Source organism: Serratia inhibens, assembly GCF_003591175.1.
Taxonomy (GTDB): Bacteria; Pseudomonadota; Gammaproteobacteria; order Enterobacterales; family Enterobacteriaceae; genus Serratia; species Serratia inhibens.
On record NZ_QYYG01000007.1, the window covers coordinates 57,672 to 115,342 of the forward strand.

49 protein-coding genes and 2 pseudogenes (2 of these 51 cut by a window edge) are annotated in these 57,671 nt (G+C 56.6%); 26 read left to right on the forward strand and 25 right to left on the reverse strand.

Annotation, left to right across the window (positions count from 1 at the left end; all coding sequences use genetic code 11):
* Window positions 1–123, reverse strand: the 5' end (the start) of a protein-coding gene (locus D4100_RS19125) for a hypothetical protein (protein WP_119805029.1). Its footprint begins 144 nt before the window's first position; the window shows 123 of its 267 coding nt (coding positions 1–123); its start codon is at window positions 121–123; its stop codon lies off the left edge, out of view.
* Window positions 124–670: 547 nt separating this feature from the next.
* Here D4100_RS19125 and D4100_RS19130 point away from each other — a divergent pair.
* The 8 genes from D4100_RS19130 (at window position 671) to D4100_RS19165 (ending at window position 8,653) form a co-directional block, all read left to right on the forward strand.
* Window positions 671–1,081, forward strand: a complete 411-nt coding sequence (locus D4100_RS19130; RefSeq protein ID WP_119805030.1) for a GNAT family N-acetyltransferase — start codon at window positions 671–673, stop codon at window positions 1,079–1,081.
* 25 nt (window positions 1,082–1,106) lie between these two features.
* Entirely contained in the window at window positions 1,107–1,796 is a 690-nt protein-coding gene (locus D4100_RS19135) for a helix-turn-helix transcriptional regulator (RefSeq protein WP_065506618.1), read from the forward strand.
* Between the two features lie 20 nt (window positions 1,797–1,816).
* Complete coding sequence (locus D4100_RS19140) at window positions 1,817–3,118, forward strand: cytosine permease (RefSeq protein WP_065506619.1); 1,302 nt, start codon at window positions 1,817–1,819, stop codon at window positions 3,116–3,118.
* A 60-nt stretch (window positions 3,119–3,178) separates the two neighbouring features.
* Window positions 3,179–3,493, forward strand: coding sequence for an NIPSNAP family protein (locus D4100_RS19145; protein ID WP_065506620.1), 315 nt, complete (start codon window positions 3,179–3,181; stop codon window positions 3,491–3,493).
* A 567-nt stretch (window positions 3,494–4,060) separates the two neighbouring features.
* Window positions 4,061–4,663: a helix-turn-helix domain-containing protein gene (locus D4100_RS19150; RefSeq protein ID WP_065506621.1), complete on the forward strand. Its 603-nt coding sequence runs from the start codon at window positions 4,061–4,063 to the stop codon at window positions 4,661–4,663.
* Window positions 4,664–5,560 carry a queuosine precursor transporter gene (locus tag D4100_RS19155; RefSeq protein WP_065506622.1) on the forward strand — a complete coding sequence of 299 codons (897 nt, stop codon included), beginning with the start codon at window positions 4,664–4,666 and terminating at the stop codon, window positions 5,558–5,560.
* A complete protein-coding gene (gene queF / locus D4100_RS19160) occupies window positions 5,538–6,380 on the forward strand; it encodes an NADPH-dependent 7-cyano-7-deazaguanine reductase QueF (protein ID WP_119805031.1) in 843 nt (280 codons plus the stop codon). The genes D4100_RS19155 and queF overlap by 23 nt, the downstream gene beginning before the upstream one ends.
* 125 nt (window positions 6,381–6,505) lie before the next feature.
* On the forward strand, window positions 6,506–8,653 hold the full coding sequence (locus tag D4100_RS19165) for a phosphocholine-specific phospholipase C (protein WP_119805032.1): 2,148 nt from the start codon (window positions 6,506–6,508) through the stop codon (window positions 8,651–8,653).
* Window positions 8,654–8,738: 85 nt separating this feature from the next.
* On the opposite strand, the gene D4100_RS19170 is transcribed toward D4100_RS19165, so the two are convergent.
* Window positions 8,739–9,314: an Ail/Lom family outer membrane beta-barrel protein gene (locus D4100_RS19170; protein WP_119805033.1), complete on the reverse strand. Its 576-nt coding sequence runs from the start codon at window positions 9,312–9,314 to the stop codon at window positions 8,739–8,741.
* Window positions 9,315–9,755: 441 nt separating this feature from the next.
* On the reverse strand, window positions 9,756–10,532 hold the full coding sequence (locus tag D4100_RS19175) for a helix-turn-helix transcriptional regulator (protein ID WP_119805034.1): 777 nt from the start codon (window positions 10,530–10,532) through the stop codon (window positions 9,756–9,758).
* Between the two features lie 126 nt (window positions 10,533–10,658).
* On the opposite strand from D4100_RS19175, the gene D4100_RS19180 reads away from it, so the two are divergent.
* Window positions 10,659–11,822 (forward strand): YbfB/YjiJ family MFS transporter, encoded by a 1,164-nt coding sequence (locus D4100_RS19180; protein ID WP_119805035.1) that lies wholly within the window; start codon window positions 10,659–10,661, stop codon window positions 11,820–11,822.
* 113 nt (window positions 11,823–11,935) lie between these two features.
* On the opposite strand, the gene D4100_RS19185 is transcribed toward D4100_RS19180, so the two are convergent.
* The 3 genes and pseudogenes from D4100_RS19185 to D4100_RS25925 form a co-directional block, all read right to left on the reverse strand.
* Window positions 11,936–12,505 carry a hypothetical protein gene (locus tag D4100_RS19185; RefSeq protein WP_244941684.1) on the reverse strand — a complete coding sequence of 190 codons (570 nt, stop codon included), beginning with the start codon at window positions 12,503–12,505 and terminating at the stop codon, window positions 11,936–11,938.
* A 52-nt stretch (window positions 12,506–12,557) separates the two neighbouring features.
* Entirely contained in the window at window positions 12,558–12,809 is a 252-nt protein-coding gene (locus tag D4100_RS19190; RefSeq protein ID WP_119805036.1) for a hypothetical protein, read from the reverse strand.
* A 107-nt stretch (window positions 12,810–12,916) separates the two neighbouring features.
* Window positions 12,917–13,150 (reverse strand): annotated as a pseudogene (locus D4100_RS25925) (hemagglutinin repeat-containing protein); the annotation flags it as partial.
* Window positions 13,151–13,396: 246 nt separating this feature from the next.
* Here D4100_RS25925 and D4100_RS19200 point away from each other — a divergent pair.
* The 3 genes and pseudogenes from D4100_RS19200 (at window position 13,397) to D4100_RS26035 (ending at window position 14,449) form a co-directional block, all read left to right on the forward strand.
* Window positions 13,397–13,756, forward strand: coding sequence for a helix-turn-helix domain-containing protein (locus D4100_RS19200; RefSeq protein ID WP_119805037.1), 360 nt, complete (start codon window positions 13,397–13,399; stop codon window positions 13,754–13,756).
* A gap of 71 nt (window positions 13,757–13,827) precedes the next feature.
* Entirely contained in the window at window positions 13,828–14,055 is a 228-nt protein-coding gene (locus D4100_RS19205) for a SymE family type I addiction module toxin (protein ID WP_119805038.1), read from the forward strand.
* Window positions 14,052–14,449: pseudogene (locus D4100_RS26035) on the forward strand (SymE family type I addiction module toxin). Before D4100_RS19205 ends, D4100_RS26035 begins: the two are co-directional and overlap by 4 nt.
* Before the next feature lie 85 nt (window positions 14,450–14,534).
* Here the strand turns inward: D4100_RS26035 and D4100_RS19215 are convergent.
* The 5 genes from D4100_RS19215 to D4100_RS19245 all read right to left on the reverse strand — a co-directional run bounded on the left by D4100_RS19215 (window position 14,535) and on the right by D4100_RS19245 (window position 28,128).
* Window positions 14,535–14,918 carry a hypothetical protein gene (locus D4100_RS19215; protein ID WP_119805039.1) on the reverse strand — a complete coding sequence of 128 codons (384 nt, stop codon included), beginning with the start codon at window positions 14,916–14,918 and terminating at the stop codon, window positions 14,535–14,537.
* 744 nt (window positions 14,919–15,662) lie between these two features.
* Window positions 15,663–16,091: a hypothetical protein gene (locus tag D4100_RS19230; protein WP_119805042.1), complete on the reverse strand. Its 429-nt coding sequence runs from the start codon at window positions 16,089–16,091 to the stop codon at window positions 15,663–15,665.
* On the reverse strand, window positions 16,091–25,861 hold the full coding sequence (locus D4100_RS19235; protein ID WP_244941687.1) for a hemagglutinin repeat-containing protein: 9,771 nt from the start codon (window positions 25,859–25,861) through the stop codon (window positions 16,091–16,093). Before D4100_RS19235 ends, D4100_RS19230 begins: the two co-directional genes overlap by 1 nt.
* Window positions 25,862–25,871: 10 nt before the next feature.
* Window positions 25,872–26,402, reverse strand: coding sequence for a toxin-activating lysine-acyltransferase (locus D4100_RS19240; protein WP_119805043.1), 531 nt, complete (start codon window positions 26,400–26,402; stop codon window positions 25,872–25,874).
* Between the two features lie 10 nt (window positions 26,403–26,412).
* A complete protein-coding gene (locus D4100_RS19245) occupies window positions 26,413–28,128 on the reverse strand; it encodes a ShlB/FhaC/HecB family hemolysin secretion/activation protein (RefSeq protein ID WP_119805044.1) in 1,716 nt (571 codons plus the stop codon).
* Between the two features lie 637 nt (window positions 28,129–28,765).
* Between D4100_RS19245 and D4100_RS19250 the strand changes: the two genes are divergently transcribed.
* From D4100_RS19250 to D4100_RS19280, 6 genes are all read left to right on the forward strand, one after another.
* Complete coding sequence (locus D4100_RS19250) at window positions 28,766–29,695, forward strand: aminoimidazole riboside kinase (protein ID WP_119805045.1); 930 nt, start codon at window positions 28,766–28,768, stop codon at window positions 29,693–29,695.
* 189 nt (window positions 29,696–29,884) lie between these two features.
* Window positions 29,885–31,294: a carbohydrate porin gene (locus D4100_RS19260; RefSeq protein WP_119805046.1), complete on the forward strand. Its 1,410-nt coding sequence runs from the start codon at window positions 29,885–29,887 to the stop codon at window positions 31,292–31,294.
* Between the two features lie 68 nt (window positions 31,295–31,362).
* Window positions 31,363–32,733: a sucrose-specific PTS transporter subunit IIBC gene (locus D4100_RS19265; protein WP_006320642.1), complete on the forward strand. Its 1,371-nt coding sequence runs from the start codon at window positions 31,363–31,365 to the stop codon at window positions 32,731–32,733.
* Entirely contained in the window at window positions 32,733–34,142 is a 1,410-nt protein-coding gene (locus tag D4100_RS19270; protein WP_119805094.1) for a glycoside hydrolase family 32 protein, read from the forward strand. The genes D4100_RS19265 and D4100_RS19270 overlap by 1 nt, the downstream gene beginning before the upstream one ends.
* Window positions 34,143–34,163: 21 nt before the next feature.
* A complete protein-coding gene (locus tag D4100_RS19275) occupies window positions 34,164–35,207 on the forward strand; it encodes a LacI family DNA-binding transcriptional regulator (protein WP_006320640.1) in 1,044 nt (347 codons plus the stop codon).
* 30 nt (window positions 35,208–35,237) lie between these two features.
* Window positions 35,238–36,056, forward strand: a complete 819-nt coding sequence (locus D4100_RS19280) for a shikimate 5-dehydrogenase (RefSeq protein ID WP_119805047.1) — start codon at window positions 35,238–35,240, stop codon at window positions 36,054–36,056.
* Window positions 36,057–36,104: 48 nt separating this feature from the next.
* Here D4100_RS19280 and D4100_RS19285 read toward each other — a convergent pair whose 3' ends face one another.
* The 4 genes from D4100_RS19285 to exbB all read right to left on the reverse strand — a co-directional run bounded on the left by D4100_RS19285 (window position 36,105) and on the right by exbB (window position 38,190).
* Window positions 36,105–36,398 (reverse strand): type II toxin-antitoxin system RelE/ParE family toxin, encoded by a 294-nt coding sequence (locus D4100_RS19285; protein WP_119805048.1) that lies wholly within the window; start codon window positions 36,396–36,398, stop codon window positions 36,105–36,107.
* A complete protein-coding gene (locus tag D4100_RS19290) occupies window positions 36,398–36,658 on the reverse strand; it encodes a type II toxin-antitoxin system ParD family antitoxin (protein WP_006320637.1) in 261 nt (86 codons plus the stop codon). The genes D4100_RS19285 and D4100_RS19290 overlap by 1 nt, the downstream gene beginning before the upstream one ends.
* A gap of 137 nt (window positions 36,659–36,795) precedes the next feature.
* Window positions 36,796–37,218, reverse strand: coding sequence for a TonB system transport protein ExbD (gene exbD / locus D4100_RS19295; RefSeq protein ID WP_006320636.1), 423 nt, complete (start codon window positions 37,216–37,218; stop codon window positions 36,796–36,798).
* Window positions 37,219–37,221: 3 nt separating this feature from the next.
* The gene (exbB, locus tag D4100_RS19300; RefSeq protein ID WP_119805049.1) at window positions 37,222–38,190 is read right to left on the reverse strand and encodes a tol-pal system-associated acyl-CoA thioesterase; all 969 of its coding nucleotides are present in this window, start codon (window positions 38,188–38,190) and stop codon (window positions 37,222–37,224) included.
* A gap of 455 nt (window positions 38,191–38,645) precedes the next feature.
* Here exbB and metC point away from each other — a divergent pair, with 455 nt between their 5' ends.
* Together metC and D4100_RS19310 are read left to right on the forward strand one after the other, a co-directional pair.
* Window positions 38,646–39,842, forward strand: coding sequence for a cystathionine beta-lyase (gene metC / locus D4100_RS19305; protein WP_006320627.1), 1,197 nt, complete (start codon window positions 38,646–38,648; stop codon window positions 39,840–39,842).
* A 155-nt stretch (window positions 39,843–39,997) separates the two neighbouring features.
* Entirely contained in the window at window positions 39,998–40,657 is a 660-nt protein-coding gene (locus D4100_RS19310; RefSeq protein WP_006320625.1) for a DedA family protein, read from the forward strand.
* Here the strand turns inward: D4100_RS19310 and D4100_RS19315 are convergent.
* Complete coding sequence (locus D4100_RS19315) at window positions 40,654–41,580, reverse strand: LysR family transcriptional regulator (RefSeq protein WP_006320623.1); 927 nt, start codon at window positions 41,578–41,580, stop codon at window positions 40,654–40,656. The two genes, D4100_RS19310 and D4100_RS19315, sit on opposite strands and share 4 nt — an antisense overlap.
* Window positions 41,581–41,688: 108 nt before the next feature.
* Between D4100_RS19315 and D4100_RS19320 the strand changes: the two genes are divergently transcribed.
* Window positions 41,689–42,717, forward strand: coding sequence for a zinc-dependent alcohol dehydrogenase family protein (locus D4100_RS19320; RefSeq protein WP_119805050.1), 1,029 nt, complete (start codon window positions 41,689–41,691; stop codon window positions 42,715–42,717).
* A gap of 28 nt (window positions 42,718–42,745) precedes the next feature.
* Here D4100_RS19320 and D4100_RS19325 read toward each other — a convergent pair whose 3' ends face one another.
* On the reverse strand, window positions 42,746–43,651 hold the full coding sequence (locus D4100_RS19325; protein WP_006320620.1) for an AraC family transcriptional regulator: 906 nt from the start codon (window positions 43,649–43,651) through the stop codon (window positions 42,746–42,748).
* A gap of 193 nt (window positions 43,652–43,844) precedes the next feature.
* Between D4100_RS19325 and yqhD the strand changes: the two genes are divergently transcribed.
* Both yqhD and dkgA read left to right on the forward strand, forming a co-directional pair.
* A complete protein-coding gene (gene yqhD / locus D4100_RS19330; protein ID WP_006320619.1) occupies window positions 43,845–45,008 on the forward strand; it encodes an alcohol dehydrogenase in 1,164 nt (387 codons plus the stop codon).
* 290 nt (window positions 45,009–45,298) lie between these two features.
* Window positions 45,299–46,123 (forward strand): 2,5-didehydrogluconate reductase DkgA, encoded by an 825-nt coding sequence (dkgA, locus tag D4100_RS19335; RefSeq protein ID WP_119805051.1) that lies wholly within the window; start codon window positions 45,299–45,301, stop codon window positions 46,121–46,123.
* Between the two features lie 46 nt (window positions 46,124–46,169).
* On the opposite strand, the gene D4100_RS19340 is transcribed toward dkgA, so the two are convergent.
* From D4100_RS19340 to D4100_RS19355, 4 genes are all read right to left on the reverse strand, one after another.
* On the reverse strand, window positions 46,170–47,573 hold the full coding sequence (locus D4100_RS19340) for a GH1 family beta-glucosidase (RefSeq protein WP_006320617.1): 1,404 nt from the start codon (window positions 47,571–47,573) through the stop codon (window positions 46,170–46,172).
* Window positions 47,570–47,899 (reverse strand): PTS lactose/cellobiose transporter subunit IIA, encoded by a 330-nt coding sequence (locus D4100_RS19345; RefSeq protein ID WP_006320616.1) that lies wholly within the window; start codon window positions 47,897–47,899, stop codon window positions 47,570–47,572. Before D4100_RS19345 ends, D4100_RS19340 begins: the two co-directional genes overlap by 4 nt.
* Complete coding sequence (locus D4100_RS19350; protein ID WP_006320615.1) at window positions 47,896–49,215, reverse strand: PTS cellobiose transporter subunit IIC; 1,320 nt, start codon at window positions 49,213–49,215, stop codon at window positions 47,896–47,898. The genes D4100_RS19345 and D4100_RS19350 overlap by 4 nt, the downstream gene beginning before the upstream one ends.
* Before the next feature lie 105 nt (window positions 49,216–49,320).
* A complete protein-coding gene (locus tag D4100_RS19355; protein WP_006320614.1) occupies window positions 49,321–49,626 on the reverse strand; it encodes a PTS sugar transporter subunit IIB in 306 nt (101 codons plus the stop codon).
* A gap of 266 nt (window positions 49,627–49,892) precedes the next feature.
* On the opposite strand from D4100_RS19355, the gene D4100_RS19360 reads away from it, so the two are divergent.
* The gene (locus D4100_RS19360; protein ID WP_006320613.1) at window positions 49,893–50,498 is read left to right on the forward strand and encodes a transglycosylase SLT domain-containing protein; all 606 of its coding nucleotides are present in this window, start codon (window positions 49,893–49,895) and stop codon (window positions 50,496–50,498) included.
* Window positions 50,499–50,561: 63 nt separating this feature from the next.
* On the opposite strand, the gene D4100_RS19365 is transcribed toward D4100_RS19360, so the two are convergent.
* Window positions 50,562–52,727, reverse strand: a complete 2,166-nt coding sequence (locus D4100_RS19365) for a YgiQ family radical SAM protein (RefSeq protein ID WP_006320612.1) — start codon at window positions 52,725–52,727, stop codon at window positions 50,562–50,564.
* Window positions 52,728–52,910: 183 nt separating this feature from the next.
* Here D4100_RS19365 and D4100_RS19370 point away from each other — a divergent pair, with 183 nt between their 5' ends.
* The gene (locus D4100_RS19370; RefSeq protein ID WP_119805052.1) at window positions 52,911–53,798 is read left to right on the forward strand and encodes a PfkB family carbohydrate kinase; all 888 of its coding nucleotides are present in this window, start codon (window positions 52,911–52,913) and stop codon (window positions 53,796–53,798) included.
* 38 nt (window positions 53,799–53,836) lie between these two features.
* Here the strand turns inward: D4100_RS19370 and D4100_RS19375 are convergent, their stop codons facing one another.
* Window positions 53,837–55,096 carry a nucleoside permease gene (locus D4100_RS19375; protein WP_006320610.1) on the reverse strand — a complete coding sequence of 420 codons (1,260 nt, stop codon included), beginning with the start codon at window positions 55,094–55,096 and terminating at the stop codon, window positions 53,837–53,839.
* Window positions 55,097–55,363: 267 nt separating this feature from the next.
* Window positions 55,364–56,194 (reverse strand): xanthosine phosphorylase, encoded by an 831-nt coding sequence (gene xapA / locus D4100_RS19380; protein WP_006320609.1) that lies wholly within the window; start codon window positions 56,192–56,194, stop codon window positions 55,364–55,366.
* Window positions 56,195–56,345: 151 nt separating this feature from the next.
* On the opposite strand from xapA, the gene D4100_RS19385 reads away from it, so the two are divergent.
* Window positions 56,346–57,242 (forward strand): LysR family transcriptional regulator, encoded by an 897-nt coding sequence (locus D4100_RS19385; RefSeq protein ID WP_420876410.1) that lies wholly within the window; start codon window positions 56,346–56,348, stop codon window positions 57,240–57,242.
* Window positions 57,243–57,262: 20 nt separating this feature from the next.
* Here D4100_RS19385 and ftsP read toward each other — a convergent pair whose 3' ends face one another.
* A protein-coding gene (gene ftsP / locus D4100_RS19390) for a cell division protein FtsP (protein ID WP_119805054.1) crosses the window boundary here: on the reverse strand, window positions 57,263–57,671 show its 3' portion. The gene runs 1,007 nt beyond the window's last position; 409 of the gene's 1,416 nt are visible here — the last part of the coding sequence; the start codon falls outside the window, past its right edge; its stop codon occupies window positions 57,263–57,265.

Here is a 57,671-nt window from a genome sequence, read left to right on the forward strand (position 1 = left end):
TTTTATCACATCAAAGGAGGTGTTCCAGAGCAGAACCAATATCACGAAGCTTGCGATGACAAGCGGTGCGTATCTTAATAAATAACCACACATAATAAAAATGCAATATTGCGCTCCAGCCATGCATAAATTTACCTTTTAAAAGAGTAAAAGTATTTTTTAAAGATGCGTAGCCAGAACTTATACCAACGAAAAAAAAACAAAAGCCAAAAAGTATCTGGAAAGTGTAAATAATCGGTAAATCTTGCATCGCCGGAGAATAATAAGGTGGGTCAGTATATGCAGCATTGCTTTACGCCAGCTAACTGACGGCAATAATGCCGGGTAATTTAGCTTTGGGCGGAGTCATCTAAACGGCTGAAGATAGCGGCTCCCCTTTGGCAAGTTGACTTGCTCTACCGGTGGAGCCTTGAATAGCAGATTTACGTTCCTGATGAGGCCCTGGTGAGGCGCAATAGGAATTAGGTTACTGAGCAGGGCCTGAAGATATTTATGCGTGTACTACGCTATTGTTTTGCCCCGTCACGTTCAATATAACCGCTGGTCTGCCTGACGGGAACGGGTGAAAAGCACCCTTGTAATACATTATGAAAAGTGATAGTTAAACGAGTTGAGTGAATTCCATTTAATTTCAACACAAATTATTACCAAGGGAAAGTATATTACTGCCATGAATATCAATGTGACGGACCAGCCTAACCCACAGGACGAAGAGTACATTATCGACAGCCTTTGGGCCCACAACGAGCATTATCAACCCGTAGATATCCACCCGCTGTTTCTGACCGTTACCGATGACGCCGGTAAAATCGTTGCCGGATTGGTGGCCAGAACCTGGTGGGGCGGCCTTGAAGTACAATATCTCTGGGTCGGCGATGACCATCGTAAAAGCGGTTATGGCCGCCAACTGATGGAAAAAGCGGAAGAAGAAGCCCGTAAACGGGGTTGCCACATGGCCTATGTCGATACGTTCGACTTCCAGGCCAGAGGTTTTTACGAAAAATTGGGTTATCAGGTCTATGGCAATTTAGGCGGCTATGCCAAAAAGCATACGCGTCATTACCTGGCGAAAGAAATTTAACGCAATTTTAATCGGTGAGGTCAGAATGGATTCGCCCGATAAAAATAATGAATTTTATTTGCAGGGTCTTATTGCCATGATGGAGCACTTAAGTGATCCCTGGGGCATTAAGGATCTGGAATCCCGTCATATCTATATGAACAAGGCCGCCTATCTCTATACCAATACGCCGTTGAGTTTCGATATCGCCGGCAAACGGGACGACGAGTTTCCCGCCGACTGGGCAGACTGCGCAGACGATTTTATAGAACACGACAAAATGACGGAAATGTCGCGGGATCGGGTTGCCGTAATAGAAACGCATTATTGGTACGGGAAAGACAGCCTGACCCCCTTTATCAGCGAAAAGCTGCCCATTTACAATGATAAAAAGCAGGTGTTCGGGGTGATGTGGAATGCCAAACCGCTTAACACGCTAACGCCGCTAAAATACATCAACCAGCAAAAACCCAGCGTACTGACCACCGAAGTGAACAGTACTATTTTCACCCAATCCGAGCTTGACGTTATATTTTTAATGCTGCAAAGGCTGTCGGTGAAAGAAATAGCAAAAATATATAACATCAGCACCAAAACGATAGAAAATAGAATATATAACATCTATCAGAAATCTGACGTCCATACGCTGCAACAGTTTGAGGAGTTTTGCAAATATGCGCGTCTGGACAGCTATATTCCCGATCGCCTGATAGCAAAAGGCATCCAGTTTATCTGAACAGCAAGGAACACCTTATCGTGATCAAGATTGAAGACTATCCGTTAACGCGGGTACCGCAGGATAAAAGAGTCTCCTTTTTAAGCGTGGCCATCGTGCATATGGGCATGCTGACCGCCCTGGACCAATTTATGCTTGGAGCGGTGCTCGGCCACTCCATGACGTTGTTTGATGCGTTCAGCGCCATTTTTATCGGCAGCCTGATATTTGGCGTGGTGACTTACGGCCTTGGGCTGGCGGGCATGCGCGAAGGGATCTCCGGCAGCCTGCTGGCCCGCTGGTGCGGTTTCGGCCGCCTGGGTTCGGTGTTGATCGGGGTGGTGGTGGCCATCAGCCTGCTGGGCTGGTTTGGCATACAAAACGCCATCTTCGCCAAATCGCTGGATTTCGCCCTGGGCAATAAACTGGGCTTTGGCCTGGCCGCCGGCCTGTCCGGCACCTTGTTGACGATTCTGGTGGCGTTTGGCTTCAAGGCATTGCGCATTGCCGCCCGCATTGCGGTTCCGATGTTCATCATGCTGGTGGCCTATATTTCCATCACCGCCCTCTCCGGCCATAACCTGCAGGAAATTATCCAGTTGGCGCCGCCGGGAGAGCCGCTGACCATCAGCGCCGGCATCACCATCGTGGTCGGCGGCGCCATCGTGGCGAGCCTGATGACCCCCGATCTGACCCGTTATTCCAGGAACGGCAAACACGTGTTTGGCGTGACAATTTTCACCATCATCGCCGGGGAGTTCGTGGTCAATGGCCTGGCGATCCTGATCGCCAAGACGCTCGGCACGGCAGATGTGGTGACCATCATGTCTCAGGCCGCCGGCGGTGCAGGCCTGCTGGTGGTGGTGTTCTCTACCTTAAGGGTCAATGACCTCAACCTCTATTCCTCCTCGCTCGGCATCGTCAATGCGGTCGAAGGCATGACCGGCAAAAGACTGAAATACACCGCCACCACGCTGGTTATCGGCGTGCTGGGCACCACACTGTCCGTGCTGGGGATCCTGGACCGCTTCGTCGATTTCCTGACGGTGCTTGGTGTGGTGTTCCCGCCGATTATAGGCATCATGCTGGTGGATTATTATCTGCTGCGCACCCACCGTAAAATCCTGGATGAGAGCCGAAAGGCAGGCAAGTTGCCGGACCAGACGCCGACGATTGGCTGGACGGCGATAATCGCCAGTATCGTGGGTGGCATCGTCGGGTTGGTTACCGAGTGGGGCGTACCAACAATCAATTCACTGCTGGCCGCCAGTCTCTTATATTGGGCATGCAAATTGGCACTGGGCCGCTATCAGAAGCCGGTACCCTCGCAAAAACTGACGTAATCCGATCTGTCCCACTCATAGCAAGGCTCCCCACAGGCTGGGGAGCCAGGAGACCCACCCATGATCACCTGCACCCTAAAATATGTTTTAGATCCGTACAAAATCGCCGAATTTGAGCAATACGCCCGTTTATGGATCCCGCTGGTCAATCGCATGGGCGGCACGCACCACGGTTATTTTTTGCCGTCGGAAGGCGCCAATAACATCGCGCTGGCGTTATTCAGTTTTCCCAGCCTGGCCGCCTACGAGGAATACCGCATAAAAATGGCTGCGGACGCAGAATGTTGCGCCGCTTACGAGCTGGAAAAACGCAATCGCAGCATCATCAGTTATGAACGGAGCTTTATGCGCCCGGTTCTTTCTGGGCAGGACTAAGCATAGAGAAAAATAAGGCGGGGTTCGGGCTGTATTGCCTGGGGCAATAAAATAGATATCGGTCGGCTAAACAGCCGACTGGCATCTGGACTTTCGGTGGGTTTAAAACTGCGGCTTTACGGCCGGAGACGTGATTGGAATTCCCTGGTGTCGGTAGCTAAAAACATCCTTTAATACTCAGAGAATGGAAACGCCTCCCCTCTGAGTTTTTTATTATAGAAGCCGTTAATGACCGTATTAAACTGTTTTGATCATCAAGAAACACTTCAGTATGGATGAACAGTAGCCCACCCAAACCACTCTGGTCAACATAAAAGTGGACATAAAAATCACTTTTGTGTCCACTTTTTCAAAAACTTAACATAACAAATTGATTTAAATATAATTACCCAGATTACACAGCATGCTAATCATGATTAAGTAATCAATTAGGTGAATAAGTTAATTTTATAGCATCTGTTTCTAAAGGGTAATCAGGCGCTTATCATCGTGAGGAATACGTCCGTTGTAGACAATGTCGGTGCGTAGGATATAGTACTGCCTGCAACAATATTGTAAGGAATGCTTATGAAGACGACCAACGCTCAGCGCAAAATCAACATCATTAAAAATATAGAATATCTGATGCGTACCCGGGGCGAAACCAAGGCATCCTTTTCTAACCGCACCGGCCTGACGCGCACCACCCTCTATAAAATTCTGGATGGCCGGGTCAACAATGTGCAGCAGGCCACCGTTAACCGGATTTCAGACTTCTTCGGCGTTTCCTGCGAAGAGATTGAAGACTATGATCTGGAAAAGCTGGAGCTGCTCAACGAAACGCTTTCCACCGAGGGGAATAAAAACCCTTCCGCTATCCCCGTCATTCCCCAGTCCCGATATCTCTCGGTCGCTGCATGGAAGGTCGGTCAGTTGGTCACCGCGTTCCCTTTGACTTATTTCTTCGGCGATGAGTCAAATATGGTAGCAATGAAAATAGAAACCGAAATAAAAGGTTCATTTATCCCAGGCGAGGTCATTATTATAAAACGCCCGCCGGTGCTGGTTTGCGATTCGCCTTTATTGTATCACTCGGGAAAAAACGGCTTCTTTGTGGTTAACGGCAAAGAAGATAGCGGCATGGAAGATACCGTGCGATTTCTGGGTTATATCGTTGGAGAAAGGCTATAAATGGAATCTAATAAAAAATTTAAACTGCTGGGGTTTACCCGTCATGGCACTCTGGCTGCCAATGTCATGGTATTAGCCACAGGTAAAACCATTACCATGGGGCTGAATGAACTGGCCGACAGCGACATATCGGAAGATCTGAGCCGCCATGAGTTACAAGCGCTCTATCGCAAAATCTACGGCAATAACCAACAGCAAACCGCCTATGAGCTCAGCGATCGTCATGAACGATCCTGGTATGCCTATCTGATCATTACCGTGGCGCTCAGCGTGATTTATATCTTCTCAACCCTGTGCGGCGTCAAACCGATTCAAATCCCCGCATTGAACCTGATCACGCCCCCGGCAATATTTATTTACCCCCTCACCTTTATCCTGGTGGATATTCTGAACGAGTTTTACGGACTGCGGCTGGCCAGACGCACCATTATCATCTCGTTTATGGCCAACCTGATTTTTGTGCTGGGCGTCTGGGCGACCACGCTGGTGCCGAGCATTCCGCAGTGGGAATTCAGCAAGACTTATGACGGCATCGTCCACAGCATCATGGCAGTGTTGGTAGCCTCATCCGCGGCCTATTTAATCTCCGAGAACGTCAATTCCTATCTGTTGTGCAAAATCAAGGAACTGACCAACTCCCGTTACCTGTTTGTACGGGTGATCACCAGCACCGTGGTCGCCTCGGCCATCGACAGCGTGGTGTTCTGTACCCTGGCGTTCTACAACGTCCTGAGCTGGGATATCATCAAAACCATGATCCTGTCACAGTTCCTGATCAAGGTAGTCTACGCCCTGGTCGGTGTTGGGCCGATTTACGCCGCCCGCAGCCTGTTTAACCGCTATATCAATACCGATCTTGCAAGGAGCAATCAATATGCATATCAAAAAACAAGATAAAATCACCCATCTTGGCGCCAACTCCGATTACCCGGACCAGTATGCTCCCGAGTTGCTCGAAGCCCTGCCGCGCGCACGAGGTCGGGATCTGATCGGCGTAGATGAACAGAACCTGCCATTCCACGGCTTTGATCTGTGGACCGCCTTCGAACTGTCCTGGCTCAATGCCAAAGGCAAGCCGGTAGTCGGCATTGGCGAATTCGCCTTGCCCTATTCCTCAACCCACCTGATCGAGTCCAAATCATTCAAACTGTATCTCAACAGCTTTAACCAGACGCGTTTCGACAGCGTGGAACAGGTCAGCGCCGCAATGCAAAAAGATCTGTCGCAGGCCGCCAACGGTCAAGTAGGGGTGAAGCTGTATCCTGGGTTAGAGGGTTATTCATCGCAAATCGACCACCTGCCGGGCATCAATATTGACGACCTGGATATTGCCGTGGATGACTTTGACTTCAAACCGGAATATCTGCACGGTGCCGCCAGCGAACAGGCGGAAAGCGTGACGGAGACGCTGTCCTCCAATCTGCTGAAATCCAACTGTCTGGTCACCAACCAGCCGGATTGGGGTAGCGTGGTGATCCATTATCAGGGCCGGAAAATCGATCGTGAGTGCCTGCTGCGCTACCTGATCTCCTTCCGCCAGCATAATGAGTTCCACGAGCAGTGCGTCGAGCGCATTTTCAACGACATCAAGCAACACTGCCGGCCGGAAAAACTCAGCGTATTCGCTCGCTACACCCGTCGTGGCGGTCTGGACATCAACCCGTTCCGCAGTGATTTCGAAAAGGCGCCAACCCTGGGCCGGTTGATCAGACAATAAACGCCAGCCCTGTAATGCCCTCGCTCGGGGGCATTATTTTCCCCATTCATCTCCTTGTTATTTTTGGCCATTACCGTCGTTAACCGCTATCTTCAAACCACACCGCCAAAGGGAGTTAACGACGCATGCCCCATTTTTCACGCAGACAGTTACTGCAGGCTGCCGCCATCGGATCGGCATTTTCACTGTTACCCGCCTCGATTCGCAAAGCGCTGGCCATACCGGCCAATAACCGCACCGGCACGATAAAGGATGTCGAGCATGTGGTGATCCTGATGCAGGAAAACCGCTCCTTCGACCACTACTTCGGCACCCTGCCCGGCGTGCGCGGCTTTAGCGATCGCATCACCATTCCCCTGCAGGAAGGCCGTCATGTCTGGCAACAGCAGGGTGCCGAGCGGCTGGTGTTGCCTTACCATCTGGACAGCAAGCGCGGCAATGCCCAGCGCGTCGACGGCACACCGCATTCCTGGGTGGATGAGCAATCGGCCTGGGACCATGGCCGGATGAATGCCTGGCCCACTTATAAAACGCCGACCTCGATGGGTTATTACCGTCGTCACGAGCTGCCGTTCCAGTTTGCCCTGGCGGAAACCTTCACCCTGTGCGACGCCTATCATTGCTCAATCCACGCCGGCACCAACACCAACCGTCTGTTCCACTGGACCGGCACCAACGGCCCGTCGGCGGCCAACGTCGCCGTGGTGGTCAACGAGTGGGATAGCCCCGGCCCGGTTGACGTCGGCTACGACTGGAAAACCTATCCGGAACGGCTGGAGGAGAGCGGCGTCAGCTGGAAGGTTTACCAATTCCTGCCGGATAACTTCACCGATAACCCGCTGGCGGGTTTTCGCCAGTACCGCGCCGCCAGCGTTAAAGTGGGCAACCCGGCGCAACCGCCGAAAGACTTCACCGCCTTTGTGCCCTATCGCGACGAGCTGAACGACAGCGTGCCGTTGTACAAAGGCAACGGCAATACTCTGCCGGCCGCCGACGGCAACGATCTGGACGCTATGCTGGCCGGTTTTCGCGCCGACGTGCAGCAGGGCAAGCTGCCGCAGGTGAGCTGGATAATCGCCCCGGCGGCCTACTCGGAGCACCCCGGGCCTTCCAGCCCGGTGCAGGGTGGCTGGTTTACCCAGGAGATCCTGAATGCGCTGACCGACAACCCCGAGGTGTGGAGCAAAACCGTGTTGCTGGTAAATTACGACGAAAACGACGGTTTCTTCGATCACATGCCTTCCCCTTCGGCGCCTTCGTTGCGGGAAGACGGCAGTTTCGCCGGCAAATCTACGGTGCCGTTCGAAACCGAGATCTTCCAGCACGCCGCCCCGCCCGGTTCGCAAGAGCAACCGCCGCCGGACGGCCGCATCTATGGCCCCGGGCCACGCGTGCCGATGCTGATCCTGTCTCCCTGGAGCCGCGGCGGTTGGGTTAATTCGCAGGTATTCGACCACACCTCGGTGCTGCAATTTCTGGAAAAACGTTTTCAGGTGCATGAACCTAACATCAGCGCCTGGCGCCGCGCGGTGTGCGGTGATCTCACCTCGGCATTCAATTTTGTCGATCCCAACGGGGAAACCTTGCCCAAGCTGCCGGCCACCACCCGCCACAGCGCCGACCGCCTGCGCATGCGCCAGGAACAGCTGCCGCAGGTGCCGTTGCCGCCGCCTGGCAGCCAGCAGTTACCGCATCAGCAGCGGCTGGCGCGCCCTTCCCGGGCGCTGCCTTACCAGTTGCATGTCGAAGCCAGCGCCGATCCCGTACAAAAACGGCTGACGCTCAACCTGTTGAATACCGGTGAGCAGGGCGCGGTGTTTCACGTTTACGACCAGCGGCATCTGGACCAGATCCCGCGTCGTTACACCGTCGAGGCCGGCAAGGCGCTCAGCGATGACTGGCAAACGACGGACGAGTATCACCTCTGGCTGCTGGGGCCTAACGGTTTCCATCGCGAGCTGCGCGGCACCTTGCAACAGCCGCAACCGGAAGTGCGTTTGATTCCACATGACGGCAGCCTGGAACTGGCGCTCAACAACCCCGGCGTCCAGGCAGCAACCGTCACTATCGCCCGCTGCCCTTATACGCAAAGCGGCCCGTGGCGCATTGAACTGCCGCCGGGCGAAAGCCATCGACAGGCCTTCGATACTCTATCCAGCGGCGGCTGGTACGATCTGGTGCTGGAGAGTGCGCACGGCTGGCAACGGCGGCTGGCGGGACGCCTGGAAACCGGCCGGGATAGCGTCAGCGATCCGCTGATGGGCAAAGCCTGAGATATTCGTGACGGGCGGTTTATCGAAAAATGGGGGTAAAGGTTGTCGGCCTCCCGCAATGGGGAGGCCGGCAGCGTTCAACTCATCAGAAACGATAGCCAACGCCTATATTGAAGCCGTTGATCGAGAGGTTCCTGCCGTCAGCATCCAGTCTGGAGCCTTCGTAGCCGACATCAATCGCCAGATTCTCCATTGGGTTAACCTGGAAACCGACGCCGTACATCAAGGAGGTTTTCTTCTGGTTGCCGCTCTCTTCGCCCATATACTCGTAAGTGTTGTTGGCGTAGTTATGCCAGGATGACTTGTAGTCGACCTTATTATAATTCAGGCCCAACAGACCATAGACGCTGATATATTGGTTAATGCGGTACGCCGGACCAACCGACAAGGAGTAATATTTAACTTCCGCATGGTTATCTATCCTGTCGCGAGTTAGGTAGTAAGACTCGCTCTGATCGCCGCTCATATAGGTAAAGGAGCTGATCACGCTGATCGGTGAATCCCACTCGTAACGGTATTTGAGGTTAACGCCGTTGATATTTTTGAAGTCCTGCACCTTGCTTTGCGCATAACCGGCGCTAAGGGTGCTTTGCCCGGCATGGGCCGCAGCGCTGAGGCCCAGAGTGGAAATAACCATGCTGGCGATAACTAACTTCTTCATCGAATCATCCTTAATAGTAAGTAGAACAAATACAGCGTCAACTCATGTGAACCCATGAGTTATTGATGACATGAATGTTTTATTGGAATTTATAAAACCAACTGCTAACAAACAAGAATAAATAATAACTGACATGAGATAAAAATAAATCAGTCAAACTCGTAAGTTGCGAACCAGCACGCATTAATAGTAATTTCTGCCGCCCAGTAACCGGTCTTATAATTGCACTCTTTATCCTATTTCCCCCAGGATCTTACCACGCCGTGACGAGAAAAAAGCCCCAACTCAGGCTAAAATATCCGTAATGGGGCGCGTCAATGACCAGCAACAGCGGAACCGCATCTTTTACCCTGGCCAAAGGAGATGGTCCTTGAAAAATTTTACCCTCCGTAAGCTCACTGCATCGGTTTTACTGTCCCGGCCATAGCGGGTAAAAGCTTGTTATTCCAGGACACGTTGACAATAAAAAATCACGAACATGCCCGGATTGTTTTCTACTTCAAGCGAGGTGTAGGTGTAATGCCTGAGCTGGCCTTTATCATCAAAGATATCTTTATTTCCTGCCCCCACCTTGCTGACATCATGATAATCCCACAGGGTACGAAACTCCGCACTTCTTGCCATCAAATCGTCAACAACAGATTTAAAGGCAGCAGGGTGATTACCGGTCGCGTAATAGGCGCGAAATGAGGCGATGGTATGCCGCGCGGCGCTTTCCCAGTCATTGAGTCTCCGGCGGTAGTCATCCTGGATAAACATGAGCTTGAGTGAGTTTCTGTCGGTGACGGGAATGCTTGACCAGTCGAATATTTTGGTTTTAGCCGCATTGTTCCAGTAAACGATGTCCATATTCTCGCGTCTGACAAAGGCGGGGTGAGGATCCAGGGCATCTACCATGGCCATCACCTCTCGGGGAATTTCATCATGAGTGCGTCTTGAGGAGCCGGAGCCAAAAACCAGCGCATTGAGATAATCCTGTTCAATGTCTGTTAATCGCAAAACCTGGGCAATACGAGTCAGCGCCGCAGGTGAGATACTGATATCACGCCCCTGTTCGAGCCAGGTATACCAGCTTGCGCTGACGGCGGCCAACTGTGCGACCTCCTCCCGGCGTAATCCACTCACCCTCCGATTGTTTTTACTGAACCCGTAGTCTTCCGGATTAAGTCTTGCTCGGCGCTTGAGTAAAAAGGTTTTTATATCCTCACTTCTCGACATAACTGCTCCTGGGTAGGACTCCTGGTCATAGGATAATCTGCCCTATTTTCATCAGAGGAATGGCCTTCTAACATAGCCGCCTAGATTACGACATCTCGTCGGCAATAGCGTATAGAAAGGCTGTAGATGAACGCAAAAGCACCCAGCAATATAACGACCATGTTTATCGGCATTATGACGCTCATCGCCGTGATGGGGATCGGCCGTTTCTCGTTAACGCCGCAAATCCCAGTGATGATTAACGACGGCTATCTGACACTTTCCGGTGCCGGGATCATGGCATCGATGAACTACATCGGCTATCTCATTGGGGCGCTGCACGTCAGCCGCATGCAGAGTAGACACGCTCTTTATCTAAAGGCCGGCCTCCTCATTACCGTCATGGCCACCCTCCTGTCCGGCTCGACCCCAAACTTTGCACTACAGTGTCTCTTTCGGCTGGCCGCGGGTATTGGCGGAGCATGGGCCCTGATCATCGTGACCACCTGGACACAGCTCATTCTTTTGGGTAATCACGCGCCCCGGCTATCTGCAGCCGTATTTACAGGCCCAGGACTCGGTATCACACTTTCGGGTTTACTGGCCTGGCTCATGTCCTCGGCGCATTATCATGCCTCGCTTTCATGGTATGTCTATGGCGCAGTGGCGCTACTCGCCGCGTTGATCATCTTTCGGCATTTACCGAAAGAGGTTGATTCCGCTCAACCGCGCGTTAATAAAACGCCTGTCAGCAGCAACCTCAAAAGGCTGGTATTTATTTATGCGCTTGCGGGATTTGGTTATATATTGCCCGCAACCTTCCTTTCTCAGATGGCGAGAACCACCTTTCCTGTCGGGCAGATTTCCGCCTTTTTCTGGCCGCTTTTTGGTCTTTCTGCCGCCATTGGGGTCATTTTGGTGATATTTTTTGCCGCGCAATTCAATACCCGCAACAGCCTCGCTGGCGCCATGATTTTACAAGGGATAGGTGTGGCCGCCGCCGTGCTGGTTCACAATGTGGCCGGCTTGCTGATTTCAACGATACTGACCGGTTTGGGATTTCTCGTCATCATGCAATTGACCATGAGACTGGCGCGGGAGCTTTCTTCCGGCTCGATGGCCAGAACCGTAGGTCTTTTAACCTCGGGCTACGCCACCGGTCAGCTTATTGGCCCGTTGATTTCGTCACTCAGCATTGCACTGTTTGCCTCCCAGGAACCCGCACTGCTGCTGGCCGCCGCCGGCCTTGTCCTTGGCGGCGTGGGGGTTGTCACCCTGCTCCACAATGAGCGTGCCCTGCCTGCTGGTTAGTCGTTGTCCCGGGGCCCGCTTAAGGCGGGCACCGAAGATAGGTAAGATTAGAGCATAGCAAACCCGACATTATAATTAATGAGTTAGACAGGTTAGTTTAGAACTACTTCACGTCATTCATAATTTCTACCACCCAGCAAACCTGTTTTATAACTGCACTCTTTATCTTCTTTTCCCCAATATCTTGGCGCATGGTTACCCGCTGTTAAATCAATAATGCTTACATACGCATTAGCTGGGTAAATATCATAGTCGTGGCCGACCTCAGGAACGAAACTGGAGGAGCGGGTGGCGATAGTTTGATTGTATTGCGATCTAAACGTCTCTTCTTTATAGGTGATACTGACATGTTGATTCGCTTTGATTTTATACTCTATCGCATCCATGCCCTGCATTTCAGGCGACGGCGGCAACATACCCGGCAATTTTTTATTGTAGGTAGACTTTATACCGATAACGTTAACCCCGGCGGTTAACGTCCTGGCATCGGCAAGTTTGTAACACTCTCCTGATTTTTCATAAACCTCCAGCGTTAACGGCGGCAGGTAGTTTTTCACTCTGATCCTGGCGGAATCTGTACCCGCATAATCTTCCATAGATTTTGTTAAGCTCACTGAACAACCAGAGACAGCGCCGACAGAGAGGGTAACAGCCAGTATTTTTATCAATCGCTTTACAAGCATAATTAATCTCGATCTTTAAACTAAAAATAAAATTAACACGACACCATAATCATTATACCTTTTTGTCTTTACGCGACCGATACCAATCTAAAAGCTTAAATGAAATAGCCGCCAACGATATTGCACTTCCTCCGACAAAGCCGAAAAACACAGCTCTTAAGACCTGATCAAAAGGAAATTTAAACTCCCCACTACTGAAAAACGACAGCGTTGAAATAACCGCACCAATTAATAGCAAGAAGGAAATGCAAAACACCCAACTATAGATGAATAGCTTGATGTATTTAATAAGCGAACCCATCATTTTTTATTCCCCTTTTCATCAACAGGCTTTGAAAAATTCTTTATAAAGCCGCTAGTAAACTCGGACGACATACCGCCTATGAAATCATACACAGACCCTGGAACCTTACCGGCATTGACCGTGGTTTCGGTGTAGCTGGTGCCGTTGCCTTTCTCGTTGCCCTTGCCTTTGTTGACGCTGGCCGAAACGCTCAGCCCGATGCCGCCGGAGCCGACGCCGATGCCCACCCCAAGGGTGCCGCCCTGGCTCTCGTTCTTGCCGTCCAGATACTGGGTGTTTTTGGCGGAAAGCAGGTTCACGTCGCGGTTGGCGTTCAGGGTGACATCCTTGCCCGTCTGCACTGGCTAAAAAATAGATTTAATTGGAGAAAGCAAGCTACCGCCCTACCGTGGCATCCTTGCCTGCACCTTTCCATACTACCAATATGAAGTTCCCCTGCCATTAGCGTTTTGCGAAGTATCTCGCACACTTAAAAACATCAGGATGTATTTTTTAAACATAATGATACCCTTTAAACATAAACCCATTCCACGGGGTAACAATGAAATACTATTTGGGTAACTCCCTTTAACAGGACTCTGTTTTCTATGCCATTAGCTGCCCGATTAAATGAGTTACGTCAAAGATTAGGGCTTTCCCAACAAGATATGGCCGATACCATTGGCATTCATGTAAACAGTTGGAAGAAATATGAAAATGCGCAAGCATTTCCTTCTCTGGATGCTCTCAAAAAAATAGCGATAGCATTGCAGGTCAGTACTGATTACTTACTTTTTGATGAATATGAACGTGGGCATACTTATGCACTGGCATTACAGTTCGAAGCTGTCAGCCAGTTGAATGAAGGCGAACAGGCGGTAATCCGCGAAGTATTGGAAAGTTTGATTACCCGCTATCAAACCCGACGTTGGGATTCAGCAAGAAAAGTTACAAAAGAAGGGTCATGAAAATAACGCAGTAACAGCAGGGTGCAACCTGCTGTTACTGCTCACCACAAGCAACTATAGGAGTAGTTACTATGGCTAGAGCAGATTCTACGTCAGAACCCGCCACACCCCAAGCACGCAAGTGCATTGTTGGCTACCGCCCCAACAGCGGCAAGCCCAACCCGCCACCACAGCTGACCCTTACCGGTAAATGGCTGGAGCAGTTCGGCTTTACCACCGGCCAGAGGATCGAGGTGATCACTGAACCGGGTCAGTTGATCATCCGCATCGCACCCACCACGGAAGGAACCGCCACATGAACATCACCTTTACCCCTGAACCGATCCCCGAACTGACGATTGCAGGCAACCAACTGGCCGAGCTGGGTTTTGGTATCGGTGAGCCGTTGCAGCTCACGCTGCGGCCGGACGGGTTGTGGATCTCTACCGTTACCGACGATGCTATCTGGGAAGCACTGTGTGACAAATCTGCCTGGAGCAGATTTGAACGCTGCTTGCAGCGGCCCCGACAGGGGCGAGGCTCATGGATGAGCCGAGTATACCCAGCCAGCACCGCACGGATCTGGGGGCGGACTGGGTGCGGCAGAATGGCGAACTGGTTATTAGTGGCGACTGGCTGTTCGAGGCTGGAATCACTGAGGCTGAACAGCTTGAAGTCACCGCCGCACCCGGTCTGATCCGGTTGCGGCGGTGAGAAGTTGGGGGGATTTAGGGCTTAGAAGCAACAACCCCAGCCAAGGCTGGGGTTACTTTCAGTTTTAGTAGCTTAGATCTGACAGTCACCACCATTTAGGATAATTATTAAACGCTGCATATATTGCAGATTTTGCCTCGTCCGTTAATTTTTCTCTGCCTTTTGATACTGTGACATACCCATCCAGATCTTCTTTAGCGCATGACCATTCAAGCCAGCCTAAAACTGGATTTAAAATCAATTCAAAGCCCCCATTCATATCTTTAAGATGAGCAATATCCTCATTCCGTATATTATCGATAAACTCATCAAAGCATTGACATTCAAGCCATAGCTGAGAAGCTACACTCAAGCTATAATTAAATTTATTCACTTGAATCGCCAAATTAAACTTCAATGATGGAATATGTTCATCAAGTTCTATTACGTCCAATGTGATATTGATAGGGCTTGTAATTTCTATATCCACTTAATTCCCCCCCAAATAACGAGCATGAATGACTGTAAGCAGTTTTGTCAGATCTCTCATCGCTCTCCCATCAGGATCGGGCCAATCTAACTTTCCTGAAAAATCAACATAGTAAAACTCATATTTGCAACCATCACCTTCAGGGAACAGCTCAGTTCTAGCTATGATCTTCTTCGCATCTTCCGGCCCTGCATTTATCAGGAGTTGACCAATTTTCTGATAGTTCTCTTGCTCATTAATCGTAATCCATCTCCTGATTATATCTTGGATCCAACACAACTAATGGTTCAGCCTCTTCCTCCCAGACTTTCTTCTCTTGTAATTGCCATTCCGTAGGTGCATCCCAAGAGGAAATACACTGACGAACCGCCCTAATTACCATATTGAATTAATGGTTATCTAGTTCGACGAAATGGATTTGGTCAAGTGGAAGCATTTCCATTATTTTCTCGTGGAGTTTGGGATGTTTTTTTTCCAACACATCATCAATAAGTAACTCCAAAGCATCCGAAGCTCCACGATTCAATGTCACATGTAAACTTTTATCCGTAGTGTAACCGAAGAAAACCGTAGACCCCATAATACTTACCTCATAATAATAATTTTTGATTGCTGAGACTCAGGTAGTTTTTTTACAAAGTCTAAGAAAACCTTTTGATTAGCCGTTGAACGCAGGCAACTGGTGATCCGCGCTCTGGCTGAGTGACAAATAAAAAATCCCGGCGACTTAGCCGGGATCTCTCACTATAAGCACATCAGACTGGCTCTACACAACTTCCCGTTTTGATCAAATTGCAGGTGTAAGGCATAACCTTCTTTTTCATATTTGATCCAGCGATTTATGTAGCCCAGAAGCATATCCATTTTTCCCCCGCCACTGGCTGAGGGTTCACCTAGCAATTGGATATTTTCAGACTCTAGCCCTTTGAATGGTAAAGCCCCTTTATAGGCTGAGAACCCTTCATCCGGCTGTATGTAGAAACTAATTTGATTTACTGTTTCATTTTCTAACAACAACAAAACACCTGTTTGGAAGAAGGAATAATAATTCCTGTCACCCAATACACCTGTATCGAAACTTGGTAACTCATTGAATTTTTCAGACAATTTAACAAATTTATCATCAAATTTTGAACACCCTAAAATCTCAATAAAGTAATTCCATGGCAACATTATTTAATCACTCCCATTTGCTGGTTCCTATCCTGAATCTGTTTTATCGCATCATCGACCAGTTTAGGGTCATACCCTCGCTCTAACATGTTATTTCTTAAAGAATCAGTATCACGGCATACAGCTCCGCAAAGATCCATTGCATCCTTTTGAACCTGAGTGGCGTTATTCTTACCACCATATGTCGGCCCTGCTGTATGTACATCTTTAGGAACCTCAACTGCCGTAGCATTCTGATATAAAGCTTTTTCTTCTGCTGGACTCAATTTTCTACCCAGCTCAGTTTCCTTTGCCTTACGAAGGGCAGCAAATGATGGAATATGATCATGCTCCAGCCCATCACCAACGACTTCTCGCGCTTTGAGATCTTTATAAGCACCGACATCTAAGGCTTTTACTGATTGAATTTCATCGCTGGCCTTATTAAGTAACTTCGACGCTTCAGCAACATCACCTTTTTCCAGCGCTTTTTCTGCCGCCTTGATGAACTTACCGGCACCATCTCCCAGCACAGGAATCAGACCTACTGTCGCGGCCAGGTAATCCAGTGCGCTCTGCGCTTCCGCAAAACTCTTGATATCACCCACCACAGGTACAAAGTCTATACCAAAACCGGCAGCGCCTTTCAGCATTTCATCTCTGTTAGCCTGCAACTTGGCCGAACAAGCATCTGGGCTCAACCCGGCACAGGTTTTCTGCTGATAGGCCTCTACTGCCGCTTTAAGCTCATCCTGCGCTCTTTGGTATTTTTCTTCCTGCGTTATCCCAGAGAATTTATTCTCTACGATATCGCTAATCGCATTGTTCTCAACCACCGTCTTACCAGTCTGCGCTCCCGCGACCGCATCGGCAGTGCTGTCGCCAATCAGCCCGCCGGCCAGCCCTGCCGCCAGTGTAGCCAATGCCGATACCGTCTGCTTCTCCGTTTCGCTCAGTTCACTCACCGGTTTACCGTAAGCATTGACAGCAATCATGCCGATAAGCTCACCGGTCGCTGCACCACCTGCACCAACCAAGGCGTTATTGCCCTGAGCCGCTGCCAGCGCACCATTGACCGCCGCATGCGCCAGGACTCTCGCTGCCGGATCGTCGATACTGTCTGCTATCACTTTGGTGATATAAGGCGCGGCCCCATTAGCCAATGCCCCTGTCAAATCGCCACCAGACAATCCCTGAACTGCCGCCGTGGCTGCCTGCATGGCGCGCTGCACCTTACCGCCCGTACCATAACCCGATTCGCTAAACGCCTGGTTATACGCCGTCTGGTAAATCTGCGCGTTGATATCGTCCTCGGTGATGACCTTGCCCGGTTTCTCTTTCGCCAGTTTAGCCGCCGCGGCCTGACGATCGGCGTCCGTGACGTTATTCATCTTCTCTTTCGCGGCTTTGGTCGCGGCGATCGAACCCTCGGTCCGCGCTATGTCCATCGCCTGATTGCCGATCTCGCCGATCAGCTGCGCCTGTTGCAGCCGTTTCTGCTCTTTCTCCTTGTCGAAGATCGGGCTTAACGTCTGGTTGGCGTGCTCGACGTCGCGGCTCAGATCGCTGACGTTCTGCGTCTGCTTGTCCTGATCGCGAATAACAATGGTGCCGTCGCTCACCGCCGCATGGGTGGTGGAGCTGTCGTGCCCGCTGTTGTTGGCCCCCACCAGCAGGCCGTTGGCCATATTGCCGGCGAACTGGCTGCCGATGCTGCCGCCGGAGCTGATGCCCACGCTCTGGTGCTCTACCTCGAAGTCCGCCTGATTGTGGATGTCCTTAAAGCCCAGCGTGCCGGTGTCGAGCTTGTTTTTATCCGCCGTGGCGGTGCTGCCTATCACCGCGCCGTTAAGCTGGGTGTGTTCGCCCACCGTCACGTCAAAACCGCCCTTGCCGGCAAAGATGCCCGTCTGCTCCTGCACGCTGTCGTAATTGCTGTGCATTTTGTCTTTGCTCAGGCTGATGCTGCCCGAACCGGTCATCGAACCAAAGGTGAAGCTGCCGCCCGCGCTGGCGTTCTGCTGTTTGGAATCGTAACGGTCGCTGTCCTGCTGGCTCTCCAGCAACAGGTTGCGGCCCACATCGGCTTTGACCGATTCGCCGGTGACCTGCGCGCCGATCAGATTGGTGTCGCGCCCGCTGGTGATGTTGACCTGATTACCGGCATTGACCGTGGTTTCGGTGTAGCTGGTGCCGTTGCCTTTCTCGTTGCCCTTGCCTTTGTTGACGCTGGCCGAAATGCTCAGCCCGATGCCGCCGGAGCCAACGCCGATGCCCACCCCAAGGGTGCCGCCCTGGCTCTCGTTCTTGCCGTCCAGATACTGGGTGTTTTTGGCGGAAAGCAGGTTCACGTCGCGGTTGGCGTTCAGGGTGACGTCCTTGCCCGCCTGCAACTGGCTGCCCTGCACCAGAATGTCGCCGTCCTGGCCCTTCACGCCGTTGCCGCCGGCGGTGATGCTCAGGTTGTTGCCCGCCGTCAGGCTGCTGCCCTGGGCGGTGCTCTGCCCGCTGTTCTGGGTAGAGGTGGAAGACTGGGTGCCGTAGGAAATGCTGATCCCCACCATGTTGTCATTGGCCGGGTCGCTGCCCTGCGCCTGCGCCAAGCGCGCCGCCTGTACCGCCTGCACGCCGCTCAGCGCCGCTTTGGTGCCCTGCAAGGCCGCCAGGCGGCTGTCGTCGGTGGATTTTGCCTGTTGCGAGGTTTCCACGGCGGTGTTCAGCGCGCTGCCGACGGTGCCGGAAAGCGCCAGCGTCAGCCCGGATTTTTTCTGCTCGACCTTGTGGGTCTGGCTGTTTTCGTCCTGCGCCTGCGTCACCGACACATTCTTGCCGCTCAGCGCCATGTCCTTGCCGGCCACCAGCTCGGAGCCGGTTACCGCCAGATTGTTGCCCGCCCCCAGCGTGACGTTGCCGTTCACGCTGCCGACGGTGCTGCCCTGGTTGGTCACCCCCTGCGCGGTGTCGGTGGTTTTCAGGCTTTCGGTGCCGTAGCTGATGCCGATGCCGCCGCTGCTCATCAGGCCGGATTTTTTCTCCTGCTTGAGGTGCAATTCGCTGTTGCGCTCGGTGGCGCCGGTGACGGTCAAATCATGGCCCGCCAGCAGCTTCACGTCCTGGGTGCCGGCCACGCTGCTGCCCTGCACGCGCAGATCGTTGCCCGCCAGCACCTTGATGCTGTCGCCGCTCAGGGTGCTGCTCTGCAGGGTCTGGCGATCCAGGGTGTCGCGGGTGGTGGTGGTGGTTTTCGACATCAGGCCGTTGCCGCCGGTCACCTTGTGGCGCTCGTCAAGATCCTGGGTGTTTTCGCCGTTGAGGATGTTGACGTCATGGCCGGCATTCAGGTTCAGCGCCTCGCCGGCGGAAATCGTCGCCGCATGAGCAGTGATATCGTTGCCCGCATTGAGGGTCACCGCACCTTTGCCGACCACTTCGCTGCCCACCTGCTGGCTATTGCCCTGTTTCAGGCTGTTGTCGCCGTTCCAGATCAGGTTGTCGCGGCTGGCTGTGGTCACCGCGTTCAGGTTGAGATCGCGCCCGGCGCTCAGCAGCGTTTGGCCGTTCTCGCCGCTGTTGACCACCTGCGCCGCATCCAGTTTGATGTCGCGCCCGGCCTGCAGCATCAGTTTGCCGTCAGCGCCCTGCACGTACATGCCGGCCACGCTGTCGATATTGGTGCGCTCGAAGCTGTTGGCGCCGTTCACGCTTTGCGCCGCTCGGGTAGTGCTGATGGCATTAATGTCGCGCCCGGCGCTGGCCAGCAGCGAGTTGTTGCCCTGGATCACGCCGCCGATATTATTGATATCGGTGCGGGCGGTCAGGCCGACGTCGGCCCCCTGAATGCTGCCCGCCATATTGGTGATGTTGGCGGCGCTCAGTTTCACCACTTCGCGCCCGGCGATATGGCCGCTGTTGAACAGGCCGTCGCCCAGGTTGAGGTTAACGTTGCGCCCGGCGATCAGCGCGCCGGAGCCGTCCAGATCGCCCGGTTGCATGCGGGCATACACCTGCGGCACCAGTACGTTTTGCTGGCTGCCGTCCGGCAACGTAACTTTGGCATTCACCAGCCAGACGATATCTTTGGTCAACAGCCCCATTTGTTCCGGCGTCAGCGCCACGCCGACCTTCAGGTTATATTGCTGGCTGAAGGCCAACCCCTGATCCATCAACGCCTTGAACTGCTCTTCGTCGTTGTTGTACCCGTCCAGATAACGCTGGCCGGTCAGGTTGATCACCTGTTCGCGGATCAGCCGCTGCTCGTAGTAGCCATCCCCCAGACGTTTCAGCACGTTGTCCTGGTTATTGGTGGCTTTCGCGATCATGTAATCCGAGCCCAGCCAGGATTTTTGGTTGGTGAAGCGCGGATCGGTTTCCACCAGATACTGGCCGCCCGGCGCCGGATTGGTCTTGAACAGGCTGTTGTCCGGCAGGCGGGTATCCGGCCCGACGATGCGCACCACGCTGCTCGCCGCGTCGCCCTGCTGGGCATTCACTTTGTTGGCCACTTCAAACTGCTGGCCCGGTTGCAGGGCCGCCGCCTGAATCACCGGCAGTTCGCCACCGCCGATGGTCTGCATCCCGGCGGAAACATCGCTGCCGGTGACTGCCGCGCTCACCCCGCCGGCCTGGCCGATGGTAGCGTCTGTGCCTTGCGGCGTCAGCGGTGCAATGGCTATCGGGTTGCCCGTCACCTGCCCGTGGTCGATCAGTTGGCTCGGTTTCAGCGCGATGGTCTGGATACTGGTCGGCGGCGTGTAGGCCGTGGTGTTATGCCCTTGTGAGTCGGACCCTTTTTTCTTGATGCGGTAGTAGCTGGTCACTTCACCGACGTCGGTGGTCAGCCGCTGGCCCGCCACCGCCACGTTATCCACGCTGCCGGCGTTAATCGCCAGCGTGCCACCGGCCACCACCTGGCTCTTGTCATTGAGCAGATGACCGGCATTGATCGCCATATCGCCACCGGCGATGATCTTGGCCGGGTCGCTTTCCTTAATCTGGGTTTCCTGCACCGTCCGGTTATAGTCGTACTGATTGAATCTGTCGTGGCCGTGCCCGGTTTTGCCTGGGGTGTTCAGGTTCAGCAATGAGTCTGACGAATTGTGGTCAACGAAGACGCCTTGCTCCCCCGCCTGCCAGCGCACCGGATCGCCGGATTGCTGATACTCGGTGACTTTTTCGTTGGAAACGGTGACCAACTCGGTACTGAAACGATCGTTGATGTTGTTGATCAACGCGGCGGACAGCGCCATGTTGCCCGCAGACTCAATGGTCGAACTGTGGTTGTTAAGGGTGCCTGCCTGGCCGCTTGCCAGGTGGTTGGCGTCAAGCTGGCCGCCAATCACCATATCGCCACCGCTGTAAATCAGCCCGTGATCATAGTTGTTCAGCGTCTGGGTGCCGATATCCACTCGCTCGCGCCCGGCCAGCGTGGCGGCGGTGCCGTTCTCCGCCAGGTTGTTGAAGGTAGCGGTCTGCACGCCGATGGCGTCGCCATAAATACGGCCGGTGCCGATGTTGTTCAGCGTGTTGGCCGTCAGCAGGGTGTGCTTACCGTCGATCAGGCCGTAGTTGGTCAGGGTGCCGTTCACCGTCAGCCAATCCTGCCCGGCGTTGATCTCGCCGCTGGCGGCGTTAAACAGGTTATTGGCATGCAGATCCAGCTTCGCACCCGCCAGCAGCTTGCCGCTGTTGGTGACATCGCCCGGCGTGGTGAAGTTGAAATTGCCGTTGGCGATCATCTCGCCGCTGTTATTGATGCCCTGGGCGCTGACCAGATTGATATCGCCCAGCGACAACAGCTGCCCGTCACCGCCGATCGCGTTGGCGTTAATCTCCAGCAGCTTGCCGGCTTTGAGCGTGCCGCCGGTGTTCAGCAGGTTGAGCGCCGTGCCCTTCAATTGCAGGTTGTCGGCCGCCGCCAGCTGGCCGCCGCTGTTATCCAGGGTGCCATCGTTGGTGATGGCCAACTGCCGGTCAGCCAAAATGCTGCCGCCACGGTTGCTCAGCGTGCCGGTGTTCAGCGTTACCCTCTGGCCTTCCAGCCCTTTATTTTCCGCCAGCGTGGCGTCGTTGGTGAATTGCAGGGCGTTGAGCGTCACGGTAGCGCCGCTGCGGATCAGCCCCAGGGTGTTATCGATAATCCCCTGCGCGCTGCCCAGCAACAGATTGCCGACCGCCTGAATCTGCCCGTTGCGGTTATCCAGCCCGGTGTTGTTCAGCGTTACCGCCTGCTCGCCGATAATCCGCCCGCCGTTGCTGTTGTCCAATTTGAGCGCCGCCAGCATGAAATCGCCCTTGGCCCCCAGCGTACCGCCCTGGTTATTGACGTCGCCGCCGTTGAGTTGCAGCTGGCCCAGGCTGTGGAGAGTGCCGTTTTGGTTATCCAGCTGCTGGCCGCGGGTATCCAGCAGCATGTCGCCGCCGGCCTGCACCAGCCCGCTCTGATTGTTCAGGCCGCCCGCGCCGGTGGTGGTGAGCGTCAATGCCTGCTGCGCCACCAGCTTGCCGCCACCGTTCAGCACCGTATCGGCGTCAAGTTGCAGATTTTTGCCGGCAATCACCGCACCCTGGCCGTTGTCGAACAGGCCGGTAGACAGGTTCATCGCGCCCTGGCTGGTGATGCCGCCTTTCTCGCCGCTGTTGGCGTTGGTCAGCCGATCGACCGCCAGATCCAGGCGATCGCCGCTCTGGATCAACCCACCGTCGTTGTTGTTGAGGCTATTGCCGTGCAGCTCCAGCGCCGTTTGGGCCGCCAGTTGGCCGCCCCGGTTTTCCAGCATGGCAAAGTTGATTTTCGCCGCATCGGCGCTGACCAGCGTCCCCTGATTATTCAGCAGAGACCCGCTGTCCAGCTGCAGTTTTTTGCCTGCGCCTATCACCCCGAGATTGCTGTTATCCAGCCGTTGTTTGGCGTTCAGCACCATGTCCTGGCCGGATTTTATCGCCCCGCCCTGGTTATTGATCACACCGGCGGTCGCCGACAGCTGTTTTTCGGAAGCCAGCGTGCCGTGGCGGTTATCCAGTTGGCTGCCAAGCAGTTGCAGGTCGCCCGAGCTGGCGATAAAGCCGCTTTGGTTATCCACCTCGCCGCCGGCGATGTTCAGTTTGCCCAGGCTGCTGATGCCGCCATTGTTGCCGCTGTCGCGGTTGGTCAATGCCTGGCCGTGGGTATCGATTGTCGCGTCGCCGCCGGCCTGCAACAGGCCGCCGTCGTTGGTCAATGCCAGGCTGTCGATGTTCAACCGCTGCTTGCCAACCAGCGTGCCTTGGCTGTTATCCAGCCGGCCGGTGAACACTTCGGTGGCACCGCCGCCCACCAGCATGCCCTGGCTATTGTCCAGCGCACCGCTGTGGATCGACAGCGCCCCCTGGCTGAGAATGCCGCCGGTTTCACCGCTCAGGCGGTTGCTCAACGCCGCCCCCTGGGTGTCGAGGCTCATGTCGCCGGCGGATTGCAGCAGGCCGCCGTCATTGGTCAGCGCCCCGCCGTTCAGGCGCAGATCGCCCGCAGCGGCGATAGCGCCCTGTTGGTTGTTCAATGCGCCGTTGCCCAGCGCCAGAGAAACCGCACCGCCAACCACTTGCCCACCCTGGTTTTCCAGCCCGGTGCCGCTCAGTTGCAGCCCCTGTTTGGCCTCGATACGGCCGCTGCGGTTATCCAGCGCCTGACCGGTCACCACCTCGCTGTTGCCGGTAGCGGCGGAAACCAGGCCCTTGCGGTTATCCAGTTTATCCGCCTGCAATCGCGTATTGGCGCTCGCGGCCAGTTGGCCCTGCTGGTTGTCGAGGGTGCCGCCAATCTGCGCATTCAGGCTGCCGTCCTGCGCGGCGATCACTTTGCCGTTTTGGTTGTTCAGCTGTGCGGCGTTCAAGGCCACATTGCCGTTGGCCGCCAGTTGGCCGCCCTGATTGTCGATACCCTTACGGGTGCTGAGGCGCATGTCGCCGTTGCCGCTCTGCACCAATTGGCCATTGCGGTTGGACAGGCTACCGGCATCCATAACGATCTGCTGCGCCGACGTAGTGCCGCCATCCAGCACGTAATCGCCACCCTGCATCGAGAGCTGCCCGTTGGACAACAGCTTGCCGTTATCCCCTTGCAGCCGGCCGGTATTTACCGCCAGCCTGCCCTTGCCGGCATGGATAATCTGCCCGCTCTGGTTGTCGATCGCCCCGGCGTTCAGCGTCAGGTTGTTGCCGTTGCTGGCGATGCGGCCGCCGCCGTTGTCCAGTTTGCCCTGCTGATTCAATGCCAGATCGTCTTCGCCAAGCTGAGCGATCTCGCCCTTGCGGTTAGAGAGATCCTGCGCGTTCAGCGCCAGTTTGTTCGCCGTCAGCTTGCCGCCGTCGTTGTTCAACCCTTTGCCGGTATCGGCGGCCAGTTGCTGCGCCGCCTCAACCTGGGCGTTGGCCGCCGTCAGGTCGCTCTGCCCGGCGTTCAGCGTTACATTGGTACCGGCGGTGCGGCTGCCGCTGATGTCCATGCCTTGCCCGCTGGCACGCAGGTTGCCCGCCGCCAGGTTCTGGCCCTGCGCGGTCAGTTTGCCGCTGGCGCTCAACGCCAGTTCGCCGTTGCCGCCCAGTTTGCCGTCCTGCTGCACGCCTGCCGCCAGGGTGCTGCCTTTGCCGCTGTTCAGGCTGGCAGCCTGAACCTGTACATTGTTGCGCGCAGCGATAGAACCGCTGTTTTGCACTTCACCCTCGCTGGTGACGCCTGCATTGCCCGCAGCGAACAGTGAACCGCTGTTGCCGACGCCCCCTTTCGCGGCAAGCGCCATATCGCCGCCGCTGCTGATGGCACCGCTGTTTTCGATGCGGCCGTCGGCGGTCACTACCACGCTGCCGGCCTGCGCGCCGATATTACCGGCGTTGCGCACCCCGACGCCGGTTTCGGTGCCGATCATGCGGATCTTGCCGGCGTACATGCCGCCCAGCTTGGCCACGTCCACCGCCAGCTGCGGGCGGGTGGCCGGATCGTCGCCCTGTTTTTCGATCTGCTGATGCGCCGCATCCACCTTGTTGCGCCCGGTGGTGACTTGCAAATCGTTGGCCCACAGTCCGGCGTTGATCTTGGTCGAACGGGCAATGATCTCGGTGTAATCCTGACGCGAACTGTCCATGCCGGCGCCTTCCACCACCACTTCGCCGCGCTCGACGTTAAAACCGGTCAGATTGCCGTTGTTCATCTGCGCCTGGCCGGTGGTCAGCGTGGCGCGGTTGGCATTGATAAAGCCGCAGCCATTACAGGTAATGCCGGAAGGGTTGGCGATCACCACCTGCGCGCGCTGGCCGGCGACCTCGATATACCCGTTCAGACGGCTGGGATCGCGGGAGTTGACTTCGTTGAGGATCACCTTGGCTTCGCCTTTTGCCAGCCACGGGTTGCCATCGACCCAGCCGCCCTGTTGGGTCTGGGTCATTTTGTGCGAGTTGTTGAGGATCGCGCCCTGTTTGTCGACGTCGAACTGGCTGTAGGTATTGCGGGAAACCCCACCGGCGCTTGGGGTCTGGATATTGACCTGCGGCGTACCGTTGGCGCTGTTGACGATGGTCGGCTGCTGGCCGCCCGGCGCATTGTGGTCGGCGACAATGGCCGCCTGCACCGGCTGTATCGCGCCCAGCGCCAATAACAGACTGAAGCTGACGGCGCTCATCTTGCCGATGCACTGGCTCAGGGTATGGCCCAGGCCAGGCGACCGTGCGGATCCGGCGCGGCCGGAGCGGGCGATATCCGCCACCACCATCAGCATGCCACGCGCTTTGTTGAAAACGATACGGTACAGGTTCTTGTTCATGGCAATGTCCTTATTGAATGTCCGACGGCTCGACGGCTAACGGGTGGTTCGCCCACCATTGCTGCGCTTGCTGGTGGCTGACCTGAGCGCCTTTAAAGTTCACGACGCGTTTGCCGCGCTGCGCCCCACGGTGGTACAGCGCCCGTACGCAGAACTGCGGGAAAATATCCCGGGCGATCAGATTGCGCATTTCCCGCGTGTGGCCGAACGGGGCAATCCAGTCGCAGAACCACAGGCGATCGCCGCTGTTCCAGTCGTTTTCCTGCATATTTATCGCCGGTTGCGTCAAATAGCGTGCTTCGGCCTCTTGATTCATCCCGGCCCAACTGAGGAAAAACACCGGCTGATTTTGGTACGACGCCAGCACATACTGCTGACGCTTGATGATCGGCAGCAGCAGCGTCGGCAGGGTGTGCAACGGCGCATCGCGGTGCATCGGCGAATGCATCCACAGCCATACCGCCGCGCCAAAGGCTTCCGCCTCGCTGTCATCACCGCCGAGGATCAGCGGCGATCGAATATCGTAGTCACCTATGCGCATCGTCGTGCCCTCAGTAGTTCCAGCTCAGGTTAAAGCCCAGCGTCACCGGGCTGGTGCTGAAGCCGTCCGGTTTGGAGAACGGCACGCCGGCGAACAGGTCGTAACCCACCTTGAAGGCGTAACCGCGCAGACCGACCACACCGCCCGCCAGATGTTGCCCGACCAGGTATTCGGTGCCGTAACCGCCCACTTCGCCATAGTCGGCCCCGAGGTACAGTTCTTGCCCCGGCAGCGGCGTGCGCCAGGCCAGATCGTTGCGTACGAACCAGCCGCGGTTGGCGTTCAGGGTGCGTTCGCCGTCAAAGCCGCGTACCGTCCAGCGGTTGCCGATAGCAAACTGATCCTGCGGCGTCAGCGGGGTATCGCTGATCTGACGCTGGTACTGCACGTTGTAGTGGAAGTCCTGGCTGAACAGGCTGAACGGCACGTCAAGCTGGGCGTTGAGCTGAATAATTTTGCTGAGCGCCGTCGCTTCGCCAAAGGTCTCTTCCGGCGCGGGCAATGCGCCGAACCAGCGGGTGCCGCGCTGATAGCTGACGCCGGCGTCCAGCGTGGCCTGCTGGATGTAATGACGGTGCTGCAAGCCCAGCCGCCAGCCGGAAGTGCGGCGACGCTGCACTTCCACTTCGGTATCGTTGATGTAGTTGCTCGACTCGCGCGCCAACACGTCATAAGTCAGCGTGGTTTTCTGGCTGCCGTTGCGGTGCAGCACCCGGCTGAGCTGGAAATCCAGGTTTTTGCTCTTGCCGCTGTAGCGGTAATCCTGATTCTGCCCGGCGATGGTCTGGTGGTAGTCATAGCGGTTGGCGGTCACCCCGGCCATCCAGTAGCCGAACGGCACCGAATAATGGCCGGTGATGTTTTTGGTGCCTCTGCCGCCCTGGTTTTGCAGGTCGGTGGTGCCGGAGATATAGAACAGATCGCTGAGCGAGAACGGGTTATCCAGCGACAGCGTCAGGCCGCCCTGATAGCGACCGGTGCTCTTGGTGCCGGAGTCATCCAGCGAGGCGCCAACGCGCCACATGCGTTCTTGCTTCCAGCTCAGCGCAATGTCGCTTTCGCCGGGCTGTTCGCCGGGGATGATTTCCATATTGGCCTGCACCGTCGGCAGGCGCTGCAGATTTTCCAGCCCTTGCTCGATATCGCGCAAGTCCAGCAGGTTGCCCGCATGGGCCGGGAAACTGCTGTAGGGTTGAATGTAGCGGCCGCTGTCCGGCGTCAGTTTCACCTGACGCACATAGCCGGGCACCACCACCAACCGCAATTTGCCGCTTTTCAGATCCTGCGTCGGCGCCAGCACGCGCGTGGTGATATAGCCGCTATCCACCAGCCGGTTTTGCAGGGTGCTCATCAACAGGTTGATGCCCTGCCCGCCCAGGCACTGGCCCTGTGCCTGATTGGCAATGCGCTGCAACGGCAGCCAGTGCGGGAGTTTGTCCTGGCCGGTCAGAACGATCTGTTCGATAGGGAAGCAGGGTTTTTCCTGCGGGAACGCAATGCGGCCAAAACCGGACGAAGGCGGCGACAGCCGCACATCCGGCGTCGGGGGCGTCAGCTGTTGTTCCAGCGCTTTTTGCCGCTGCTGCTGTATGATCAGTTGATCGCCATTTGGCGCTGCCGCCAGAACCGGTTGATTGAATATAAACAGCGGCAAGACAACGGAAGCCAATGGAATACATCCCTTGCGCACAGCAAGGCTGAGCGAAGAGTAAGCAGAGAGGCGCATGACGTTTTCCCTGTCGAAGGACAAAAAAATGATAAGAATTGTAAATAAACGCGAACATTATGCGCACGAATAACTCAGGATCAACTCCCTTTTGGCCAATAATGAGCGCCGGGTAACAAAACACGCAGTGTGAATAATCCTGCGGGCTAATTCCCCCGCATTTTCACCTTGCAGAAAGACCATTCAACAAATTGTTTTTAAAGTAAAAATTAATATTTTTCACATATGCTCACCAAAAATAGTTATGAATAATTGCATGGCAACAATGCAATTATTCATCATGGATAACTTATTCCTGATAATGCTAAAAGTTTAAGAGGATTCCTATTTTCAATTTATCATTACAGGAATTAATTACCCTGCGTGATAATAATATTATTAATTCTCTCTCCGCCTTTTTTAATTATATTCAGCGTATTTCAAACCGCCCTATGGTCAGCCGCCAGTTAAGCTTCTCAGGGCAGATTTATTAACCTGCCTTCTTATTCCAGAGGGCGTCAGTTTATTCTCTTTACCCCTTCTTCCGATGCCCGGGCCTACAGGGCCAGGCCGCTTTTTCGGATTCTTTCGTTGCATTGCTAAACCGGTTCTTCTATTTTAGCTCGCCATCTGACACAGGTTAAAACAGAGGTTGAGCATGGGAAATCGCGTATGGGTGCTGGGTGACGCCGTAGTCGACCTGGTTCCTGAAAATTCAAACAGTTACCTAAAATGCCCCGGCGGCGCACCTGCCAATGTCGCGGTCGGTATCGCCCGCCTGGGTGGCGACAGCGCCTTTATCGGCCGGGTCGGCAAAGACGGGTTCGGCGCTTTTCTGCAGCAGGTGCTGCGTAAAGAGCAAGTGGATATCCGCCACATGACTCAGGACGACACTCATCACACCTCTACCGTGGTGGTGGATCTCGATCTGCTCGGCGAACGCACCTTCACTTTCATGGTTACCCCCAGCGCCGATTTGTTCCTGCAACCTGAAGATCTGCCTGATTTCAAAGCGGATGAGTGGCTGCACGTTTGCTCTATCGCCCTGTCGCAAGAGCCCAGCCGCAGCACCACCTTTACCGCGATGGAGAACATCAGGGCGGCCGGTGGCTGGGTGAGTTTTGATCCGAATATTCGTGAAGACGTCTGGCGCCAGCTGGAAGCCCTGCGCCCCTGTCTGCAAAAAGCACTGCTGCTGGCGCATGTGGTCAAAATCTCGCAGGAAGAATTGAGCTTTATCAGCAATATCGGTGAGCTGGAGAGCGCCATCGACTGGATGATGCAACGCTATCCGCTGCGTTTGCTGCTGGTGACGCTGGGCGGCGATGGCGTGTGCGTGCATGACGGCAAACAGATCCGCCATTTCCGCGCCCCCTCGATTGTCCCGGTCGACACCACCGGCGCGGGCGACGCTTTTGTCGCCGGTCTGCTGGCAGCGCTGGCGCAGCTCGGCGCTCTGCCACAGGATGAACAGTGGCCGGCGGTGATCGCTCAGGCCCAATCCTGCGGTGCCTTGGCCACCACCGCCAAAGGCGCCATGACCGCTCTGCCTACCTCAGAACAGTTAAAAAATTTCCTTCAGCGCTAAGCCCTATAACGGTGGGCCAGGCTCACCGTTTTCTGCTGCGGGGCGAATTTGCGTACTCGATCACAATAGCTGAATCGGGTTAGCAAACTTGATTGCCAGCCGCCGTTCAACTCTCTATCTTTCTTCCTGAAAAACCGGTTTAGCAATTTAGCAAAAAACAATAACAACTTACCCGGATGATAGAGAATCATGAAAAAACTGAGTTATTTGGCTGTCACTACAGGGCTCCTCATCTCCACCTCTGCTGCGGCGGCTGGCGCCGACAGCAGTATCGAAGCACGTCTGAATGCGCTGGAACAACGGCTGCAACAGGCTGAACAACGCGCCACCCAGGCCGAAACGCGCGCTACGGCAGCAGAGCGTCACGCGCAACAGCTGGAACAGCGTACCGCCAACACCGAGCGGCAAACCGTACAGGTTGCGCAGCGTACCGCGACGCTGGAAACCCAGACCGCACCGGCTGCCAGCCTGAAGTTGAACGGTTTTAATGATCTGAAACTGTATGGCGACGTCGAATTCAACCTCGACGGCGCCAGCCGCAGCGGCCAGCTCACCTCGTTGAAAACCAGCAACAACAAGGACTGGAAGCCCGGCAACAAAGAGCGCTGGGATATCAACGGTCGTATTCTGGTCGGCGTGGACGGTTACCGTCGCAACCAGGACGGCAACTTCTCCGGTTTCAGCGTACAACCGCTGGCGGATATGACCGGTAAAATGAACCTCGATGATGCCGCCTTCTTCTTCGGCAACGAAAAGAACTGGCAGACCAAAATCGGGCGTTTTGAAGCCTACGACATGTTCCCGCTCAATCAGGACACCTTCATCCAATATTCCGGCAATACCGCCAACGATCTGTATGCCGACGGCTTCGGCTATATCTACATGATGAAAGAAGGCCGTGGCCGCAGCAGCAGCGGCGGTAACCTGATGCTGAGCAAATACGCCGGCGACTTCTACTTTGAGCTCAATACGCTGGTGGAGGATGGCACCTCACTGTTCCAGGACAACGCCTACCACGGTAACAACCTGGATAATAAGAAAAACGTGGCCTATCTGCGGCCGGTTATCGCCTGGAAGAAAGACCAGCTCAGCGCGGCAGTGGCGATGGAAAGCAACGTGGTCAACAATGCCTATGGTTATCAGGACAATCAGGGGAAATTCGTCGACCAGTCCAAACGCAACGGCTATGGCATGACCCTGAGCTGGAACAACACCGCCGCCAATCCGGACAACGGCGTGGTCGCCAACCTGAGCACCGCCTATCTGGACGCTTCGGGCGAGCAGGATTTGACCGCCGGCGTCAACGTGCTGTGGCGTCGCTTCGAAGTGGGGTATATCTACGCCCACAACAATATCAAAGAGTTTAATACTGCCGGAATGGCGGCCGACATCAATAACCCGCTCAGTGAACCGGGCAAGTATGACATTCACACTATCCATACTTCGTATCAGATTCCTAACATCATGAATATGAAGAACTTCAATTTGTACCTCGGGGCTTACGTCTCAATGCTGGAAGCCAATGCCGATAACAAAATAGCCAACGCCAATAACGATCAGCGCTACGGCGTGCGCGCCAGATTCAAGTACTTCTTCTGACGCAGGCTGGTGACTAATTTCCGCCGCGGAAAGCCGCGGCGGCGTTTTGATTTATTAAGGGAGAGAACATGGACATTACCGCAACTGCCAACGCGCTGTTGCCGCTGCTCGGCGGCAAAGAGAACATCGCCAGCGCCGCCCACTGCGCCACCCGTCTGCGGCTGGTACTGGTGGATGACAGCAAGGTGGACAAGGCCGCGATTGGCAAGCTTGACGGGGTAAAGGGCTGCTTCAGCAACGCCGGGCAGATCCAGGTGATTTTCGGCACCGGGCTGGTCAACAAGGTGCATGCGGAATTTATCAAGGCGGCGGGCGTCAGCGAATCCAGCAAGTCTGAAGCCGCCGACATCGCGGCGAAAAAACTCAACCCACTGCAACGCATCGCCCGTTTGCTGTCGAACATCTTTGTACCGATCATTCCGGCTATCGTCGCCTCCGGCCTGCTGATGGGCCTGCTCGGCATGGTGAAAACCTACGGCTGGGCCGACGCCAACAGCGCGCTGTTCGTGATGCTGGACATGTTCAGCTCGGCGGCGTTTATCATCTTGCCTATCCTGATCGGCTTCACCGCCGCGCGCGAATTCGGCGGCAACCCTTATCTGGGCGCCACGCTGGGCGGCATTCTGACCCACCCCGCGCTGACCAACGCCTGGGGCGTCGCCGGCGGTTTCCACACCATGAATTTCTTCGGGCTCGAGATCGCCATGATCGGCTATCAGGGTACGGTGTTCCCGGTGCTGCTGACGGTGTGGTTTATGAGCGTGCTGGAAAAACAGCTGCGCAGAGTGATCCCCAACGCGCTGGACCTGATCCTGACGCCATTCCTGACGGTGGTCATCTCCGGCTTCGTCGCCATGCTGTTTATCGGCCCCGCCGGGCGCGCATTGGGTGACGGCATCTCCTTCGTGCTCAGCACGCTGATTGCCCACGCAGGCTGGTTCGCCGGATTCCTGTTCGGCGGCCTGTATTCCGCCATCGTCATCACCGGCATTCACCACAGCTTCCACGCCGTCGAAGCCGGGCTGCTCGGCAACCCGAAAATCGGCGTTAACTTCCTGCTGCCAATCTGGTCGATGGCCAATATCGCTCAGGGCGGCGCTTGCCTGGCGGTGTATTTCAAAACCCGCGACGCCAAGATTAAAGCCATTGCGGTGCCTTCGGCCTTTTCCGCCATGCTCGGCATTACCGAGGCGGCGCTGTTCGGCATCAACCTGCGCTTTGTGAAGCCCTTCCTGGCGGCACTGGCGGGCGGTGCGCTCGGCGGTGCCTGGGTGGTGGCCAATCACGTCGGCATGAACGCCGTCGGGCTGACGGCGATCCCGGGGCTGGCGATCGTGCAGGCCAACTCGCTGTTGAGCTATATCATTGGTCTGGTTATCGCCTTCGGCAGCGCCTTTACGCTCTCGCTGCTGCTGAAATACAAAACGGACAGTGAATGATGGAAGAACTGAATTTGATGAAACAGGCCGTTCAGGCGTTGATGGACGGCATGCCGCTGGCGCTGCGCGATCCTCACCGGCCGGCATGGCACCTGGCCCCCAGCGTCGGCCTGCTGAACGACCCCAACGGGTTTATTCAGCATAAGGGGGTTTATCACCTGTTCTATCAATGGAACCCGCTGGGTTGCGACCACCGCAACAAATGCTGGGGCCATTGGCAATCGACGGATCTGTTGAACTGGCAGCATCAGCCGGTGGCGCTGGTGCCCGGTGCTTGTTACGACAGCCACGGCTGTTACTCAGGCTCGGCGGTGGTGGCAGACGGCAAAATCATGCTGGCGTATACCGGCAACGTAAAATACCCCGACGGCTCTCGCACCGCGTACCAGTGCCTGGCGCTGGAAAATGAGCTGGGCGGGTATGACAAGCTCGGCCCGGTGCTGCCGCTGCCGGAAGGCTACAGCGGCCACGTGCGCGATCCCAAGGTTTGGCGCCATCAAGACAGCTGGTACATGGTGCTCGGTGCCCGTGATCTGCAGGATCGCGGCAAGGTGCTGTTGCTGCGCTCCACCGATCTGCGCAGTTGGCAGCTGTTGGGGGAAATTGCCGGCACACAGCTGAACGGCATGGGCGATTTCGGCTATATGTGGGAATGCCCGGATCTGTTCACGCTGGCAGGTACCGAGGTGTTGATTTGTTGCCCGCAGGGGCTGGCGGCACAGGCTGAGCGTTATCTCAACGTTTACCAGGCGGGCTATCTGACCGGCAAGCTGGATTATCGGCAGGCGAGCTTTGAACATGGCGAATTCCACGAGCTGGACGCGGGGTTCGAATTCTATGCGCCGCAAACCACGCTGGCCGAAGACGGCCGCCGTCTGCTAGTCGGCTGGATGGGCGTACCTGAACAGGACGAAACCTGCCACCCGACGTTGCAATACGGTTGGATCCACACCATGACCTGCCCGCGCGAGCTGTCGTTGCACAACGGCAAGCTTTACCAACAACCGGCGCGCGAACTGCAACGGTTGCGCGGCGAGGGCAGCCAATGGCAGGGAATAGCGGATAACGCGCCGGGCTGGCCGGTCGACAGTGCCGAAGTGCTGTTGACGCCCAACGGCCCTTTCAGCGCCGACTTTGGCGATGCGATGACGCTGAGCTGGGACGGCGCCTTGCTGCGTCTGACGCGCAACAACCTGTGCACTGGGCAGCCTGAACACCGTTACTGGCGTGGTGAGGTCACCCATCTGCAAATGCTGTTCGACAGCTCCAGCGTGGAGATTTTTATCAACCACGGCGAAGGGGTCATGAGTTCACGCTACTTCCCTGGCCCGCAGCCGCTGCTGCGTTTAAACGGCGAGACGCAGCTTGCGCTGGAGCACTGGCCGCTGACGCCATGCATGCTAGAATGACGCATCTTCCGATGAACTCAGATGCCGTCAGTGAAAAAAAACAAACGCATAACCATCAGTGATATTGCCGCACTGGCCGGCGTGTCGAAATCGACCGCCAGCCTGGTGCTTAACGGACGCAGCAAAGAATACCGGGTGTCCGACGACACCCGTGACCGTATTCTGGCGCTGGCCGGCGAGCACCACTATCAGCCCAGCTTCCATGCACGTTCGCTGCGATCTTCCCGCAGCCATACCCTGGGGCTGGTGGTGCCGGAAATGACCAACTACGGTTTTGCCGTGATTTCACGCGAGCTGGAAACCCTGTGCCGCGAGGCGGGTTTGCAGTTGCTGATCGCCTGCTCCGATGAAAACCCGGCGCAGGAAATGATGGCGGTCAACAGCCTGGTGCAACGCCAGGTCGACGGCCTGATTGTTGCCTCCAGCCAGCTCAGCGATGTGGAATACCAAAAGATCAACGCCGGCCTGCCGGTGGTGCAGATGGACCGCCTGATCACCGGCTCCGCGCTGCCGCTGGTGATCACCGACTCACTGACCTCGACCGCCACGCTGGTGGAGAACGTCGCGCGCCAGCATCCGGACGAATTCTATTTCCTCGGCGGCCAGCCGCGCATCTCGCCAACGCGCGATCGGTTGGCCGGTTTTCAGCTCGGCCTTGAACGCGCCGGGGTGACCTGTAAACCGGAGTGGATCATCAACGGCAACTACCACCCCAGCTCCGGCTACGAGATGTTCGCCCAGCTTTGCGCACAGCTTGGCCGGCCGCCGAAAGCGCTGTTTACCGCCGCCTGCGGCCTGCTGGAAGGGGTGCTGCGCTACCTGAATCAGCACCAGTTGATGGAAAGCGACCTGCACCTTTGCAGCTTCGACGACCACTACCTGTTCGATGGCCTGACGCTGAAAATCGACACCGTAGCCCAGGATTGCCGCGCCCTGGCCCAGCACAGTTTCGACATGGTCAGCCAGCTTATCGACGAACAGCCGCTGGCGCAGAATACGTTATATCTGCCGGGCAGCATCCACTGGCGTCACCCCGGTTCGAAGGCCCTGCTCGGCCAGCCATAAATTCAGGTTTTCCCGATTAAGGAACCCATCATGAGTCGTGAGATTAACAAAGATACCCAGCTGTGCATGTCGCTGGCCGGCCGCCCTGGCAACTTCGGTACCCGCTTCCATAACTATCTGTACCAGGAGCTGGATCTGAACTTTATCTATAAGGCATTCACCACCCAGGATATTCAGGCGGCGGTGGGCGGCGTGCGCGCTCTGGGTATTCGCGGTTGTGCGGTTTCCATGCCGTTCAAAGAGAGCTGCATTCCCTTTCTCGATGAGTTGGATGCTTCCGCCACGGCTATTGAATCGGTCAATACCATCGTCAATGACGAGGGGTTCCTGCGGGCCTATAACACCGACTATATCGCCATCGCCAAACTGCTGGCGCAGCATCGGATCCCGGCGGAAACCACTTTCGCCCTGCGCGGCAGCGGCGGCATGGCAAAGGCGGTGGTCGCCGCCCTGCGCGACGCCGGTTTCAAACGGGGTCATATCATCGCCCGCAACCCGGCGGCAGGCCAGGCGCTGGCTAGTACCTACGGTTATCAGTGGCTGGCGGAAATCGGTGATTTAACCGTGGATATGCTGATCAACGTAACGCCCATCGGCATGGCCGGTGGCGCAGAGGCGGAACAGCTGGCCTTTGCCCCGGCAACCATCGAAGCGGCGAAAATCGTCTTCGACGTGGTGGCGCTGCCGGCGGAAACCCCGCTGATTCGCAACGCACGCGAGCAAGGCAAACGGGTGATCACCGGTGCGGAAGTGATTGCATTGCAGGCGCTGGAGCAGTTCGTGCTCTATACCGGCGTGCGCCCTACCGATGAGCAGATCGCCCGCGCTGCGGCGCATGCTCGCGGCTGAAGGGTGATGAACGTTAGGGGCTGAGCAGGTGAGCCAGCTCTTAACGTTCTAACGATAAGCCAGCAAACGCAAAATATTCCTCGCACCGTGGAATATTCGCTCGATCCTGACATTGCACTGTACCGCGGTGAAAACAATAAGATATTTACCATAGGCGCTGATCCTGACATCTCGACCAAGTTCAGGACGCTTTTGATAGGCTTCCGGTGACTCGCCGATACGCTGGCATTGGTTGTATAGCTCAGAAATAAAACTCAGCGCACGGGCCGGATTATCTTGGGCGATATAGTCACCAATGTTTTCAATATCCCGAATCGCCGCCGGCGATATTGTTAACCCCATTAGTCACTTCCGTTATTTACCATCCGTTGGTATTTAGTCCGTAAGCGCGCAAATGCCTCCTCCGCAGGGACTCCCTCACCACTTTCTATTCCCTGTGCAATAGCCACTCGCAGCTCTTCAATTTTCAGCGCCCGTTCATGCTCTTCGAGGAGGCGCAGACCCGCCCGTATCACTTCGCTGACGTTACCGTAACGCCCGCTGTCAATTTGCTCATGAACGAACTTTTCAAAATGAGGGCTTAAAGCAATGCTGGTTGGCATAACCGACTCCGGAAGTAGTGTTAGTTACTATCTATTAGTATTTTCTTTTGCCCATTACAGGTCAAGTCTATGTTCAAATTTCAGGCAGTAAAAAGGGCGCCTCGGCGCCCTTCTCATCGTTAGCGATATCCGGCCCGTTACTTCGCGGCGCCTTCCATCCCTACCAGCCCCACTTTCAGGTAGCCGGCTTTACGCAACGTATCCATCACGCTCATCAGCGTTTCGTAGTCCACGGTCTTGTCCGCCTGGAAGAAGATGGTGGTCTCTTTGTTCGCCTGAGTGCGCTGATCCAGCACCGCCGTCAGTTGATCGGCGTTGACCGCTTGCTCACCCACATACAGCTGCTTATCCGCTTTCACCGACAGGAACACCGGTTTTTCCGGGCGCGGCTGCGGTTTGGCTGAAGAAGCGGGGAGATCGACGCGGATATCGACCGTTGCCAGCGGCGCGGCCACCATAAAGATGATCAACAGCACCAGCATGACGTCGATAAACGGCGTCACGTTGATTTCATGCAGTTCGCCGCTGTCGTCCAGATCTTCATTTAAGCGCATCGCCATAACTCACCCCACCCGCAGTTGGTGTGAATGCTGTGAGCGTTTGGCTTCCGCCGTCGCGGCCAGATCCAGATCGCGGCTCGACAGCAGCAGCACCTGCGCCGCCACGTCGCCAACCTGAGCGCGATGGCCGCCGATGACGCGGGCGAAGATGTTATAAATCACCACCGCCGGGATCGCGGCAACCAGCCCCAACGCGGTCGCCAGCAGCGCTTCCGCAATGCCGGGCGCGACGACGGCCAGATTGGTGGTTTGCGAGTGGGCGATGCCGATAAAGCTGTTCATGATGCCCCAAACGGTGCCGAACAGGCCGACGAACGGCGAGATAGCGCCAATGGTCGCCAGGAAGCCGTTGCCACGGCCCATGTTGCGGCTGTAGCCCGCTACGCGGCGCTCAAGACGGAAAGCGGTACGTTCTTTGATGCCGTTGTTGTCGTTGGATTCCGCCGACAGTTCCAGCTCGTTTTGCGCGTCGTTCAACAACACCGCGCTGATGCTTTCTTCGGAGAAACCCTGCGCCAGTTCGCTGGCTTCATCCAGCGTACGCACATTGGCCAGCGTCAGTTGTTCGCGGCGCAGACGGCGCTTGGCGCGGAACAGTTCGCTGCCTTTGGAGAACAGAATGGTCCAGGTAACGATAGACGCCAGCACCAGGCCGATCATCACCGTTTTCACGACGATGTCCGCGTGCTGGTACATGCCCCAAACGGACAGATCCATGCCGCGGGTTTCCGGCGGTTGGATGGTGGGTTGTGGATTCACCGGAGTGAGGGTTTCAGGCGCAGCAGCAGGCGCGGCGGCCGGTGCAACGCTCTCGGTCACGGCGGGGTTTGCCGCCGGTGCAGCCTGTGCGCTGCCGGCCAACCCAACCACCAATACCATCGAAGCGAACAGACCACGGCCTAACGCCTTGCCCCATTGCGCCCGGCCCAGGCCGAACGATCCTTGATTTAAATGCTTGCCAGCCGTTTTCACGCTGTGCCTCCACCCGTTACCGATCAAAATTGAGGAATAATTCAGCGTGCGATCATATCAAACCAATCAGGGATTGATAGTAGTTCTCATTATTATTTACCAAATAGTCGGCAATATTTAAGATCTAACGGCGCCGGAGCCGCTACATGCGCCCATTCGCTGCCGGTTAGGCCTTTTACTCCCCTTTTAACGGGCTTTTCGTTACTTTTCGCCCACAGAGATGCAACAAATCCGCCCCGACAGCATTTATGCCTGTAGGCTGCCCGTTTGCCGACAGGCGGGCGGCTTAAATGCCGTCAGGCAGAATGATGGCGTGCCAGAACGCGCTCTGGCAGAGGATTATAGCCGTTTCTATATCTGGAAGTTAAAACGTCTGGATGGCTATTATATGTCATGCTAACCTAAGGGCTATCGCAAAATGCCAGTGAATAGCCAGTAAAAGTGAGCCCATTCCCATGACATCAAAAAATATCGAAACCACGCTGATCGCCGCCGGGCGCAGCAAGCGCTATACCCAGGGCTCCGTTAATCCCGTCACCCAGCGCGCTTCCTCACTGGTATTTGACTCCGTTGCGGCCAAGAAACATGCCACCGCCCAACGCGCCCACGGCGAGCTATTTTACGGCCGGCGCGGCACCCTGACCCACTTCGCGTTTCAGGATGCGATGGTCGAACTGGAAGGCGGTGCAGGCTGCGTGCTTTATCCGTGCGGCGCGGCGGCGGTATCCAACGCCATTTTGTCTTTTGTCGGTGCCGGCGACCACGTGCTGATGACCGGTTCGGTCTATGAGCCAACGCAAGATTTTTGCAGCCACATTCTTAGCCGCATGAACGTGGCGACCACCTATTTCGACCCGCTGATCGGCGCCGACATCGCCGGGCTGATTCAGCCCAATACCCGCGTGGTGTTCCTCGAATCCCCCGGTTCCATCACCATGGAAATTCAGGATATTCCGGCGATGGTGCAGGCCATCCGCGCCGTAGCGCCAGAAACAGTGATCATGATCGATAACACCTGGGCGGCCGGCGTGCTGTTCAAGGCGCTGGATTTCGATATCGATATTTCGATTCAGGCCGGCACCAAATACATTATCGGCCACTCCGATTACATGCTCGGCACCGCCGTGGCCAACGAACGCTGTTGGGACCAACTGCGCGAATATTCTTACCTGATGGGCCAGATGGTGGACGCCGATACCGCCTATATGGCAAGCCGCGGTCTGCGCACGCTGGGCGTGCGCCTGAAGCAGCACGAACAGAGCAGTATCGAAGTCGCCAACTGGCTGGCGGAACGGCCGGAAGTGGAGGTGGTCAATCACCCTGCGCTGCCCGGCTGTAAAGGCCATGAATTCTATCGCCGCGATTTCAGCGGCTGCAACGGCCTGTTCTCTTTCGTGTTGAAACAACGGCTCAGCGACAATCAACTGGCCGACTATCTGGATAACTTCAGCCATTTCAGCATGGCCTATTCCTGGGGGGGTTACGAGTCGCTGATCCTGGCCAACCAACCGGAAGAGCTGGAGGCGATCCGTCCGGCGGGCGGCGTTGATTTCTCCGGCACGCTGGTGCGCCTGCATATCGGCCTGGAGAACGTGCAGGATCTGATCGCCGACCTCGCCGAAGGGTTCGAGCGTATCGCCAACGCACGCTGATCCGCAGCCCGTTGCACTGCCAATTTTAATCTGCTTCGTTTAATGTGTGCTTAAGCTATTAGCAGTACACTAAGCGGGTAATGGTCAGATAAGGTCAACACAGCCCCCTGGAGAACGTGACCCCTGGGCGAAACCGGCATGCAACAGGACATAAAATGGATGTATTACGAGAGATTGTTCATGCGCTTTGGCAGCAGGACTTCATTGCCCTTGCCGACCCAAGCGTAATTTGGGTGGTTTATGCCGTGCTTTTCACCACTCTGTTCCTTGAAAATGGATTACTGCCGGCCTCCTTCCTGCCCGGCGACAGCCTGCTGCTGTTATCCGGCGCATTGATCGCCAAAGGCGTGATGGCTTTTATCCCCACGCTGATTATTCTGACCCTCGCCGCCAGCCTCGGCTGTTGGCTCAGCTATTTGCAGGGCCGCTGGTTGGGCCATACCAACCTGGTGAAAGGCTGGCTGCTGCAACTGCCCGCCCAGTATCACCAGCGCGCGCACAATCTGTTTAACCGTCACGGCCTGATGGCCCTGATGATCGGCCGCTTCCTCGGCTTCGTTCGTACCCTGCTGCCGACCATGGCCGGCATCTCTGGGCTGAACAGCGCGCGTTTTCATCTGTTCAACTGGTTAAGTGCGGTAGTTTGGGTCGGTGCCCTGGTCAGCCTCGGCTACGCTTTCAGCCAGATCCCGCTGGTGAAACGTTACGAAAGCCAGGTGATGACCGGGCTGATGATCCTGCCGCTGCTGCTGTTGCTGGTGGGCTTGCTGGGTGCCATGCTGGTCATCTGGCGCAAAAAACGCGCCGCCGCCTAACCGACGGGCTTGGCCTCAATCAATTCCATATTGGCGGGCAACTTGCTCGCCAATAGATCCACCGCCATTCGCACCTTCAACGGCAGATGCGGCGTCTGCGGCCACACCGCATGGGCGTCGAAAAACAGCCCCGGCCGATCTCGCATTATCCGCACCAGTTCACCTTTAATCAGTTGCCCGCGCACCAGCCAACACGGCAGCCAGGCGATGCCGAACCCGGCGACGGCCGCATCCGCTATCGCCTGCAGATCATCCATCTGCAAACGGGTGCCCGGCATCATCTCCCGCGTCACGCCGTCCGCTTCCGGGATCAACCAGTTACGCACCACGCCGGCACGTACATAAGCCACCGCATCGTGCTGCGCCAGTTGTTCGATGCTCTGCGGTTCGCCGCGGCGCTGCAAGTAAGCCGGCGCGGCGCAAAGCGCCATGCGATGGTTACCGAGCCGCCGTGCCACCAGCCCGCTGCTGTTGGCCAACTCGCCGTTGCGGATCGCCAGGTCAAAACCGTCCTCAATCAAATCCACGACGCGATCGTTAAACGACAGCTCCAGCTCCAGCCCGGGGTGTTCGCGCGCCAGTTCGGTCAGCAGTGGCGCGATGCACATGCGGCCGAACAGCACCGGCATCGATACCCTTAACCTGCCGCTGACCTCTCGCTTGCCCGACTCCAGCAGCGTTTCCGCCGCGCGGATCTCCTCCAGCGCCCGCAGGCAACGTTCGTAGAACAGCGCCCCGTCGTCGGTCAGGCTCAGGCTGCGGGTCGTGCGGTGGAACAGGCGCACGCCAAGCCGCTGCTCCAGTCTGGCGATGGTCTTGCCCACCGCCGAGCGCGAAAGATGCAGCCGGCTGGCGGCCAGCGCAAAGCTCCCCGCCCCCACTGCGGTGACGAATACCGAAATGCCGTTCAACCGGTCGGTCATGGTTTGTATCTCTGAGGGAAACAATTAAAAGAAATCTTATCGCCACTGGCGAATATCAATCAACGATAATATCGACAGGTCTACTTATTTCCGACTTTGGAGTGAATCATGACCGACACAATGCAACGCTGGACGATGGCCGCCCTGGGGCGTGAACATTTGCAACTGACCGAAAGCGCAATCCCGCAGCCTGGCCCGCACGAGATCAGGGTGAAAGTGAAAGCGGTGGCGCTCAACTACCGCGACAAACTGGTGATTGAAACCGGGATGGGGATGACGCTGCCGCAGCCCTTTACTCCCGCCTCCGACATGGCCGGCGAGGTGGATGCCATCGGTGCCGGCGTCAGCCGCTTCCAACCCGGCGATCGAGTGATCTCCACCTTCAGCCCAGACTGGATCGATGGTCCCCGGAAACCGCACGGCGACGCACGTACGCTGCCTTATCGCTCTCTTGGCGGTTTCTATCAGGGTATGCTGGCGGAATACGTGGTAGTGCACGAGGACTGGCTGGCTGCAGCGCCCGCCTCGCTGGACGACGTACAGGCCAGCACCCTGCCCTGCGCCGGCCTGACCGCATGGTTCGCGCTGGTGGAACAGGGCCACCTGCACGCCGGCGAATCGGTGTTGGTGCAAGGCACCGGCGGCGTGGCGCTGTTCGCGCTACAGATCGCCAAGGCGCACGGCGCTGAGGTGTACGTCACCTCCGCCAGCGACGAAAAACTGGCGCGCGCTAAAGCGCTGGGTGCCGATCACGGCATTAACCGCCTGAACGGCGACTGGGTAGACGCAGTGTATGAACTGACGCGAGATCGCGGTATTGACCACGTGGTTGATACCGTTGGCGGCCCCAACCTCGGCAATTCGGTTCGCGCCGTGGCGGTTCACGGGCGCATCTCGGTGATCGGCGCCCTGGAAGGTTTCGAAGTCTCTGCCCCTGCCGGCCCGCTGCTGATGAAATCGCCGGTAATTCAAGGAATTGGCGTCGGCCATCGCCGCGCGCTGGAAGATCTGGTGCGCGCCGTGGATCTCATTGGGCTGCAGCCGGTGATCGACCAGGTTTACCGTTTCGATCAACTGCCGCAGGCGCTCGATCATCTCGAGCGCGGGGCCTTCGGCAAGATCGTACTGATCCCTTGAGGCACTGCCCGGCGGCAGGCAGCCGACGTTAACCGAGTGGGCTGTCGCGCAGCCGGGCAATTTCATCGCTCGGCGTCACGCCAAAGAAGCGTTTGAATTCGCGGCTGAACTGCGAGGCGCTCTCGTAGCCGACGCGGATCGCCGCGGTGCTGGCCTTCAGGCCGTCGTGCACCATCAATAAACGCGCCTTGTGCAGCCGATACGATTTCACATATTGCAGCGGCGAAGTGTTGGTCACCGCCTTGAAGTTATGGTGAAACGCCGAGATGCTCATATTGACCTCCCCCGCCAGCTGCTCCACGTTGAGGCCTTCCGCATACTGGTTCTCGATGCGCCGCAGCGCCTTGGCGATTTGACTAAAGTGCGTATGGCGGTTGACCAACTCCTGCAACGAGGCCCCGCAAGAGCCGCGCAACACGTGATAGAGGATTTCACGCACGATCTGCGGGCCCAGCACCCGGGCATCCAGCGGTTTGGCCATCACGTCCAGCAGGCGCTCGGTGGCGCACAGCATCTCTTCCGACAGCGCGGCCAGATTGACCCCGTTGCTTTCCCTGCGCGGCTGCATCAGATAATCGTCATCACCGATGTCGATCAACAGATCCTGCAGCATCTGGGTATCGATATTGACCGCCAGCCCCACCAACGGCAGTTCAGGGCTGGCGAAGGTTTCGCACTCGAACGGCAGCGGCACCGACATCAGCAAATAGTTGCGCGGATCGTACTGAAACACCTTGTTGCCGCAATAACCGACCTTGTGCCCCTGAAAAACGATCACCACCCCTGGTTCATACATCACCGGTTGACGCGGGCAGTAGCGATCAACGTACAGGATCTTGACCCGCGGCACCGGCGACGGCGTATAGCCGTTGCCCTCGGCAAAGCGCGTGGCCTGGCGCGCCATGCGGCAGCGCAGTTCATCGATTTCCGTCACTGAAACACCCTCTTACACCCAGAACAATTCGGCATAAATAATAGTTTAAAACTCTATTTTTCTACAACGTTTTGTAGGAATAGGCAAGACATGCACAGGAATGTGCATTGTGCTGCGGGGCTAAGTTACTGACAATACGTATCAGATATTTTTGCGCCGCCGGCGCTTTCCCCATGCAGAAGAGAAATCATCCATGCAAAACTTTATTCTCCATACCCCAACCAAAATCCTGTTCGGCCAGGACCAAATTGCCGGCCTGGCACAGCAGATCCCTGCGGACGCACGCATCCTGATCACCTACGGTGGCGGCAGCGTGAAGAAAAACGGCGTGCTGGATCAGGTTTATGCCGCGCTGGCCGGCCGTAACGTGCAAGAGTTCTCCGGCATCGAGCCCAACCCAACCTACGAAACGTTGATGAAAGCGGTCGACGTCGTACGTGCGGAAAACATCGATTTCCTGCTGGCGGTCGGCGGCGGTTCCGTGGTTGACGGCACCAAGTTCATTGCCGCAGCGGCTCATTATCAGGCGGACAGCGATCCGTGGCACATCCTGAAAACCACCGGTAGCCAGATCACCGGCGCAGTACCGATGGGCTGCGTGCTGACGCTGCCGGCCACCGGTTCTGAATCCAATATCGGCGCAGTGATCACCCGCAAAAGCAGCGGCGACAAACTCCCCTTCTTCTCGTCGCATGTGCAGCCGCTGTTCGCGGTACTGGATCCGGTAGTCACTTACTCGCTGCCGCCGCGCCAGATCGCCAACGGCGTAGTGGACGCTTTTGTCCACACTATTGAGCAGTACCTGACTTACCCGGTCAACGCCAAGGTGCAGGATCGCTTTGCCGAAGGTCTGCTGCTGACGCTGCTGGAAGACGGCCCGCGCGCGCTGGCCGAGCCGGAAAACTACGGAGTGCGCGCTAACGTGATGTGGAGCGCCACCATGGCGTTGAACGGCCTGATCGGCGCCGGCGTGCCGCAGGACTGGGCGACCCACATGCTGGGCCACGAGCTGACCGCAATGCACGATCTTGATCATGCACAGACGCTGGCGATCGTTCTGCCGGCCCTGCTGACCGAGAAAAAAGCGCAGAAACGCGAAAAACTGCTGCAATACGCTGAACGCGTTTGGGGCCTGCGCGACGGTAGCGAAGACAGCCGCATTGACGGTGCCATCGCCGCCACCCGCGCCTTCTTCGAGCAAATGGGCGTGCCGACCCGCATGGCGGATTACCAGCTCGACGGCAGCTCGATCCCGGCGCTGCTCGACAAGCTGCATCAACACGGCATGACCGCACTGGGTGAACACCAGGACATCACGCTGGAAGTCAGCCAACGCATTTATGAAGCGGCGCGTTAATCGCAAACCGGCGATTTCCTGCTAGGCTTTAGTTTCTATTTACCATTTCTGCACCCTGCGCCCGACCGATCACCGGGCGCAGTTCAGCGCTTTATCTGCGCTGCCGATCGCATCGCATGACATCGTCTCGTTAATCAATGGGAGAAAAACATGACCTGTACCAGACCGTGCCGCAACCGCTGAAATTTGGTTAGCAAACTCAGCAACACCCCGGTTTGCCAACTAGAATTTATTTATAGCCGTTTTCCGGTGCATGCAGCGCCGGGCAATCAGTTCACAAGGAGATGCGCATGACAACGCAACAACCCATCATCAAACTCCACGATGGTAATCTGATGCCGCAGTTGGGTCTCGGCGTTTGGCAGGCGAGTATTTCAGAGACCACCAATGCAGTGAGCAAAGCGCTGGAAATTGGTTATCGCTCGATTGATACCGCTGCGATCTACAAGAATGAGGAAGGGGTCGGCGCCGCGCTGCAATCTGCCTCGGTACCGCGCGACCAACTGTTCATTACCACCAAGCTGTGGAACGACGATCAGGGCGATCCGCAGGCCGCGCTGGAAACCAGCCTGGAAAAACTCAAACTGGACTATGTCGATCTGTATCTGATCCACTGGCCCAAACCGCAACAGGATCAGTACGTCGACGCCTGGCGCGGGTTGATCAAGCTGCGCGAACAGGGGCTGAGCAAGAGCATCGGCGTGTGCAATTTCCACATTCCGCACCTGCAGCGCCTGCTGGATGAAACCGGCGTAGCGCCGGTGATCAATCAGATCGAGCTGCACCCGCTGCTGCAACAGCGCCAGCTACGCGCCTGGAACGCCACCCATCATATCGCCACCGAGTCCTGGAGCCCGCTGGCACAGGGCGGCGAAGGGGTATTTGACCAGCCGCTGATCAAACACCTGGCGGATAAATACGAGAAGACCCCGGCGCAAATCGTGGTGCGCTGGCACCTGGACAGCGGCCTGATCGTGATCCCGAAATCGGTCACGCCATCGCGCATCCGTGAAAACTTCGAGGTATTCGATTTCAAACTGGATAAAGACGAACTGAGCCAGATTACCCAGTTGGATATCGGCAATCGCCTGGGGCCGGATCCCGAGTCTCTGTAATGTTACCCGGCCCTCTCCCCAACGAGAGGGCCATTTTATTTCCCCGCTATAGCTGCTCGCCGTTGGTGGCGATCACCCGCTGATACCAGCCAAAGCTCTGCTTCTTCTTGCGCGCCAGATTGTCGTTATGATCGACATAGACGAAACCGTATTGCTTCTGATAGCCGTTGAGCCAGGAAAGCAGATCGATAAACGACCAGGGGTAATAGCCGCGCACGTCGGCACCCTGTTCGATCGCCGCGCCGATCGCCTGAATATGATCGCGCAGATAGTCAATGCGCGGTTGATCGCGCACCTCGCCGTCGACAATCGGATCCTTGGCACCCAGCCCGTTCTCGGTAATGTAAATGGGAATATTGCCGTAGCGTTTGACGATGCGGCCAATCGCGTCGGTCAGCCCCTGCGGATAAACCTCCCAATCCCAATCGGTGTAAACGCCGTTCGGGTTGCGTACCTGTTTGAACAACCCCTTAAAGCCCAGTTCGCGCCCGCTGCCCTTCTGGCCGCTGGTATTGATGGCATAGCCGTCCACGTCGTCGTTATGCGCCACCATCTCGCGCTTGTAGTAATTCAGGCCGATAAAATCGACGATGTTCTGCTTGAGCAGTTCTTCATCACCCGGCGCGAAATACGGCACGCCAAACGCCTGCTGCGCCATCGCCAACAGCTCCGCCGGGTATTCGCCCTTCAATACCGGATCGTACAGCCAGTGGGTGAAGATCCCTTCGGCGATCTCGCAGGCGCGCCGATCCTGCGGCGAATCGCTGATCGGATCGTTAGGTTGCAGTACGTTGACGAAGCCGATCTGCCCGTCGATCCGCATTTCTCGGAAGCTTTTCACCGCCCGCGCATTGGCCAAAAATACATGGTGGCAGGCCTGAATGCCCTTTTTCGGATCGGTCAGCCTGGGCGGATGCGCGCCCGTAATGTAGCCCATGCCGATAAACACGATGGTTTCGTTGAAGGTTGACCACAGCTCAACGCGATCGCCAAAGCGCTGATAGCACAGGCGGGCGTATTCATCGAAGGCGTCGACGATCTCACGCGATTCCCAGCCGCCGAACTGTTCCTGCAATGCCTGCGGCAGATCCCAGTGATAAAGGGTGATCATAGGTTTGATATTGTGCTTCAGCAGTTCGTCGATCAGTTCGCTGTAGAAGCGGATCCCGGCTTCGTTCACCTCTCCGCGTCCTTGCGGCAACAGCCGCGGCCAGGAGATCGAAAATCGGTAGGTCTGCATGCCCAGCTCGGCCATCAGCGCCACGTCCTCCCGGAAGCGGTGATAATGATCGACCGCCACGTCGCCGTTGGTGCCCTGATAGGTGGTGCCGGGCAGATGGGAAAACAGATCCCAGTTGGACAGGCCCTTGCCGTCGGCATCATGGCCGCCTTCTACCTGATAAGACGCGGTCGCCGCGCCCCAGAGGAAATCCTTGGGAAATACGCTCATGCGTTTTGCACTCCGTTCTGCTCCAGTAATCGATAAATTCTGACCAGCTCTTCCACCAGATCGCGCGCCAGCATGGCGTTCATGATGTGGTCTTGTGCGTGCACCATGATCAGGTTGACCGGCAGCTTGCCTTCGCCCTCGTCAAAACCGATCAGCTCAGTCTGGGTCGCGTGGGCGCGCTTCGCCGCCGATTGCGATTCCGCCAACAGAATATCCACCTGCTCCCACTGGTATTTACGCGCCGCGTACAGCGCCTGCATGGCACAACTGCGCGCCTCGCCGGCATTGATAATCAGCTCCATTACCGCCGTTTCCATGTCGATCATTCGATCACTCCTTGCGTTTGTTCAATCGGATCCGCTTCACTCACTTCCTGATCCAGCAGTTGCTGTTCATAAACTTTAAAGAACGGGTAATAAATCAGCGCCGATACCGCCGCCAACAGCAGCACCAGCAGCGCTGCACGGAAATCCCAGCCGGTGGCCCAGGCTGCGCCAATCGGCGCCGGTGCGGTCCAGGGCACCACCGAGATCACCCGGCCGATCAGATCCAGTTTCACCGCCGCATAGGCGATGATCGAATTGACGATCGGCGCGGTGATAAACGGGATAAAGAAGGTGGGATTCATCACGATCGGCGTGCCGAAGATCACCGGTTCGTTGATATTGAAACAGCTCGGCACCAGGCTCAGCTTGCCGATCGACCGCAGGTGCGCCGAACGGCTGCGCAGATAAAGCAGCACCAGCCCAAAAGTGGCGCCGGAGCCGCCAATCACGATAAAGAAAGTCCAGAAAGCTTCCATAAAGATGTGCGGCAGCGGCTGGCCGGCCGCGAGCATATCCTGATTGATGCCCAGATTGGTCAGCCAGAATGCCTGCAGCATGCCGGAGACAATCACCGCGCCGTGAATGCCGGCAAACCACAGCAGATGGCCGATCAATACCGCCAGCAGGATCGCCGGCAACGAGTCGGCGGCGGAAATCAGCGGCTGGAACAGCGCCATGATCGCCTGCGGCAACAGCAGGCCAAACTGGTGTTGCACCAGCAGGCTGAGCGGATACAGCGTGATCACCACCGCCAGGATCGGGATCAGCAGATCGAACGACTGCTTGATTTTGGCCGGCACCTGCTCCGGCAACGAAATGCCGATATTGCGCACTTTAAGGAAACGGATCAGCTCGGTGGTGTAGACCGCCACCAAAATGGCGGTGAAGATCCCCACGCCGCCCAACGCGGCGGTCGGCAGCACCTTCTCGGTCTGTGGCGCGGCGACCAGTAAAAAAGACATCAGCGCCAGCATCGCCGCCATAAAGGGATCGAGCTTATAACTCTGCGCCAGATTGTAGGCGATGGCGGCGGTAATATAGATCGACATAATGCCCATCGTCATATTAAACGGGGTAAGAATGGCGACCTGATGTTTTTCCGCCGCACCCAGCCACCATTGAGCTATTCCCCAACTGCTGTCGGCGGCAAAAGGCGGATAAGCGAAAACCAGTAAAAATGAGCCGACGATCATGAACGGCATGGCGGAAATAAAACCGTCGCGGATCGCCATAATATGACGCTGGGTCGATAATTTACCGGCAATCGGGCTGATGCGGTTTTCGATGAAATTGAATGCGGCCTGGCTGATACTCATGGTTCAACCCTCGGGACGTTTGGTGAGTAATGGGGTAAAAAGCGGCTCAATCCTGGCCGGATAGCCAGGCAAAACGGGCGCTGTACGGCTCCGATTCTCTCGGTGTTATGCGATCATCGCCAAGGCTTCGGCCAGAATCTTATCGCCGCGCATCATGCCGTAATCCATGCTGTTAATAACCGCAATCGGCTTATTTTCCCGATCGGCGATCTTTTTAAAATCGGCCAGCTTATATTTTATTTGTGGCCCCAGCAGGCAGCATTGGTAATTAGCCAGCGTAGATTCGAATTCTTCTATGCCCACGGCAATAATATCCACCTCAATTCCCTGCTGTTCGGCAGATTTTTTCATTTTATTCACCACCATGCTGGTCGACATGCCGGCGGCGCAGCAAAGAAATATCTTTTTCATCCGATCTCCTGAGGCTAATCGCGTACAAATTATTCAGTTGAGAAATGAGTATGGTGGAAAATATGAAAAAACAGCAACCGGTTTCAGTAACCGGTTTCATCATTTAATCGGGTTATGTGAGGAAGATCCAGAATTGCCGCCGGCGATGAATTCATCATTGCGGAGCACCAGAAAACAGCCATTTTTTTGCTAAAGATCTTTTACCCGGCTGACGCTATCATGACGCACCTGAGGTTACCCCCCACTCAACTAAAGCACGGAGCACCATGAAATTTTCTCTACGGCAGTGGTCACGCTTGGGCATCGTCTGCGCGATGCTGATATTGGCAGGCTGCGCCGGCAAAAAGCACCGCGTCAGTTACAATCCTCACGCCTACGACGACGCGATCGAAGATGCTGCCGATAAATACGGTGTCGACCAAAAACTGATCGCCGCGATGATTAAGGTCGAATCCGGCTTTAACCCAGAGGCGGTGAGTAAGTCCAACGCCATCGGTTTAATGCAGTTGAAAGCCGACACCGCCGGCTGCGATGCCTATCGCTACAAAGGGAAACGCGGCTGCCCGGACGACGACGATCTGCTGGATCCCGAGACTAACATCGATCTCGGTGCCGCCTATCTGGCCGTGTTGCAAAAACAGCAGCTTAGAGGGATCTACGATCCGGTGACTCTGCGTTACGCCACCATTATCGCCTACGTAAACGGCACCGGAGCGCTGTTGCGGACCTTTTCCAGCAACCGTGAGCAAGCCATCGCGATGATTAACACGCTGTCGCCGGAAGCCTTTAACTGGCATGTGCGCAAATATCATCCTGCCCCGCAGGCACCGCGCCATTTGATGAAAGTAGAAGCGGCCTACGAGCAATTGTGACTTTCAAAAACAAAAAAGGAGAACCCGGGGGTTCTCCTTTCGTTTAAGCAACTGGCTCGGCCGTTACGGCTTGCCGTTGCGGATAGGCTTGCGCGGCGGCTTGTTCGACGGCGTGCGCTGCCGGGTAATGTCGGTATGCTTGGTCAGCGCCGGGCGAGTATGACGCTGCAGACGTTTAGCTTCGCGCTGCTCGTCGATGCTTGGCGCCGGCACCAGGCACTCGCGACGGCTGCCGATCAGGTGCTTCATGCCCATTTCTTCCAGCGCGGTGCGGATCATCGCCCAGTTAGCCGGGTCATGATAGCGCAACAGCGCCTTGTGCAAGCGACGCTGACGATCGCCACGCGGCACTACCACGTCTTCCGACTTATACCCCACCTTGCTCAACGGGTTCTTGCCGGTGTAATACATGGTGGTGGAGTTGGCCATCGGTGAAGGATAGAAGTTCTGCACCTGATCGAGGCGGAAACGGTTTTTCTTCAGCCACAGCGCCAGATTCACCATGTCCTCATCGCGGGTGCCCGGATGCGAAGAGATAAAATACGGGATCAGATACTGCTCTTTGCCCGCCAACTTCGAATAATGGTCGAACAGCTGTTTGAACCGATCGTAGCTGCCCATGCCCGGCTTCATCATTTTCGACAGCGGCCCTTCCTCGGTGTGTTCCGGGGCGATCTTCAGATACCCGCCGACGTGGTGGGTTGCCAGCTCTTTGATGTAGCGCGGATCTTCCACTGCCAGATCGTAACGAACACCGGAAGCGATCAGGATCTTCTTGACCCCCTCCAGCGAACGCGCGCGGCGATACAGGTTGATGGTCGGCTCGTGGTTGGTGTCCATGTAGGTGCAGATTTCCGGATAGACGCACGAGGCGCGACGGCAGGTCTGCTCGGCGCGCGGGTTGGTGCAGCGCAGCATGTACATGTTGGCGGTCGGGCCACCCAGATCGGAGATCACGCCGGTAAAGCCCGGTACCTTGTCGCGGATCTCTTCGATTTCACGAATGATCGAATCTTCCGAGCGGCTCTGGATGATGCGCCCTTCATGCTCGGTGATCGAACAGAACGAACAGCCGCCGTAGCAACCGCGCATGATATTCACCGAGAAACGAATCATGTCGTAGGCCGGGATGGTTTCCTTGCCGTAGGACGGATGCGGAATACGCTGGTACGGCAGGGCAAACACGCTGTCCATTTCCGGCGTGGTCAGCGGGATTGCCGGTGGGTTGATCCACACGTAACGGTCACCGTGCGACTGCATCAGCGCACGGGCGCAGCCTGGGTTGGTTTCATGGTGCAGAATTCGCGAAGTGTGCGCATACAGCACTTTGTCGGCCTTCACTTTTTCGAAGGACGGCAGCAGCACGTAGGTTTTTTCCCACGGTTTTGGCTTGGCGGCGCGCACGGTGACCGGCTTGGCTTCCGGCTCCGGCGTACCGCCGTCGGCGCACGGCAGATCCTCGCCGTAAGGGTTGGGGATAGGCTCAATGCGGCCCGGCTTGTCCAGACGGGTAGAATCCACGCCGGTCCAGCCCGGCAACGCGCCCTTGCGCATGACAGCCGTATTGCGGATATCGTGGATCTCGCTGATTTTTTCACCGGCGGCCAGGCGGTGCGCCACTTCCACCAGCGGGCGCTCACCGTTGCCGTAGATCAGCATATCGGCTTTGGAATCCACCAGCACCGAACGGCGCACGGTATCCGACCAGTAATCGTAGTGAGCGATGCGACGCAGGCTGGCTTCGATGCCACCCAGCACGATCGGCACGTCTTTATAGGCTTCTTTGCAGCGCTGGCTGTACACCAGCGTCGCGCGATCCGGGCGTTTGCCGCCCACGTTGCCGGCGGTATAGGCATCGTCGTGGCGCAGTTTGCGATCGGCGGTGTAGCGGTTGATCATCGAGTCCATGTTGCCGGCGGTGATGCCGAAGAACAGGTTCGGTTTGCCCAGGCGCATAAAGTCGTCTTTATTGCTCCAGTCCGGCTGCGCAATAATACCCACGCGGAAGCCCTGCGCTTCCAGCATGCGGCCGATGATCGCCATGCCGAAACTCGGGTGATCGACATAAGCGTCACCGCTGATAATGATCACATCGCAGCTGTCCCAGCCCAGTTGATCCATCTCTTCGCGCGACATCGGTAAAAACGGCGCGGTGCCATAACATTCGGCCCAATAAGGCTTATAGGAAAACAATTCACGGTCGGGTTGGATCAGGCTGGTAGTGCTCATTCTGGTGCTCTTTCACAGGTTAATTAATCGCCGGGCGGCGATTATACGCACTAGTGACAAAAAGAGCATGGTTATTTCACACATTAGTCACATCGCCAACCCGCTTGCCCCTCGACGCCGGGCGTTTGCGACGTCATCATAGCCTATTCTGTCCGGCCCGGCGGCCGGCGGCGGAGAACATTAATGAGTGATTTTTTAGCAATAAAACCGGTTTTGGTGCTGGGCAGCGCGATCGGTGAAGTCGATCTGGGGCAACAGCGGCAGATTGGCGGCAGTGCATTTAACGTGGCACGCGCGCTGAGCCGCCTGCAGGTGCCGGTGGTTAATGGCATGCCGGTGGGCAACGGCGAATGGGGCATGATGATTGAAGCGGCCATGAACGCGCTTGGCTTGCCGGTGCTGCTGCGCCACGGCCAGAAGGATAACGGCCACCGCCTGACGCAACTGGAACCCAGCGGCAAACGCACGCTTGTCAAAGTACCGGGCTGCGAAACGCAGTGGAACAAGGCCCAGCTCGCCATGCTGCCGATGACGCCTGAAACGCTGATCTACATCCATGGCGACGAACTGACGGGCGAGAGCGGCGAAGCGCTGCGCGACTGGCTGACACGGTTGCCGTTCGATCAATGGCGCCTGATCGATCCCGGCCCGCGCGTTGGCCTGCTGGATGCGGATTTCTTCGCCATGCTCAGCGACAGCGACACGGTACTGACGCTCAACCGCAGCGAAACGGCAACGCTGTGCGGTGAAGGCGAGGCGGTCACCGCCGCACAGCGTTTTGCCGCGGCACACAATATTACGCTGATCTGCCGGTTGGAGGCTGAAGGCGCATGGCTTTGCGATGGCCGTAACCCGCCGCTGAACCTTGCCGAATATCGGGTCCCGGTGGTGGATACTCTCGGTGCCGGCGACGCCCACTGCGCCGGTCTGCTGGCCGGTATCTCCGCCGGCTGGCCGCTGCCGCAGGCGGTCAACCTGGCCAACCGCGTGGCGGCCTGCGTAGTGGCCAGCCCGGGTGCCGCAGGCGCACCAGGCTGGCAACAACTGCAACAACGCTTTCCCGGCAACTGAGGCCCAATGGGCGCGCTTTTGCGCCCATCTCCCCAGCGCTAATGAGCGCGCTCAACGGGCCCGGCGTGCTCCTCCGGCCGGTGCTGATAATGGAAGGTCAGTGCGAAGATCACGCCCAGCACCAGCGTATACAGCGCGAACACCAGCCAGATGCTCTGCCAGTCTTTTACGCCGTTGCGGGTAAAGAAATCCACCACCTCGCCACTGGCTATGGCCCCCAGATAAGCGCCCAACCCATTCACCATCGTCATGAACAGCCCCTGCGCGCTGGCGCGGATGCGGTGGTCGGCCTCTTTCTCAACAAAGATCGCGCCGGAAATATTGAAGAAATCAAAGGCACAGCCGTAGACGATCATCGAAAGCAGCAGCAGCACGAAACCAAAACCTACCGGGGTACCGTAAGCCAGGAACAGGAAGCGTAGCGTCCAGGCCGCCATGCTGATCAACATCACCTGCTTAATGCCGTATCTGCGCAGGAAAAACGGAATGGTGAGGATGAAAAACACCTCGGAGATTTGCGACAGCGACAACAACACCGCCGGGTATCTGACGCTGAAGCTGTCCTGATACAGCGGGTTTTGCGCAAAATCGTGCAGGAACGGGTTGCCGAAGGTATTGGTTACTTGCAACGCAGCGCCCAGCAGCATGGCAAACAGGAAAAACAGCGCCATGCGCCGTTGGCGGAATAGGACCAACGCGTCCAGCCCCAGAACGCTGAACCAGTGTTTCGACTTTTCCGCCCGACTGGTCGGGCAGTTCGGCAGCGTCAGCGCATAGCCGGCCAACAGCAGCGACGCCCCGGAGGCCAAATACAATTGCATATTGCTGAGTTCGATTTTGCTAAAGCCGATCAGCCACATCGCCACAATAAAACCCAGAGTGCCGTACACCCGCACCGGCGGGAAATCCTTCACCGTGTCGTGACCGTGCTTCTCCAGACAAAAATAGGCAATGGCGTTGGAAAGCGAAATGGTCGGCATATACATCATGGCATTGAACAACATGACCCAGAACATCACCGTCGGCTGCTCAACCTGGGCGGCACAGTACAGCGCGACGGCGCCGAACAGATGGCACAACGCATACAGATAGTTGGCCTTGACCCAGCGATCGGCAACGATGCCCGCCAGCCCAGGCATGATCAGCGCCGCGATGCCCTTGGCGCTGTACACCATACCCACCTGCATCCCGCTGAAATGCAAGGTGTTAATCATGTAAGATCCCAGCGTGACCAGCCAGGCGCCCCAAATAAAGAACTGCAGAAAAACCATTATCTTCAGTCGCGTTTTTATTGCCATCACCATCACCTTATTATTTTGATTGAAACGATGATTCACACGACAGGGTCCCTGCACCCTGCCGCGGGGTTTACAGCATCACATACCCGTCATACTTGAAGCTGCATCTGTGTTGGCTGCACCCGCGCACCCCAGTCACTTAGTTGACTAAGCTCCCGGGGATTTATGAGCCTCATCCCTGAGGCTCACCCACGGGCCAGCGCAAGCGCTGTTCAAATCGGTTCCTGACCGATTTGTTACGGTCTTGCCGCCGTGATGCAACGCCAATTATTTTGGGTAGAACGTTTTGAAGAACTCACGGATCAGGCGCATAAAATCGTCGGCCGCCAGCGCGGCGCAACTCAGGGTTTGTTCATGGGAAAGCGGCGTATCGGACAGCCCTTCCGCGTAGTTGGTCATAGCCGACACCACCAGCACCTTCAGGCCGCAGTGGCGTGCAGAGAGCACTTCCGGCACTATCGACATACCGACGACGTCGCACCCCAGCGTCTGCATCATGCGGATTTCCGCCGGGGTTTCGAAGTTAGGCCCGGTGTAAGCGGCAAAGACCCCTTCGGCCAGCGGAATGCCCGCACGCTCGGCTACCTGCGCCAATTGGCCGCGCAGTTCGCGGTCATAGGCGTTGGCCAGGCTGAAGAAGCGCGGACCAAAACGCTCGTCGTTGTCGCCAACCAGCGGCGATTCAGGCATAAAGTTGATGTGATCGGTAAGCGCCACCAGGCTGCCCGGCGGCACCGACTGGCGCAGCGAACCCGCAGCGTTGGTCGCCAGCAAGAATTCGCAGCCCAGCAGTTTGAACGTGCGCACTGCGGTAGTCATCACCTGCATGCCGCGTCCTTCGTAGTAGTGTCCGCGGCCTTTCATGCACAGTACCGGCACGCCTTCCAGCCAGCCGGCGACCAGTTGCCCGGCGTGGCCCGCAACGCCGCTGACCGGGAAACCGGGCAACTCCGCGTAGTCGATGGTCAGGGTGTCGGTCATCACCTCCGCCAGCGCGCCCAACCCTGAGCCCAATATCAGCGCGGCGCGCGGCTGGAAGCCTGGCAGGCGGCGGCGGATCGCTTCGGCACAGGAAAAAGCATCTTCTTGATTAAACATAGTATTCTCTTCTGCGGGAGGGTGAAATAATCCCCATAGTAGAGAGCGATGCGCGGCGGCGACCAATACATTATTGGCAGCCGATTTATTCCGTTTACCTATAAATTGGTAGCACCAGGAGGCCATCATCAGCATAAAATCGCCCCGGCAACTGCCGGACCCCAGCCGGATTAACTTCCGCCTGCTGCACTATTTCCGCGTTGTGGCGGAAGAAATGAACTTCACCCAAGCCGCGCTGAGACTGAATATTTCGCAGCCGCCGCTCAGCAAGCACATTAAAGAACTGGAAAGCCAACTGGGCGTGGCGCTATTCAGGCGCACCACCCGTTCGATGGCGCTGACGCTGGCCGGCCGCACGCTGTTTCGCAACGTCGAGATGTTGTTGGATCAGGCCGGCCATGCGTTGAATCAGGTGCAGCAATTGGGCCGTGGCGAGGCGGGTCATATGGTGGTCGGCATCGTCGGCACCTCGGTATGGGGCGGGTTGATCCCGGCATTGAAACGCTTTGCCGGGCAAACCGCCAACGTGACCTGGGCACTGAATGAGCTGACGCCCAGCCAGCAGATCACCGCGCTGCAAAAGCGTCATATCGATATTGGCGTCTGGCGAGAGGCCAGAGAACAGGCATTGCCGGGGTTGGCCTGCCAGCTGTTGGCGCGGGAAAACATTGCGGTGGTGCTGCCGCTCGATCACCCGCTGGCACAGGCGGAAAGCCTGCCGCTCGCGGCGCTGCAGCATGACAAATTCATGGTCCTGCCGCCGCACGAGGCCAGCCTGGGGCTGTATCTGCACAATCTGTGCCTGCAACAGGGTTTCAAACCGGACATCGCCTATCAGGTCAATGAACCGCAAACGCTGATGGCGCTGGTGGCCGAAGGTTATGGCATCACGCTGCTGCCGGACAGCTACGGGCGCATTCCCTGGCCCGGTGTGCGGTTCTGCCCGCTGCAGCAAGCACCCTCAGCGGATTTGTACGCCATTTATCATGCCGAGAGCGCCACGCCGGTAGTACAGGCGTTTCTGGAAATGCTGCGTGCGGTACCCTGACGGCGCCGCACGCAGTCGGCTTAAGGTGCCGGCTGTACCATAAACTGGCCGGCGGTACCGCGGTCCGCCATCTCCAGCGTCTGGCTGTAGAACAGGAACGGGAAGTGTTCCGAAGTGGACTGATTGAAGTAAACCAGCAGCTCGACGTCGCCGTCGACCCATACGGTGTCCTTCCAGCCGCGATCTTCCGCCATGGGCTGCGCGCCATTGACGCGTTTCACCAGGAATTGCACGCCCTGAATGTGGAACGCCTGCGGCGTATCCGCGTGAATGTTCCAGCGCTCCCAGGTGCCCTGCTGCATTTGCACATCGATACGGTTCATGTCCCAGATGGCGCCGTTGATCCCAGGCTGGCTGTCGCCAAGACGGAATTCGCGGGTGCGACTGGCGCTGCCGTCCAATAGTTGATCCGCCAACAGGCGCATCGGC

What these genes read in the sequence shown, in the direction of transcription:
- D4100_RS19285 (WP_119805048.1), bottom strand. Translation starts at nt 36,398, where the DNA reads ATGGGGTTAACAATATCGCCGGCGGCGATTCGGGATATTGAAAACATT.
- D4100_RS19345 (WP_006320616.1), bottom strand. Translation starts at nt 47,899, where the DNA reads ATGATCGACATGGAAACGGCGGTAATGGAGCTGATTATCAATGCCGGC.
- D4100_RS19135 (WP_065506618.1), top strand. Translation starts at nt 1,107, where the DNA reads ATGGATTCGCCCGATAAAAATAATGAATTTTATTTGCAGGGTCTTATT.
- D4100_RS19205 (WP_119805038.1), top strand. Translation starts at nt 13,828, where the DNA reads ATGGCTAGAGCAGATTCTACGTCAGAACCCGCCACACCCCAAGCACGC.
- D4100_RS19265 (WP_006320642.1), top strand. Translation starts at nt 31,363, where the DNA reads ATGGACATTACCGCAACTGCCAACGCGCTGTTGCCGCTGCTCGGCGGC.
- D4100_RS19170 (WP_119805033.1), bottom strand. Translation starts at nt 9,314, where the DNA reads ATGAAGAAGTTAGTTATCGCCAGCATGGTTATTTCCACTCTGGGCCTC.
- D4100_RS19280 (WP_119805047.1), top strand. Translation starts at nt 35,238, where the DNA reads ATGAGTCGTGAGATTAACAAAGATACCCAGCTGTGCATGTCGCTGGCC.
- metC (WP_006320627.1), top strand. Translation starts at nt 38,646, where the DNA reads ATGACATCAAAAAATATCGAAACCACGCTGATCGCCGCCGGGCGCAGC.
- D4100_RS19340 (WP_006320617.1), bottom strand. Translation starts at nt 47,573, where the DNA reads ATGAGCGTATTTCCCAAGGATTTCCTCTGGGGCGCGGCGACCGCGTCT.
- D4100_RS19315 (WP_006320623.1), bottom strand. Translation starts at nt 41,580, where the DNA reads ATGACCGACCGGTTGAACGGCATTTCGGTATTCGTCACCGCAGTGGGG.
- D4100_RS19145 (WP_065506620.1), top strand. Translation starts at nt 3,179, where the DNA reads ATGATCACCTGCACCCTAAAATATGTTTTAGATCCGTACAAAATCGCC.
- D4100_RS19155 (WP_065506622.1), top strand. Translation starts at nt 4,664, where the DNA reads ATGGAATCTAATAAAAAATTTAAACTGCTGGGGTTTACCCGTCATGGC.
- exbD (WP_006320636.1), bottom strand. Translation starts at nt 37,218, where the DNA reads ATGGCGATGCGCTTAAATGAAGATCTGGACGACAGCGGCGAACTGCAT.
- D4100_RS19250 (WP_119805045.1), top strand. Translation starts at nt 28,766, where the DNA reads ATGGGAAATCGCGTATGGGTGCTGGGTGACGCCGTAGTCGACCTGGTT.
- D4100_RS19370 (WP_119805052.1), top strand. Translation starts at nt 52,911, where the DNA reads ATGAGTGATTTTTTAGCAATAAAACCGGTTTTGGTGCTGGGCAGCGCG.
- D4100_RS19190 (WP_119805036.1), bottom strand. Translation starts at nt 12,809, where the DNA reads ATGATGGGTTCGCTTATTAAATACATCAAGCTATTCATCTATAGTTGG.
- D4100_RS19150 (WP_065506621.1), top strand. Translation starts at nt 4,061, where the DNA reads ATGAAGACGACCAACGCTCAGCGCAAAATCAACATCATTAAAAATATA.
- D4100_RS19290 (WP_006320637.1), bottom strand. Translation starts at nt 36,658, where the DNA reads ATGCCAACCAGCATTGCTTTAAGCCCTCATTTTGAAAAGTTCGTTCAT.
- D4100_RS19360 (WP_006320613.1), top strand. Translation starts at nt 49,893, where the DNA reads ATGAAATTTTCTCTACGGCAGTGGTCACGCTTGGGCATCGTCTGCGCG.
- D4100_RS19260 (WP_119805046.1), top strand. Translation starts at nt 29,885, where the DNA reads ATGAAAAAACTGAGTTATTTGGCTGTCACTACAGGGCTCCTCATCTCC.
- D4100_RS19320 (WP_119805050.1), top strand. Translation starts at nt 41,689, where the DNA reads ATGACCGACACAATGCAACGCTGGACGATGGCCGCCCTGGGGCGTGAA.
- queF (WP_119805031.1), top strand. Translation starts at nt 5,538, where the DNA reads ATGCATATCAAAAAACAAGATAAAATCACCCATCTTGGCGCCAACTCC.
- D4100_RS19175 (WP_119805034.1), bottom strand. Translation starts at nt 10,532, where the DNA reads ATGTCGAGAAGTGAGGATATAAAAACCTTTTTACTCAAGCGCCGAGCA.
- D4100_RS19245 (WP_119805044.1), bottom strand. Translation starts at nt 28,128, where the DNA reads ATGCGCCTCTCTGCTTACTCTTCGCTCAGCCTTGCTGTGCGCAAGGGA.
- D4100_RS19200 (WP_119805037.1), top strand. Translation starts at nt 13,397, where the DNA reads ATGCCATTAGCTGCCCGATTAAATGAGTTACGTCAAAGATTAGGGCTT.
- D4100_RS19130 (WP_119805030.1), top strand. Translation starts at nt 671, where the DNA reads ATGAATATCAATGTGACGGACCAGCCTAACCCACAGGACGAAGAGTAC.
- D4100_RS19270 (WP_119805094.1), top strand. Translation starts at nt 32,733, where the DNA reads ATGGAAGAACTGAATTTGATGAAACAGGCCGTTCAGGCGTTGATGGAC.
- D4100_RS19240 (WP_119805043.1), bottom strand. Translation starts at nt 26,402, where the DNA reads ATGCGCATAGGTGACTACGATATTCGATCGCCGCTGATCCTCGGCGGT.
- D4100_RS19350 (WP_006320615.1), bottom strand. Translation starts at nt 49,215, where the DNA reads ATGAGTATCAGCCAGGCCGCATTCAATTTCATCGAAAACCGCATCAGC.
- D4100_RS19185 (WP_244941684.1), bottom strand. Translation starts at nt 12,505, where the DNA reads ATGCTTGTAAAGCGATTGATAAAAATACTGGCTGTTACCCTCTCTGTC.
- yqhD (WP_006320619.1), top strand. Translation starts at nt 43,845, where the DNA reads ATGCAAAACTTTATTCTCCATACCCCAACCAAAATCCTGTTCGGCCAG.
- dkgA (WP_119805051.1), top strand. Translation starts at nt 45,299, where the DNA reads ATGACAACGCAACAACCCATCATCAAACTCCACGATGGTAATCTGATG.
- D4100_RS19165 (WP_119805032.1), top strand. Translation starts at nt 6,506, where the DNA reads ATGCCCCATTTTTCACGCAGACAGTTACTGCAGGCTGCCGCCATCGGA.
- D4100_RS19230 (WP_119805042.1), bottom strand. Translation starts at nt 16,091, where the DNA reads ATGTTGCCATGGAATTACTTTATTGAGATTTTAGGGTGTTCAAAATTT.
- D4100_RS19375 (WP_006320610.1), bottom strand. Translation starts at nt 55,096, where the DNA reads ATGGCAATAAAAACGCGACTGAAGATAATGGTTTTTCTGCAGTTCTTT.
- D4100_RS19310 (WP_006320625.1), top strand. Translation starts at nt 39,998, where the DNA reads ATGGATGTATTACGAGAGATTGTTCATGCGCTTTGGCAGCAGGACTTC.
- D4100_RS19275 (WP_006320640.1), top strand. Translation starts at nt 34,164, where the DNA reads ATGCCGTCAGTGAAAAAAAACAAACGCATAACCATCAGTGATATTGCC.
- D4100_RS19355 (WP_006320614.1), bottom strand. Translation starts at nt 49,626, where the DNA reads ATGAAAAAGATATTTCTTTGCTGCGCCGCCGGCATGTCGACCAGCATG.
- D4100_RS19180 (WP_119805035.1), top strand. Translation starts at nt 10,659, where the DNA reads ATGAACGCAAAAGCACCCAGCAATATAACGACCATGTTTATCGGCATT.
- xapA (WP_006320609.1), bottom strand. Translation starts at nt 56,194, where the DNA reads ATGTTTAATCAAGAAGATGCTTTTTCCTGTGCCGAAGCGATCCGCCGC.
- D4100_RS19365 (WP_006320612.1), bottom strand. Translation starts at nt 52,727, where the DNA reads ATGAGCACTACCAGCCTGATCCAACCCGACCGTGAATTGTTTTCCTAT.
- D4100_RS19235 (WP_244941687.1), bottom strand. Translation starts at nt 25,861, where the DNA reads ATGAACAAGAACCTGTACCGTATCGTTTTCAACAAAGCGCGTGGCATG.